General features: G+C 72.8%; 52 protein-coding genes, 1 tRNA gene and 4 pseudogenes (2 of these 57 only partly in view). 22 read left to right on the top strand and 35 right to left on the bottom strand.

The genetic code is table 11. The features are described 5' to 3' along the window. The 5 genes from ACZ7JA_RS32855 to ACZ7JA_RS32835 form a co-directional block, all read right to left on the bottom strand. On the bottom strand, positions 1 to 262 hold the 5' portion of the coding sequence (locus tag ACZ7JA_RS32855) for a deoxyxylulose-5-phosphate synthase (protein ID WP_470812025.1). The gene continues 68 nt to the left of window position 1, outside the view; only the first 262 of its 330 coding nucleotides appear in the window; its start codon is at positions 260 to 262; the stop codon falls past the left edge of the window. Between the two features lie 109 nt (positions 263 to 371). Beyond that, a complete protein-coding gene (locus ACZ7JA_RS32850) occupies positions 372 to 1,202 on the bottom strand; it encodes an SAM-dependent methyltransferase (protein ID WP_470812023.1) in 831 nt (276 codons plus the stop codon). 143 nt (positions 1,203 to 1,345) lie between these two features. Then, entirely contained in the window at positions 1,346 to 2,137 is a 792-nt protein-coding gene (locus tag ACZ7JA_RS32845) for an ABC transporter permease (protein ID WP_470812021.1), read from the bottom strand. After that, positions 2,134 to 3,096, bottom strand: a complete 963-nt coding sequence (locus ACZ7JA_RS32840) for an ATP-binding cassette domain-containing protein (protein ID WP_470812019.1) — start codon at positions 3,094 to 3,096, stop codon at positions 2,134 to 2,136. The genes ACZ7JA_RS32845 and ACZ7JA_RS32840 overlap by 4 nt, the downstream gene beginning before the upstream one ends. Positions 3,097 to 3,128: 32 nt before the next feature. Then, complete coding sequence (locus ACZ7JA_RS32835; RefSeq protein ID WP_470812017.1) at positions 3,129 to 3,800, bottom strand: DUF4097 family beta strand repeat-containing protein; 672 nt, start codon at positions 3,798 to 3,800, stop codon at positions 3,129 to 3,131. A 247-nt stretch (positions 3,801 to 4,047) separates the two neighbouring features. Here ACZ7JA_RS32835 and ACZ7JA_RS32830 point away from each other — a divergent pair, with 247 nt between their 5' ends. Continuing rightward, positions 4,048 to 4,800, top strand: coding sequence for a helix-turn-helix domain-containing protein (locus ACZ7JA_RS32830; protein WP_470812015.1), 753 nt, complete (start codon positions 4,048 to 4,050; stop codon positions 4,798 to 4,800). 75 nt (positions 4,801 to 4,875) lie between these two features. Here the strand turns inward: ACZ7JA_RS32830 and ACZ7JA_RS32825 are convergent, their stop codons facing one another. From ACZ7JA_RS32825 to ACZ7JA_RS32790, 8 genes and pseudogenes are all read right to left on the bottom strand, one after another. After that, on the bottom strand, positions 4,876 to 5,481 hold the full coding sequence (locus tag ACZ7JA_RS32825; protein ID WP_470812013.1) for a class I SAM-dependent methyltransferase: 606 nt from the start codon (positions 5,479 to 5,481) through the stop codon (positions 4,876 to 4,878). A gap of 137 nt (positions 5,482 to 5,618) precedes the next feature. Beyond that, a tRNA-Leu gene (locus ACZ7JA_RS32820) sits at positions 5,619 to 5,703 on the bottom strand. A gap of 175 nt (positions 5,704 to 5,878) precedes the next feature. Further along, positions 5,879 to 7,420, bottom strand: coding sequence for an aldehyde dehydrogenase family protein (locus ACZ7JA_RS32815; RefSeq protein WP_389300983.1), 1,542 nt, complete (start codon positions 7,418 to 7,420; stop codon positions 5,879 to 5,881). 277 nt (positions 7,421 to 7,697) lie between these two features. After that, positions 7,698 to 8,299, bottom strand: a pseudogene (locus ACZ7JA_RS32810) (succinate--CoA ligase subunit alpha); the annotation flags it as partial. Positions 8,300 to 8,377: 78 nt separating this feature from the next. Then, a complete protein-coding gene (locus ACZ7JA_RS32805) occupies positions 8,378 to 9,055 on the bottom strand; it encodes a GntR family transcriptional regulator (RefSeq protein ID WP_470812144.1) in 678 nt (225 codons plus the stop codon). 143 nt (positions 9,056 to 9,198) lie between these two features. Then, on the bottom strand, positions 9,199 to 10,146 hold the full coding sequence (locus ACZ7JA_RS32800; RefSeq protein ID WP_470812011.1) for a beta-ketoacyl-ACP synthase III: 948 nt from the start codon (positions 10,144 to 10,146) through the stop codon (positions 9,199 to 9,201). Positions 10,147 to 10,284: 138 nt separating this feature from the next. Continuing rightward, entirely contained in the window at positions 10,285 to 10,413 is a 129-nt protein-coding gene (locus tag ACZ7JA_RS32795; RefSeq protein ID WP_351668942.1) for an MFS transporter small subunit, read from the bottom strand. After that, on the bottom strand, positions 10,388 to 11,719 hold the full coding sequence (locus ACZ7JA_RS32790; RefSeq protein WP_389300979.1) for an OFA family MFS transporter: 1,332 nt from the start codon (positions 11,717 to 11,719) through the stop codon (positions 10,388 to 10,390). The genes ACZ7JA_RS32795 and ACZ7JA_RS32790 overlap by 26 nt, the downstream gene beginning before the upstream one ends. Positions 11,720 to 11,840: 121 nt before the next feature. On the opposite strand from ACZ7JA_RS32790, the pseudogene ACZ7JA_RS32785 reads away from it, so the two are divergent. The 3 genes and pseudogenes from ACZ7JA_RS32785 to fdhD all read left to right on the top strand — a co-directional run. Beyond that, positions 11,841 to 11,963, top strand: a pseudogene (locus tag ACZ7JA_RS32785) (oxidoreductase); the annotation flags it as partial. 5 nt (positions 11,964 to 11,968) lie between these two features. Beyond that, positions 11,969 to 12,313, top strand: a pseudogene (locus ACZ7JA_RS32780) (4Fe-4S binding protein); the annotation flags it as partial. A gap of 7 nt (positions 12,314 to 12,320) precedes the next feature. Further along, positions 12,321 to 13,169, top strand: coding sequence for a formate dehydrogenase accessory sulfurtransferase FdhD (gene fdhD / locus ACZ7JA_RS32775; RefSeq protein ID WP_403680873.1), 849 nt, complete (start codon positions 12,321 to 12,323; stop codon positions 13,167 to 13,169). Positions 13,170 to 13,280: 111 nt separating this feature from the next. On the opposite strand, the gene ACZ7JA_RS32770 is transcribed toward fdhD, so the two are convergent. Both ACZ7JA_RS32770 and ACZ7JA_RS32765 read right to left on the bottom strand, forming a co-directional pair. Next, entirely contained in the window at positions 13,281 to 13,808 is a 528-nt protein-coding gene (locus tag ACZ7JA_RS32770) for an isochorismatase family protein (RefSeq protein ID WP_389300975.1), read from the bottom strand. Between the two features lie 19 nt (positions 13,809 to 13,827). Then, positions 13,828 to 14,265, bottom strand: coding sequence for a MarR family winged helix-turn-helix transcriptional regulator (locus ACZ7JA_RS32765; protein WP_351668946.1), 438 nt, complete (start codon positions 14,263 to 14,265; stop codon positions 13,828 to 13,830). Between the two features lie 125 nt (positions 14,266 to 14,390). Here ACZ7JA_RS32765 and ACZ7JA_RS32760 point away from each other — a divergent pair, with 125 nt between their 5' ends. Then, entirely contained in the window at positions 14,391 to 15,308 is a 918-nt protein-coding gene (locus tag ACZ7JA_RS32760; RefSeq protein WP_389300972.1) for a quinone oxidoreductase family protein, read from the top strand. A 166-nt stretch (positions 15,309 to 15,474) separates the two neighbouring features. Here the strand turns inward: ACZ7JA_RS32760 and ACZ7JA_RS32755 are convergent, their stop codons facing one another. Next, positions 15,475 to 16,506, bottom strand: coding sequence for a bile acid:sodium symporter family protein (locus ACZ7JA_RS32755; RefSeq protein WP_470812006.1), 1,032 nt, complete (start codon positions 16,504 to 16,506; stop codon positions 15,475 to 15,477). Between the two features lie 140 nt (positions 16,507 to 16,646). Here ACZ7JA_RS32755 and ACZ7JA_RS32750 point away from each other — a divergent pair, with 140 nt between their 5' ends. The 3 genes from ACZ7JA_RS32750 (at position 16,647) to ACZ7JA_RS32740 (ending at position 20,630) form a co-directional block, all read left to right on the top strand. Beyond that, positions 16,647 to 17,525 (top strand): LysR substrate-binding domain-containing protein, encoded by an 879-nt coding sequence (locus ACZ7JA_RS32750; protein ID WP_470812004.1) that lies wholly within the window; start codon positions 16,647 to 16,649, stop codon positions 17,523 to 17,525. A gap of 314 nt (positions 17,526 to 17,839) precedes the next feature. Continuing rightward, a complete protein-coding gene (locus tag ACZ7JA_RS32745) occupies positions 17,840 to 19,666 on the top strand; it encodes an AMP-dependent synthetase/ligase (protein ID WP_351668951.1) in 1,827 nt (608 codons plus the stop codon). A 127-nt stretch (positions 19,667 to 19,793) separates the two neighbouring features. Then, positions 19,794 to 20,630, top strand: a complete 837-nt coding sequence (locus ACZ7JA_RS32740; RefSeq protein ID WP_389300965.1) for an aldo/keto reductase — start codon at positions 19,794 to 19,796, stop codon at positions 20,628 to 20,630. A gap of 72 nt (positions 20,631 to 20,702) precedes the next feature. On the opposite strand, the gene ACZ7JA_RS32735 is transcribed toward ACZ7JA_RS32740, so the two are convergent. Further along, positions 20,703 to 21,314, bottom strand: a complete 612-nt coding sequence (locus ACZ7JA_RS32735) for a hypothetical protein (RefSeq protein ID WP_351668955.1) — start codon at positions 21,312 to 21,314, stop codon at positions 20,703 to 20,705. 187 nt (positions 21,315 to 21,501) lie between these two features. Here ACZ7JA_RS32735 and ACZ7JA_RS32730 point away from each other — a divergent pair, with 187 nt between their 5' ends. Continuing rightward, positions 21,502 to 22,218 carry a glycoside hydrolase family 75 protein gene (locus tag ACZ7JA_RS32730; RefSeq protein WP_470812000.1) on the top strand — a complete coding sequence of 239 codons (717 nt, stop codon included), beginning with the start codon at positions 21,502 to 21,504 and terminating at the stop codon, positions 22,216 to 22,218. A gap of 115 nt (positions 22,219 to 22,333) precedes the next feature. Here ACZ7JA_RS32730 and ACZ7JA_RS32725 read toward each other — a convergent pair whose 3' ends face one another. The 3 genes from ACZ7JA_RS32725 to ACZ7JA_RS32715 all read right to left on the bottom strand — a co-directional run bounded on the left by ACZ7JA_RS32725 (position 22,334) and on the right by ACZ7JA_RS32715 (position 26,681). Further along, complete coding sequence (locus tag ACZ7JA_RS32725; protein ID WP_389300957.1) at positions 22,334 to 23,230, bottom strand: class I SAM-dependent methyltransferase; 897 nt, start codon at positions 23,228 to 23,230, stop codon at positions 22,334 to 22,336. A 146-nt stretch (positions 23,231 to 23,376) separates the two neighbouring features. Beyond that, positions 23,377 to 25,161, bottom strand: a complete 1,785-nt coding sequence (locus ACZ7JA_RS32720; RefSeq protein ID WP_470811998.1) for a glycoside hydrolase family 6 protein — start codon at positions 25,159 to 25,161, stop codon at positions 23,377 to 23,379. A gap of 29 nt (positions 25,162 to 25,190) precedes the next feature. Further along, complete coding sequence (locus ACZ7JA_RS32715) at positions 25,191 to 26,681, bottom strand: cellulose binding domain-containing protein (protein ID WP_470811996.1); 1,491 nt, start codon at positions 26,679 to 26,681, stop codon at positions 25,191 to 25,193. A gap of 264 nt (positions 26,682 to 26,945) precedes the next feature. Between ACZ7JA_RS32715 and ACZ7JA_RS32710 the strand changes: the two genes are divergently transcribed. The 3 genes and pseudogenes from ACZ7JA_RS32710 to ACZ7JA_RS32700 all read left to right on the top strand — a co-directional run bounded on the left by ACZ7JA_RS32710 (position 26,946) and on the right by ACZ7JA_RS32700 (position 31,113). Beyond that, complete coding sequence (locus tag ACZ7JA_RS32710; RefSeq protein WP_470811994.1) at positions 26,946 to 29,861, top strand: glycoside hydrolase family 48 protein; 2,916 nt, start codon at positions 26,946 to 26,948, stop codon at positions 29,859 to 29,861. 276 nt (positions 29,862 to 30,137) lie between these two features. Continuing rightward, positions 30,138 to 30,239: pseudogene (locus tag ACZ7JA_RS32705) on the top strand (hypothetical protein); the annotation flags it as partial. A gap of 139 nt (positions 30,240 to 30,378) precedes the next feature. After that, positions 30,379 to 31,113 (top strand): ferritin-like domain-containing protein, encoded by a 735-nt coding sequence (locus tag ACZ7JA_RS32700; RefSeq protein ID WP_470811992.1) that lies wholly within the window; start codon positions 30,379 to 30,381, stop codon positions 31,111 to 31,113. 17 nt (positions 31,114 to 31,130) lie between these two features. Here ACZ7JA_RS32700 and ACZ7JA_RS32695 read toward each other — a convergent pair whose 3' ends face one another. Together ACZ7JA_RS32695 and ACZ7JA_RS32690 are read right to left on the bottom strand one after the other, a co-directional pair. Next, positions 31,131 to 31,880, bottom strand: a complete 750-nt coding sequence (locus ACZ7JA_RS32695; RefSeq protein WP_470811990.1) for a class I SAM-dependent methyltransferase — start codon at positions 31,878 to 31,880, stop codon at positions 31,131 to 31,133. 3 nt (positions 31,881 to 31,883) lie between these two features. Then, positions 31,884 to 32,189 carry a 4a-hydroxytetrahydrobiopterin dehydratase gene (locus ACZ7JA_RS32690; protein ID WP_389453467.1) on the bottom strand — a complete coding sequence of 102 codons (306 nt, stop codon included), beginning with the start codon at positions 32,187 to 32,189 and terminating at the stop codon, positions 31,884 to 31,886. 200 nt (positions 32,190 to 32,389) lie between these two features. On the opposite strand from ACZ7JA_RS32690, the gene ACZ7JA_RS32685 reads away from it, so the two are divergent. Together ACZ7JA_RS32685 and ACZ7JA_RS32680 are read left to right on the top strand one after the other, a co-directional pair. Beyond that, on the top strand, positions 32,390 to 33,223 hold the full coding sequence (locus ACZ7JA_RS32685; RefSeq protein WP_470811987.1) for a helix-turn-helix domain-containing protein: 834 nt from the start codon (positions 32,390 to 32,392) through the stop codon (positions 33,221 to 33,223). 97 nt (positions 33,224 to 33,320) lie between these two features. Further along, on the top strand, positions 33,321 to 34,184 hold the full coding sequence (locus ACZ7JA_RS32680; protein WP_470811985.1) for a helix-turn-helix domain-containing protein: 864 nt from the start codon (positions 33,321 to 33,323) through the stop codon (positions 34,182 to 34,184). Positions 34,185 to 34,206: 22 nt separating this feature from the next. Here the strand turns inward: ACZ7JA_RS32680 and dnaK are convergent, their stop codons facing one another. The 4 genes from dnaK to ACZ7JA_RS32660 all read right to left on the bottom strand — a co-directional run bounded on the left by dnaK (position 34,207) and on the right by ACZ7JA_RS32660 (position 39,489). After that, positions 34,207 to 36,096 carry a molecular chaperone DnaK gene (gene dnaK / locus ACZ7JA_RS32675; RefSeq protein WP_470811983.1) on the bottom strand — a complete coding sequence of 630 codons (1,890 nt, stop codon included), beginning with the start codon at positions 36,094 to 36,096 and terminating at the stop codon, positions 34,207 to 34,209. A 188-nt stretch (positions 36,097 to 36,284) separates the two neighbouring features. Then, positions 36,285 to 36,710 (bottom strand): OsmC family protein, encoded by a 426-nt coding sequence (locus tag ACZ7JA_RS32670; RefSeq protein ID WP_199212717.1) that lies wholly within the window; start codon positions 36,708 to 36,710, stop codon positions 36,285 to 36,287. 89 nt (positions 36,711 to 36,799) lie between these two features. Further along, positions 36,800 to 38,938 (bottom strand): phage holin family protein, encoded by a 2,139-nt coding sequence (locus tag ACZ7JA_RS32665; RefSeq protein ID WP_470811981.1) that lies wholly within the window; start codon positions 38,936 to 38,938, stop codon positions 36,800 to 36,802. 119 nt (positions 38,939 to 39,057) lie between these two features. After that, complete coding sequence (locus ACZ7JA_RS32660) at positions 39,058 to 39,489, bottom strand: hypothetical protein (protein ID WP_389300930.1); 432 nt, start codon at positions 39,487 to 39,489, stop codon at positions 39,058 to 39,060. Positions 39,490 to 39,574: 85 nt separating this feature from the next. On the opposite strand from ACZ7JA_RS32660, the gene ACZ7JA_RS32655 reads away from it, so the two are divergent. Both ACZ7JA_RS32655 and ACZ7JA_RS32650 read left to right on the top strand, forming a co-directional pair. Beyond that, complete coding sequence (locus ACZ7JA_RS32655; RefSeq protein WP_351669087.1) at positions 39,575 to 40,348, top strand: MBL fold metallo-hydrolase; 774 nt, start codon at positions 39,575 to 39,577, stop codon at positions 40,346 to 40,348. Next, positions 40,345 to 40,989: a DedA family protein gene (locus ACZ7JA_RS32650; RefSeq protein ID WP_470811979.1), complete on the top strand. Its 645-nt coding sequence runs from the start codon at positions 40,345 to 40,347 to the stop codon at positions 40,987 to 40,989. Before ACZ7JA_RS32655 ends, ACZ7JA_RS32650 begins: the two co-directional genes overlap by 4 nt. Before the next feature lie 233 nt (positions 40,990 to 41,222). Here ACZ7JA_RS32650 and ACZ7JA_RS32645 read toward each other — a convergent pair whose 3' ends face one another. The 3 genes from ACZ7JA_RS32645 to ACZ7JA_RS32635 form a co-directional block, all read right to left on the bottom strand. After that, on the bottom strand, positions 41,223 to 42,428 hold the full coding sequence (locus ACZ7JA_RS32645) for an MBL fold metallo-hydrolase (RefSeq protein WP_470811977.1): 1,206 nt from the start codon (positions 42,426 to 42,428) through the stop codon (positions 41,223 to 41,225). Next, the gene (locus ACZ7JA_RS32640) at positions 42,425 to 43,681 is read right to left on the bottom strand and encodes an aminotransferase class I/II-fold pyridoxal phosphate-dependent enzyme (protein WP_389453449.1); all 1,257 of its coding nucleotides are present in this window, start codon (positions 43,679 to 43,681) and stop codon (positions 42,425 to 42,427) included. The genes ACZ7JA_RS32645 and ACZ7JA_RS32640 overlap by 4 nt, the downstream gene beginning before the upstream one ends. Positions 43,682 to 43,897: 216 nt before the next feature. Further along, positions 43,898 to 44,578: a hypothetical protein gene (locus ACZ7JA_RS32635; protein WP_470811974.1), complete on the bottom strand. Its 681-nt coding sequence runs from the start codon at positions 44,576 to 44,578 to the stop codon at positions 43,898 to 43,900. A gap of 254 nt (positions 44,579 to 44,832) precedes the next feature. Between ACZ7JA_RS32635 and ACZ7JA_RS32630 the strand changes: the two genes are divergently transcribed. From ACZ7JA_RS32630 to ACZ7JA_RS32615, 4 genes are all read left to right on the top strand, one after another. Continuing rightward, positions 44,833 to 46,626, top strand: coding sequence for a thiamine pyrophosphate-requiring protein (locus ACZ7JA_RS32630; RefSeq protein WP_351668992.1), 1,794 nt, complete (start codon positions 44,833 to 44,835; stop codon positions 46,624 to 46,626). Positions 46,627 to 46,719: 93 nt separating this feature from the next. Further along, positions 46,720 to 47,097, top strand: a complete 378-nt coding sequence (locus ACZ7JA_RS32625; protein WP_351668994.1) for a DUF2795 domain-containing protein — start codon at positions 46,720 to 46,722, stop codon at positions 47,095 to 47,097. After that, positions 47,094 to 47,750: a diguanylate cyclase gene (locus tag ACZ7JA_RS32620; RefSeq protein ID WP_389301971.1), complete on the top strand. Its 657-nt coding sequence runs from the start codon at positions 47,094 to 47,096 to the stop codon at positions 47,748 to 47,750. The genes ACZ7JA_RS32625 and ACZ7JA_RS32620 overlap by 4 nt, the downstream gene beginning before the upstream one ends. A 6-nt stretch (positions 47,751 to 47,756) precedes the next feature. After that, positions 47,757 to 48,299, top strand: a complete 543-nt coding sequence (locus tag ACZ7JA_RS32615; protein WP_351668998.1) for a type 1 glutamine amidotransferase domain-containing protein — start codon at positions 47,757 to 47,759, stop codon at positions 48,297 to 48,299. A gap of 69 nt (positions 48,300 to 48,368) precedes the next feature. Here the strand turns inward: ACZ7JA_RS32615 and ACZ7JA_RS32610 are convergent, their stop codons facing one another. The 3 genes from ACZ7JA_RS32610 to ACZ7JA_RS32600 all read right to left on the bottom strand — a co-directional run bounded on the left by ACZ7JA_RS32610 (position 48,369) and on the right by ACZ7JA_RS32600 (position 51,091). Further along, on the bottom strand, positions 48,369 to 48,626 hold the full coding sequence (locus tag ACZ7JA_RS32610; RefSeq protein ID WP_351669089.1) for a DUF6158 family protein: 258 nt from the start codon (positions 48,624 to 48,626) through the stop codon (positions 48,369 to 48,371). Between the two features lie 149 nt (positions 48,627 to 48,775). Next, positions 48,776 to 50,395 (bottom strand): ABC-F family ATP-binding cassette domain-containing protein, encoded by a 1,620-nt coding sequence (locus ACZ7JA_RS32605; RefSeq protein WP_470811971.1) that lies wholly within the window; start codon positions 50,393 to 50,395, stop codon positions 48,776 to 48,778. Between the two features lie 42 nt (positions 50,396 to 50,437). Then, positions 50,438 to 51,091, bottom strand: a complete 654-nt coding sequence (locus ACZ7JA_RS32600; protein WP_389301974.1) for a histidine phosphatase family protein — start codon at positions 51,089 to 51,091, stop codon at positions 50,438 to 50,440. Between the two features lie 104 nt (positions 51,092 to 51,195). Here ACZ7JA_RS32600 and ACZ7JA_RS32595 point away from each other — a divergent pair, with 104 nt between their 5' ends. Together ACZ7JA_RS32595 and ACZ7JA_RS32590 are read left to right on the top strand one after the other, a co-directional pair. Further along, complete coding sequence (locus ACZ7JA_RS32595; protein ID WP_351669004.1) at positions 51,196 to 52,680, top strand: bifunctional phosphatase PAP2/diacylglycerol kinase family protein; 1,485 nt, start codon at positions 51,196 to 51,198, stop codon at positions 52,678 to 52,680. Positions 52,681 to 52,834: 154 nt separating this feature from the next. Beyond that, positions 52,835 to 53,656 carry a class I SAM-dependent methyltransferase gene (locus ACZ7JA_RS32590; RefSeq protein WP_470811968.1) on the top strand — a complete coding sequence of 274 codons (822 nt, stop codon included), beginning with the start codon at positions 52,835 to 52,837 and terminating at the stop codon, positions 53,654 to 53,656. Between the two features lie 34 nt (positions 53,657 to 53,690). On the opposite strand, the gene ACZ7JA_RS32585 is transcribed toward ACZ7JA_RS32590, so the two are convergent. The 3 genes in view from ACZ7JA_RS32585 to ACZ7JA_RS32575 are tightly spaced (each overlapping or abutting the next) and all read right to left on the bottom strand, a layout consistent with a single transcriptional unit that may run on beyond the window. Next, on the bottom strand, positions 53,691 to 53,978 hold the full coding sequence (locus ACZ7JA_RS32585; protein WP_351669008.1) for a gas vesicle protein K: 288 nt from the start codon (positions 53,976 to 53,978) through the stop codon (positions 53,691 to 53,693). Then, a complete protein-coding gene (locus tag ACZ7JA_RS32580; RefSeq protein ID WP_143638825.1) occupies positions 53,975 to 54,163 on the bottom strand; it encodes a gas vesicle protein in 189 nt (62 codons plus the stop codon). Before ACZ7JA_RS32580 ends, ACZ7JA_RS32585 begins: the two co-directional genes overlap by 4 nt. Continuing rightward, positions 54,160 to 54,323, bottom strand: partial view of a GvpL/GvpF family gas vesicle protein gene (locus ACZ7JA_RS32575; RefSeq protein WP_351669010.1) — the final stretch only. Its footprint extends 595 nt past the window's final position; only the last 164 of its 759 coding nucleotides appear in the window; the start codon falls outside the window, past its right edge; the stop codon is at positions 54,160 to 54,162. The genes ACZ7JA_RS32580 and ACZ7JA_RS32575 overlap by 4 nt, the downstream gene beginning before the upstream one ends.

Raw genomic sequence — 54,323 nt, 5'->3', positions numbered from 1 at the left:
GCTCGCGGACCTCGCTCAGGCTGCGGGGACGATAACCCGGTCCGCAACAGCAGCTCTTGTGGAACCGGATACCCGCGTGCAGCAGCACCGACAGCGTCCGCCAGGCGGCGGTGTCCCGGCGCCGAGGTGCCGCGAACGCGGAGCCGACGTGGATCAGCGGCCGGGCACAGCGGGGGCAGATCCGCCGCCTGTCCGGGCCGTAGGACTGCTTGTAGGAGGCCCGACAGGGCAGGCAGACGTAGGAGGTCTTCGCGTGGGCCATGTCGCCAGAGTATGGGGCCTGCGATGAGGCGTCTCGATCATTTACAAGGCCTGAGCGCAGGCAGCTCGGCCCCCGGCCGCCCAGGCCCCCGCAGTCAAACCTGCCGCACCTAAGCGGACTTCCGCGCCAGCCCGGCCGCGATGAGCCGCTCCCAGACGGTGATCTCCTGTCCGCCGCCATCGTGCCGCGGCCCGTCAGCGTCGTCGGGTCGCCACAGCGGCGCCGGCACGATGCCGGGGTCGAGGATCTCCAAGCCGTCCAGCAGCGATGCGATCTCCTCGTCGGTGCGCCACCGGCCGCGTCCGAAGGTCTGGTGGAGGATTCCCTCGGCCTCCGCGGTCTCGGGGTTGTCGCCGGAGCGGAAGTGGCTGAGGAAGAAGTAGCTGCCCTGGGGCACCTGGTCGCGCCAGTAGCGGACGATGCCGGCCGGGTCCTCCTCGTCGTTCACGTGGTGCAGGACGGCGCTGAGGATGACGGCGACGGGACGTTCGAAGTCGATCAGCTCCAACGTCGCAGGGTGGGCACGGACTTCCTCGGGCCTGCGCACATCGCCCGCGACGACCCGGGTCCGGTCGTTCTCCGCCAGCAGTGTGCGTCCGTGGACCAGCACTTGGGGGTCGATGTCGACGTACACGACCCGGGACTCCGGAGCGTGCCGTTGCGCGATCTGGTGGACGTTGTCGGTGGTCGGCAGACCACTGCCGAGGTCGATGAACTGCCGCACGTCGGTCGTCGTCACGATCTCCGCGACCGCCCGGACGAGGGCCGCCCGGTTGGCGAAGGCGATCGCCACCGAGCCGGGGAGATCACGCTTGAACACGTCACCGATCTCCCGGTCCACGGCGTAGTTGTCCGTGCCGCCGAGCAGGTAGTCGTAGACGCGGGCGATGCTCGGCCTTGTGCGGTCGATGGAGGGGCCTTCATCCGTCATGGCGGCCATCCTCCCCGCTCCGCCGGGTCGTGTGTGTGAAAGAGCGGAAGTATCGGGGGCGCGAACGAACGGGGCGGCGCACTCCGGCAGTTGCCGGTGTACGCCGCCTTGCGGTGGGACGGGTCGCGGGGTGCCCCGCGTGGTCATGGCGGTCACCTGGGGTCGTGGTTGAACCTCTTGGTGGACCACAGGTAGCCGAGGACCGCGAGGGCGAGGCACCAGGCGATGGCCAGCCAGCCGTTGGCGCCGATCTCGGTGCCGAGGAGGAGGCCGCGCAGGGTCTCGATGGCGGGGGTGAACGGCTGGTAGCGGGCGACCGGCTGGAACCAGCCGGGCATGGCGTCGATGGGGACGAAGGTGCTGGAGAGCAGCGGCAGCAGGATCAGGGGCATGGCGTTGTTGCCGGCGGCCTCGGCGTTCGGGCTGACCAGGCCCATGCCGACGGCGATCCAGGTGAGCGCGGTGGAGAAGAGCACGAGCAGCCCGAACGCCGCGAGCCATTCCCACACGGTGGCGTCGGTGGAGCGGAAGCCGATGGCGACGGCGACGGCGCCGACGAGGACGACGCTGATGACGGACTGCAGGACGCTGCCGATGACATGGCCGACGATGACCGAGCCGCGGTGGATCGCCATGGTGCGGAAGCGGGCGATGATGCCCTCGGTCATGTCGTTGCAGACGGAGACCGCGGTGCCGACCACGGTGCTGCCGATGGTCATCAGCAGCAGGCCGGGGACGACGAAGGCGACGTAGGCGGAGCGGTCCGGTCTGCCGCCGCCGATCCCGGCGCTCATCGTGTCGCCGAAGATGTAGACGAACAGGAGCAGCAGCATGATCGGCGTGAGCAGGAGGTTGAGGGTGAGGGAGGGGTAGCGCCGGGCATGCAGGAGGTTGCGGCGCAGCATGGTGGAGGAGTCGCGCAGGGCGAGGGCGAGGGTGCTCATCGGGCGTTCTCCTTGGACTGATTAGGGATGCCGGCGCCCCCGGTGAGGGCGAAGAAGACGTCGTCGAGGTCGGGGGTGTGCACGGTCAGTTCGTCGGCCTCGATGCCGGCGGAGTCCAACCGCTCGAGGATGGTGCGCAGTTCGCGCTGGCTGCCGTCGCTGGGGATGTGCAGGGCGAGGGCCTGGTCGTCCCGGGTGACCTCGCGCAGAGTGGTGGCGGCGCTCTGGTAGGCGGCGGGGTCGGTGAAGCGGAGCCTGACGTGACCGCCGGGGACGATGCGCTTGAGTTCGTCGGCGGTGCCCTCGGCGGCGATCCTCCCGCCGTGCAGGACGGCGATGCGGTCGGCGAGTTCGTCGGCCTCCTCCAGGTACTGGGTGGTGAGGAAGACGGTGACGCCGCCGGTGACGAGTTCGCGGATGATCTGCCACATGTTGTGCCGGGAGCGCGGGTCGAGGCCGGTGGTCGGCTCGTCGAGGAAGATGATGCGGGGGCTGCCGACCAGCGTCATGGCGATGTCCAGGCGGCGCTTCATGCCGCCCGAGTAGGTGGAGGCGGGCTTCTTCGCGGCGTCCAAGAGGTCGAAGCGCTCCAGCAGCTCGGCGGTCACCCGGCGCCCCTCGCGCCGGGTGAGGTGGTTCAGGTCCGCCATGAGGAGCATGTTCTCCTCGCCGGTGATCAGGCCGTCGACGGCGGAGAACTGCCCGGTGACCCCGATCGCGGCGCGCACGGCCTGCCCTTGGGCGCGGAGGTCGTGACCGCCGACGTGGACGGGGCCGCTGTCGGGGTCGGGCGAGACGAGGGTGGAGAGGATGTTGACGGCCGTGGTCTTGCCGGCGCCGTTCGGGCCGAGCAGCGAGAAGATCGTCCCCTGCGGTACGGCCAGGTCGACGCCGTCCAGGACGGTCTTGTCGCCGTAGGACTTGCGCAGCCCGTTCGCCGCGATGGCCAGGTCGGTCATGAGAGGTTCCCCCTTGTGTGCTGTCTGCGGGTTCAGAGGCTGCGGGCGGTGATGTCGCCGTAGGCGGTGGTGGCGTGGATCGTCAGGCCGGCGGCGGCGCCGTCGGCGTTCCGCAGCGCGTTGTGGATCCGGCCGTAGCCGGTGCCGGCGTCCAGGGAGGCGGAGACTCCGCGGGAGGCGCCGACGGTGATCCCGCCGTGCTGGGTGCGCAGGGTGACCTCGCCGTGCTGGGCCTCGGCGACGCTGATGTCGCCCTTCTGGGTGCTGATCTCGGCGGATCCGCCCAGGCGGCCGACCGTGACGTCGCCGGCCTGGAGGACGAGGCGGGCGGCGGCGGTCTCGTCGAGCTTGACCGAGCCCTGCGCGCCTTCGAAGTCCACGTCGCCGAGGCGTCCGACGCCCCGGAGTTCGGCGAGGGCCGCCTTGACCTCGACCCGGGAGCCGGCGGGCAACTGGACGGTCACCTCGACCGATCCGGACGAGCCGAGGATCCGGTGCTTCGCCGCCGGGGCCTCGATCCGCAGGACTCCCTCGGCGAAGGCGACCTCGATCTGCTCCGCCATCTTCACGTCGCGTCCCTTGGAGGCGTCGGCGGGCAGCACCTCGACCGTGGTGTCGGTGCGGTCGGCGGCGATGAAGCGGATCTGTCCCGCGGGGATGTCCAGGAGGGCGGAGACCGGCGCGGGGGTGTCGAACTTCTGCATGGTGTGCTCCCTTGTCTGCGTCGAGCCGGGCCCGTACGGCCCGCTGTTTCCGACACAGGAAAAGCTACGTTGCGTTCACGAGTACGGCAACATGCTTGTTGCATTGCATAAGAGTTAGTGCAGGTGGAGAGCTATATTTCGTTGCAACGGTCGATGACCTAACGCAACACACCTGCGACCCTTCGTTGCAATGAAGTAGGAGTGAACGCTATAGTGGGCGCCACCGCGCCACATGAAGGAGACCGCGATGCCGGGAGGCCGACTCACCCAGCAGGAACGTCAGCAGATCTCGCTGGGACTGGCCGACGGCCTCGCCTATGCGGAGATCGCCAGACGTCTCGACCGTCCGACCTCGACCGTCACCCGTGAGGTGATGCGCAACGGCGGCCCCACCGCCTACCGCGCGGACCTCGCCCACCGCGCGACCGAACACCGCGCCCACCGCCGCAGGCAGACCACACCCCGCGCCACGACGGCCGCCCCGCAGGCCCACGGCCGCGACGCCGAGGCGGTGCGGGAGTACGAGGAGGCGTTCACCACCCTCCTGATGCGGCAGGGCCTGCCGAAGATGATGTCCCGGGTGCTGACCTGCCTCTACACCGATGACACGGGCAGCCTCACCGCCTCGGAGCTCGCCCGGCACCTCCAGGTCAGCCCGGCGTCGATCTCCAAGGCCATCGCGCAGCTCGAGAGCCAGGGCCTGATCCGCCGTGAGCGCGACGAAGGCCGCCGCGAGCGCTACATAGTCGACAACGACGTCTGGTACCAGGGAATGATCGCCGCCGCCCGGTCCAACACCGAGCTCGCCGAGACCGCACGGCGGGGCGTCGCCCTCCTCGGCCCCAACACCCCGGCCGCCACTCGGCTGGAGAACATCGCCCGCTTCGTCGACTTCGTCGGCGAAAGCCTCGCCCGCGCTGCGGAACAGGCCCGCGACATCCTCTACGCCCAGCCCGGGACACCCGAGGCGGGCACCGCCGGGCCGGAGGCGGATCAGTGAGCGGCCGATGCGAATTGCTGAGCGGATGACGGGCGCCGCGTAAGCACGCTGAGCGAGGGCCGCGACGGCGGAGGTTTACCGGCGGTGGACGCTGACGGCGTAGCCGCCGCCGTCGTAGGGGTCCGCGTCCCAGGTGGCGAAGCGGTCGACGAGGGTGAGGCCGGCCGTGGCGCAGTAGTCGTCGTACTCCGGCAGCGTGATGCCGGGCGGCACGGGCAGGTGGGCCTCGTCCAGGCCGAAGCCGGCGACCAACAGACCCCCGGGGCGCAGGGCCGCGGTCAGGCGCTCGACCGCCGCGGCCTCGGTGCCGGCCGTGAGGAACGGGAACACGTTGCCCGCGGCGACCACGAGATCGAAGTCCGCCTCGATGCCGAGGAGGCCGGGCTCGAACCGGGTCAGGTCGGCCTGGAACCAGGGCAGTTCCGGCGCCTGCTCCCGCGCCACCGCCAGCATCGAGGCGTCGAGATCGACGCCGACGCAGTCGTACCCGAGTTCCGCGAGCCGGATCATGACACGTCCGGTGCCGCACCCGGCGTCCAGCACGCGCGCTCCGGCGGGCACGAGGGCGGCGCAGAACCGGGCCTCACCGTGCACGTCCGTCCCGCTGCGGGCCAGCGCCGCGAACCGGGCGGCGTAGTCCTGTCCGGACGTGCCCCCGGTCAGCTCGTTCCAGCGACTCATGCGGCCAACGATACGGGGCCGTGCGCCGCCCGAAGACGCGCCCGCCCGCTCCGCGAGCATCGCCGGCGGACCCGGGAACGCGACGAGGGCCCCGACCCGGCAGGTCGTGGCCCTCTTGTCCGTGTTCCCACGGTGAGTGTCCGAGGGGGGACTTGAACCCCCACGCCCGATAAAGGGCACTAGCACCTCAAGCTAGCGCGTCTGCCATTCCGCCACCCGGACAAGGTGTCTGCCGCCTGACCGGGGGTGTTCCCCGCGGCGACATGGACAACAATACCAAGACTCGGGAGTGCGTTTCACCTGCGTATCCGGGTGGTGGGCGGCGGGCGGGGAGCCTTGCGGGTCCCGCCCGCCGGGGCGTACGGAAGGTGACCGTACGGGTACGCGGGGCGGTGGGTCAGGGCATGAGCTGGTACTCCGGGAAGTTGCCGGGCGGACGCTCGCCCGCGGGCCCCCGGGTGACGGCGCGGACCAGGAGTTCGCCGCCGACGAAGGCGCCGCGCCAGGAGGCGCCGAAGCCGCCGAAGAGTTCGTCGCGGTCGCCGCGGGAGCGGGGTGTGCCGTGGCCGGTCTTGAAGGCGCGGATCTGCGGGGCCAGTCGGTCGAAGGTGGCCCGGTCGTCCGTGGCGAGGGTGGCGACGAGGGCGCCGTTGGACGCGTTCATCGCGGCCAGCAGTTCCGCCTCGGTGTCGACCAGGACGATCGTGTCGACCGGGCCGAAGGGTTCCGCGTGGTGGAGCGGGGAGGAGCGGGGCGGGTTGAGCAGGGTGACCGGGTGGACGTAGGCCGAGGTGTCCTGGCCGGGGAGGAAGCGGGCGTCGGCCTCCTTGCCGCGGTACAGGGGGACGGCGCCCCGGTCGACCGCCTCCGCGACCTGGTCGCGCAGCTCCTTCGCCTTGGCCGCGTTGATCAGCGGGCCGAAGTCGAGGTCCGGGCAGGGGTCGGTCGCCCGCTCGACCGCGAGGGGGTGGCCGACCCGCACCGTGCGGACGGCCGGCAGGTAGGCCGCGAGGAAGGCGTCGAAGGAGTCGCGCTGGACCACGAAGCGCGGGTAGGCCGTACAGCGCTGTTTGCCGTAGTCGAAGAGTTTCGGGACGACGGCCGTGAGCGCGTCCCAGTCCGAGAAGTTCCAGATGCCCCAGGTGTTCAGGCCCTCCTGTTCGAGGATGTGCCGTTTGCCGAGGTCGGCGACGGCGGTGGCGACGGCGGCGCCGGTGTCGCGGCCGCCGACGAAGGAGACGCAGCCGATCTCCGGCGCGCGGACCAGGGCCTGGGACAGCTCGCCCCCGCTGCCGCTGACCAGGGTGACGGGGACCCCCTCGCGGGCGGCGAGGGCGCAGGCCAGGGTGAGGCAGGCGACGCCGCCGTCGGTCGGGGTCTTGGCGATGACGGCGTTGCCCGCGAGCGCCTGGACGAGCAGGGCGTGCACGAGGACGCTCATCGGGTAGTTCCAGCTCGCGATGTTGGAGACCGGGCCGTCCAGCGGGGCGCGGCCGGCGAGCATCGGCTCGATGCCGTCGACGTACCAGCGGACCCCGTCGATGGCGCGGTCCACGTCCGCCCGGGCGAGCCGCCAGGGCTTGCCGATCTCCCAGACAAGGAGGAGGGCGAGGAGTTCGCGGTGCTCGGTGAGGGCGTCGAGGGTGGCCGCGACGCGCGCCCGGCGTTCGGCCAGCGGGGTGTGCCGCCAGGCGCGGTGCTGGTCCAGGGAGGCGGCCACGGCCTGGCGGGCGGTGGCCCGGTCCAGCCGGGGCGGGCCGGCGATGGGGCTGCCGTCGACCGGGCTGGTGGCGGGCAGCGCCCTGCCGTCGGCGCGCCAGGCGGCGTTCCAGAGGTTGAGGACGCGGTCGTCCCGGAAGGCCTCGGGGGCGGCGGCGAGGCAGCGCTGCCAGGCCTCGGTCCAGGACGTGCCGTTCTTGAGGGTGAGGATGGGTGCCATCGGTTTGCTCCGCTTCCGGTGCACGGTCGGGGGCGGGAGGTGCATGGCTGGTTCGTCGGCGGAAGGTGCATGGCTGGTTCGTCGGCGGGAGGTGCGTGGTTTGCTTCGTCGGCGGGAGGTGCGTGGCCGGTCCGGCCGCACGGCTGGCGCCGTCGTGCGGGCGGACGTCGTACGGCGCCCGGGGGCGGCCGGTGGGCGGCGTGCGGCCGGGCGCAGCATGGAAGTTACCGCCGCGGCAACATGTGCGACAGTGACCGCGTCCGCACTATGAGTGACCTCACGTGCCGTCGCGCGGCAGCGCGAGCGCGAGCCGGGCCGTCCCGGCCGGGGTGCCGCCCACGCGGACGCCGGCCGCCTCCAGCGCCGCCTTCTTGGCCTGGGCCGTGCCGGCCGAGCCGGAGACGATGGCGCCCGCGCGGCCCATGGTGCGGCCCTCGGGGGCGGTGAATCCGGCGATGTAGCCGACGACGGGCTTGGTGACGTGGTCGCGGATGTAGGCGGCCGCGCGTTCCTTCGCGTCGCCGCCGATCTCCCTGATGAGCAGCACGAGTTCGGTGTCGGCATCGTCCTGGAAGGCGGCCGGGCAGTCGATGTGGCCGGTGCCGGTGACGGGGTCGCCGCCGATGCCGACGCAGGTGGAGAAGCCGGTGTCGCGCAGTTCGTGCGTGAGTTGGTAGGTGAGGGTCCCCGACTTGGAGACCAGGCCGATGGGGCCGGGTTCGGTGATGTCGGCGGGGATGATGCCCGCACTGGACTGGCCGCGGGTGATCAGGCCGGGGCAGTTGGGGCCGATGACGCGGGTGCCGTGCCGTGCGGCGTACGCGGTGAAGGCGACGGTGTCGTGTCGTGGACCGGGATGCCCTCGGTGATGACGACGGCGGGCGGGAGGCGCCCTCGGGGGCGGCCCCCGACGCCGGCAGCCGTACAGCGCGACTTCCGGCGTCGAGTCCGCTCCGGTCAGTCGGTGTCGCGCTCGGGGTAGGAGCGGTGGGTGTGTTCGGTGTGCTCCCGCATCAGTTCGGCGGCGCGGGGCGCGTCCTGGGCGGTGATGGCGGTGATCAGCTCGCGGTGCTCGATCCAGGACTGGCTGCCGCGCCGGCGGGCCACCGGGGTGTAGTACCAGCGCACCCTGCGGTCGACCTGGGCGGCGAGTTCGGCGAGGACCGCGTTGCCGGCCAGGTCCATGATCTTGGCGTGGAAGGCGGCGTTCAGGGCGACCGCGCGGTCCACGTCGTCGTCGGCGACCGCCCGCTCGCCCTGGGCGCACAGCTCCTCCAGGGCGTCGGTGCCCGGCCGGCCGGCGTTCAGGGCGGCGAGGCGGGCCGCCTCCGCCTCCAGGAGCGTACGGACCGTCAGGAGCTGGTCGGCCTCCTCCTCGGTCGGCTCGTGCACGAACGCGCCCTGGGCGGGGCGCAGGTCGACCCAGCCCTCGGTGTTCAGCCGTTGCAGCGCCTCGCGCACCGGCTGGCGGGAGACGCCCAGGTGCCCGGCGAGTTCGCTCTCCACCAGGTGCTGGCCGGGTCGCAGGGCGCGGGTGGTGATGAGTTCCAGCAGGGCCTCGTAGACGCGGTCGCGCAGCGGCCCGGGCCGTTCGAGCTTGGGTACGGCTCCCTGCGGCAGTCCGGTCGACAACATCACGGTCCCCCTCCTCGGCGGGCCGGCGCCCGGCCGTGTGCCAACGGAGCCAGTTGCAATTGTCTATCGTCTACGGTCTACCGCACGCAAAACGCCAGGGGCAGGGAAAGCCGGACGCGTCACACACGGGTGCGCGCCGCACGTCACGGGCAGCGGACGACCTGTCCCGCGTACGACAGGTTGCCGCCGAAGCCGAACAGCAGGGCCGCGTCCCCGCTGCGGACCGCGCCCTGTTCGAGCAGCTTGGACAGCGCGAGCGGGATGCTGGCCGCCGAGGTGTTGCCGGACTCGGTGACGTCGCGCGCGACGACGGCGTTCACGGCGCCCAGCTTCCGCGCGAGGGGCTCGATGATGCGCAGGTTGGCCTGGTGCAGGACGACCGCGGCGAGGTCGGCGGGGTCCAGTCCGGCCCGCTCGCAGGCGCGCCGGGCGATGGGCGGGAGCTGGGTGGTGGCCCAGCGGTAGACGCTCTGGCCCTCCTGCGTGAACCGGGGCGGGGTGCCCTCGATGCGCACGGCGTTGCCCATCTCCGGCACCGACCCCCACAGGACCGGCCCGATGCCGGGCTGCTGACCGGGCGCGCAGGCCTCGACCACGGCGGCCCCGGCCCCGTCGCCGACCAGGACGCAGGTGCTGCGGTCGCTCCAGTCGGTGACCTCGGACATCTTGTCGGCGCCGATGACCAGCGCCCGGGTCGCGGCGCCCGCCCGTACCGTGTGGTCGGCGGTGGCGAGCGCGTGGGTGAACCCGGCGCAGACGACGTTGACGTCCATCGCGGCCGGGCGCGGGATGCCGAGCCGGGCGGCCACGCGGGCGGCGGTGTTCGGGGAGCGGTCGATGGCGGTGGAGGTGGCCACCAGCACCAGGTCGATGTCACCGGGCGTGAGCCCGGCGGCGGCGAGCGCCTTGGCGGCGGCGTGCGCGGCGAGTTCGTCGACCGGCTCGTCGGGGCCCGCGATGTGCCGGGTCCGGATGCCCACCCGGCCGCGGATCCACTCGTCGCTGGTGTCGACCATGCCCGCCAGGTCGTCGTTGGTGAGCACTCTGGCGGGCTGGTAGTGGCCGATGGCCGCGATGCGCGAGCCGTGCATTTGGGGGATCCCCTCGTTGCCGTGGGTAGCGGGATCCATCAGTCTGGCCAGTGACTCGCGAGTACGGCGGCAGGCGAGGGCACAGGAATCGGGCATCCGAGTTGTCGGCTTCCGTCACACGCTCGGACGCCCGACCATTCACCCCGTGAACAACTGCGTGGCCTTGCGGACCAGCTCGTACAGTCCGTAGGCGAGCGGCGCCCCCACCCACAGCCAGGCGAGCAGGATCAGGCCGGACCGGCTAGGCGGGCTGCTGTCGCTGGGCATCTGCTGCCTCCCTCGGGGCGGGCACGTGGTGGCGTACGTGCACGGGACGGACGAGTTCGTTGGCGACGAAACCGACGACGAGCAGGCCGATCATGATGCCGAAGGACAGCCCGTACAGCGCCGGTCCGTGCTTCCCGGCCTCCTCCTGCCGGTCCGCGACCCAGTTGACGATCAGCGGTCCGAGCACGCCGGCCGTGGACCAGGCGGTGAGCAGCCGGCCGTGGATGGCGCCGACCTGGTAGGCGCCGAAGAGGTCCTTCAGATAGGCGGGGACGGTCGCGAAGCCGCCGCCGTAGAAGGAGAGGATCACCAGCGCGCAGAGCACGAACAGCGGCTTCGAGGAGTCCCCGAACAGGGCGATCAGCAGGTACATCAGGGCGCCGGCGCCGAGGTAGACGCGGTAGACGTTCTTGCGCCCGATCCGGTCGGAGGCGGAGGACCAGCCGATCCGGCCGGCCATGTTGGCGGCCGACAGCAGCGCGACGAATCCGGCGGCCGCCGAGGCCGACACCGGCGTGGAGCCGCCGGCGAAGAAGTCGGTGATCATCGGCGCGGCCTTCTCCAGGATGCCGATGCCCGCGGTCACGTTCATGCAGAGCACCACCCACAGGCACCAGAACTGCGGGGTGCGCACGGCACCGCGGGCGGAGACCCGCACGCCCTCGGTGGCGGCGGCCGGCCCGTCCCCGGCCGGCTCCTCGGTGCGGGGCACGCGGACGAGCAGCACGCCGAGCGTCATGAAGACGGCGTAGGTCAGTCCGTGCACCAGGAAGGCGAGCGCGATCCCGGAGTGGCCGGTGCCGAAGGACTCCAGCATCTGCGCCGACCAGGGCGAGGCGATCAGCGCGCCGCCGCCGAAGCCCATGATGGCGATGCCGGTGGCCATGCCCGGCCGGTCCGGGAACCACTTGATCAGGGTGGAGACGGGTGAGATGTAGCCGATGCCGAGGCCGATGCCGCCGACGAAGCCGTAGCCCAGGACGATCAGCCAGTACTGCTGGGTCTCGGCGCCGAGCGCGGAGAGCAGGAAGCCGGAGGAGAAGCAGACGAGGGCCACGGTCATCGCCCAGCGCGGCCCGTTGCGCTCGACGAGCGTGCCGCCGAAGGCGGCCGACAGCCCGAGCATCACGATCGCGAGCTGGAAGGGCAGCGCGCTGCGGGTGCCGTCGAGGTGCAGGGCGGACTCGAGCGGCGGCTTGAACACGCTCCAGGCGTAGGCCTGGCCGATGGACAGGTGGACGGACAGGGCGGCGGGCGGGACCAGCCAGCGGCTCCAGCCCGGGGGTGCGACAGGGGGGCTGCTCATGACGCCGAACGGTAGGACCGGTTCCGGAAGTTGAGAAGACGCGCCGTCGACCGTATGCGGTGAACGGTATGCGGAGGGCGTTCAACGGTCGTCGCGCGAACCCTTGCCGGGCTCTCGTCCATTGGCCCATGGACCGCATCTCGCGGCCATGAGGCGGCACGGAGTACGGGTGCTCGGCCCGCGCGGCGACTTCACCGCGCACCCCGGCGCCACCGACGACCCCGCCGAAGTGGGCCCGGTCGACGTGGCGCGGTCGCCGGGCGGGGCTTCGACGCGCGGATCGCCGTCGAGCACGACGCGCCGCTGACCGACTGGGCCTGCGGGAACTGCGGGAACTGCGTCGAGGTGTGCCCGACGGGTGCGCTGTCGTGCAGGCCGGAGTTCGACAGGCGGTCGGCGGGTACCTGGGATGAGTCGAGGCAGACGGAGACGACGACGGTGTGCGCCTACTGCGGAGTGGGCTGCGACCTCACGCTCCATGTGCAGGACAATGAGATCGTCGAGGTCACCTCACCGCACGACAACCCGGTGACCCACGGCAATCTCCGCATCAAGGGCCGTTTCGGCTACCAGCACGTACAGAACCGGGGCTGATCAGGACATGGGACGAGTCACGGAACGACGCAAGGTCCTCCGCATCCGGGACGGGGCGGTCTCCACCCGGCCGGACACGCTCGTCGCCGAGGAACCGCTGGAGATCCGGCTGAACGGCAGACCCCTCGCGATCACCATGCGCACACCGGGCGACGACTTCGCGCTGGCGGCGGGGTTCCTGGTGAGCGAGGGCGTCCTGGGCACCGCCGCCGACCTGCTGAACATCGTGTACTGCGCGGGAGCGACCGCCGACGGTTCGAACACCTACAACGTGGTCGACGTGAAGACCGCGCCCGGCGTCGCGCTGCCCGACTTCAGCCTGGAGCGGAACGTGTACACGTCCTCCTCGTGCGGCCTCTGCGGGAAGGCCAGCCTGGACGCCGTCCGCACCACCACGCGCTGGCCGATCGCCGACACTCCCCCGGTCCGGGTCACCCCCGAGCTGCTGGCCGGCCTGCCCGACCGGCTGCGGGCGGCCCAGCGGGTGTTCGACCGCACCGGGGGCCTGCACGCGGCGGCCCTGTTCAGCGAGGACGGGGAACTGCTGGACGCGCGGGAGGACGTGGGCCGGCACAACGCGGTCGACAAGCTGGTCGGGCGTGCGCTGCAGAACGGCGACCTGCCGTTGTCCCGCACGATCCTGCTGGTCTCGGGCCGCGCCTCGTTCGAGCTGGCGCAGAAGGCCGTGATGGCGGGCATCCCGGTGCTCGCGGCCGTGTCGGCGCCGTCGTCGCTGGCCGTCGACCTGGCCGCCGAGACGGGCCTGACCCTGGTGGGCTTCCTGCGGGGCGGTTCGATGAACGTGTACGCGGGCGAGGACCGCGTCGCCCTGCCGGCCACGGCCGCGCGGAGCTGACGGGTCCCCCGCGGCACGGCGGCGGGGCCCCTGCCGGCGGGCGCCCTGCGCCGCGGGGGCTCCGCTGTTCGGCCGGCCGGAACCGCGCGCGGAACGCGGCTCCGCGAACCGTCAGCCGCGGGTGAGACGCAGGTCCCGCGCGCCGATCACCGTGCCCAGGCGCGGGAAGTCGAGCCGGATCGAGGCCTCGTGCTCGGGGGCGGTGAGCGCGGCCATGGCGTCCTCGACGAAGACCAGGTCGTAGCCGAGGTCGGCGGCGGCGCGGGCGGTGGACTCGACGCCGAGGTTGGTGGCGATGCCGCCGAACACCAGCGTGCGCACGCCCCGCTCGCGCAGCCGCTCGTCGAGGTCGGTGCCGTGGAAGCCGCCGATGGTGCGCTTGACCACCTCCAGGTCGCCGTCCCGGCGCAAGCCCGCCACCAGACCGCTGCCGGGCGGTTGCTCGGCGACCGTGGGGCGTTCGACCCGGATCAGCACGACGAGCGCCCCGGCCGCGCGGAAGGCGGCGGCCAGCTCCTCGGCGGTGGTGAGCACCTCGGTGCCCTTGCGGGGTTCCAGGGGCAGCGCGACGACGCGGTCCATCAGGTCGACCAGGACGAGGGCGGTGCGCCGGGGATCGAGCACGGGAGCTGCGGTCATGACGGAACGTTAACCGCCGTCAGCCGACGGTGCCGGAAATCCGGGTCAACAGGCCCATGAACTGATCGCGTTCAGTCGTCGACAGCGGGGCGAGCAGTTCGTCGTTGGCCTCGCGGGCCGCCTTCTCGCAGCGGACGAGCAGACGGGCGCCGTCCTCGGTGAGGGACACGGCGTTCTTGCGCCGGTCCTTCGGGTCCGGGGCCCGCAGGACGAAACCGGCGGACTGCAGGTCGTTGAGGACGCCGACCAGGTCCTTGGCGTCGAGGCCGACCCCGCGGCCGAGGTCGGCCTGGGCGACGGGCGCCAGGTCGCGGACGGCGGAGAGGACGACGTGGTGCCACATCTTCATGCCCTCGGCCGCCAGGGCGTCGGCGACCAGGGCGCGGCCCCGGGCGGCGGCCCGGCCGAGGACCCAGCTGGGCAGGGCGCGGATGGCGGGGAGGGGTGCTTCGGCCATGACGGCAGCCTAGCCAGAAATCCTTGGACTTCCCAACGACTCTTCAGTACCGTTGGGGCTCCCAACGAGTTCATGGGTGTTCCCAACGACCTGCCCGGGGTGCGTCCCGGGGTCTGGAGGCCGCGATGCGCCGCGTCCGCTACGAGTCCGCCGGCGGTCCGCTGTTCGTGGAGGAGGCCGCCGTACCCGAGCCCGGCGCCGGGGAGCTGCTGGTGCGCTGCGAGGCGGTCGGGGTCACGCTGCCCGTCGTCCGCAAGGTGACCGAGGCCGCCGAACCGATCCCGCTGGGCGGTGAGATCGCCGGCACGGTGGTGGCCGCCGGCGAGGACGTGAGCCGCTTCCGGGCCGGCGACCGGGTGACCGGGCTGTGCTTCGGCCACGGCTACGCCGACTTCGCCCTGCTGCGTGAGGACATGGCCTCCCCGGTGCCCGACGACGCGACCTGCGTCGACGCGGTCGCGCTGGTGCGCGGCGGACTGGTGGCCCGCGGCGCGCTGCACGCCGCCGGCCCCGTGCGCGGCGAGTCGGTGCTCGTCACGGCCGCCGCGAGCGGGGCCGGCCAGCTCGCGGTGCGGCTGGCGCGGGTGCTGGGTGCCCGGCGGGTGGTGGGCGCCGTCTCCGACCCGGCGAAGGCGGACTTCGTCCGCTCGCTCGGCGCCGACGACTGCGTCCGGTACGGCGACGAGCGGTGGGGGGAGCCGTACGACTGCGTGCTGGACGCGGTCGGCGGTGATCTGCTCACCCCCGCTCTCGCCGCGCTCGCCCCGCACGGCCGGCTGGTCGCCTACAGCTCCGGCGGCGGCACGATCCAGGCGTACGACCTGCTGGTCGGCGCCAAGTCGGTGATCGGGTTCCAGATGGCGCTGATCGCCCGCGGCCGGCCTGAGCTGTACGAGCGGTGGCGGCGGGAGCTGTGGCGCCTGTTCTCCGACGGCGCCCTGAGACCCGCCGTGCACGGCGAGTTCGCGCTGGAGGACGCGGCGAAGGCGCACGAGGCCGTCCGGGCACGGGCCAACCTCGGCAAGGTCGTCCTGCGGCCGTAGCGGCGCCGCGAAGGAGCGGCGGTCCCCGAGGGACACCGTGCCGTGGCTGCCGCTGGACCGGGTCGGCGGCCGACCGCCGGCGCCGGATCCGGGTCAGGGAGGCCGCGGAAGCCGCGGCGGCCCGGTGAGGACCCCGGGGAGCGGCCGGCGCCGGACGGGCGGGGGCTCAGCGGGAGCCGGTGCCGACCGCCGTGCGGGACCCGGCGGCGGGCCCGGGCGGCTCGGCGGCCTCCGGGTCGTGGGCGCGCCGCTTGGCGATGACCGCGCACACCATGAGCTGCATCTGGTGGAAGAGCATCAGCGGCAGCACGGCCAGGGAGGCGTGGGCGCCGAACAGGACGCTGGCCATGGGCAGGCCGGAGGCGAGGGACTTCTTCGACCCGGCGAACTGGATCGCGATCCGGTCTGCCCGGCCGAAGCCGAGCGCGCGTGCGCCGTACCAGGTCAGCAGCAGCATCACGGTCAGGAGCACGCCCTCGACGACGAGCAGCGCTCCCAGCCGCACGGCGCTGACCTGGTGCCAGATGCCCTGGGTCATGCCCTCGCTGAAAGCGGTGTAGACGACCAGCAGGATCGAGCCGCGGTCGACCAGGCCGAGGACCTTCTTGTGCCGGGCGACGAAGCCGCCGATCCACCGGCGCAGCACCTGCCCCGCGACGAACGGCACCAGCAGTTGCAGCACGATCTTCACCAGCGAGTCGGCGGAGAACCCGCCGCCGCTGTTGCCCAGCAGGGCGGCCGCCAGCAGCGGGGTCGCGACGATGCCCACCAGGGAGGAGAACGAGCCGGCGCAGATGGCGGCGGGCACGTTGCCGCGGGCGATCGAGGTGAACGCGATGGACGACTGGATCGTGGACGGGACCAGCGTCAGGAACAGCAACCCCTGGTACAGCGGCTGGGTCAGCAGCACCGGGACCAGTCCGCGGGCGGCCAGGCCCAGCACCGGGAAGATCACGAAGGTGCAGGCCAGCACGGTGCCGTGCAGACGCCAGTGACGCAGCCCGTCCAGCGCCTCGCGGGTGGAGAGCCGGGCGCCGTAGAGGAAGAACAGGAAGGCGATCGCCGCCGTGGACGCCCCGGAGGCGACGTCCGCTCCGGTGCCGTGGGCCGGGAGGAGCGCCGCGAGCCCCACCGTGCCGATCAGCAGCACGATGTACGGGTCGATCGGCATCCAGCTCGGCCAGTGCGGGCGTTTCACGGTGCTCCACTCGCTGTTCGTCGGTCACGTCCGGGCCCGGAGGGCCCCCTCCATCGTCCTCCGCAGTGCGCCGATCGGGAATCCGGCATACCACTCTGACTGCCATCGTGTTCCGTGATGACCACGACTAGACTGCGGGCGTGTACGACCCCACCCACCTGCGCACCTTCCTGGCGGTGGCGCAGACGCTGAGCTTCACCCAGGCCGCCCGGCGCCTCGGACTGCGCCAGTCGACGGTCAGCCAGCACGTGCGGCGGCTGGAGGACGCCACCGGCCGTCAGCTCTTCTCCCGGGACACCCACTCGGTGGAGCTGACCGAGGACGGCGAGGCCATGCTGGGCTTCGCGCGCCGGCTGCTGGAGGTGCACGAGCAGGCGACGGCGTTCTTCACCGGCACCCGGGTGCGCGGCCGGCTGCGCTTCGGCGCCTCGGAGGACTTCGTCCTCACCCGGCTGCCGGAGATCCTCGAGCGCTTCCGCCACGACCATCCCGAGGTCGACCTGGAGCTGACCGTGGAGCTGTCCGGCACGCTGCACGAGCGGCTGGCGGCGGGCAAGCTCGACCTGGTGCTGGCCAAGCGGCGGCCCGAGGACCCGCGCGGCGAGCTGGTGTGGCGCGACGACCTGGTCTGGATCGGCTCCGAGCACCTGCGGCTGGACCCGGACCGGCCGGTCCCGCTCATCGTGTACCCCCCGCCGGGCATCACCCGGGCCCGCGCCCTGGAGGCGCTGGAGGCGCAGGGCCGCGAGTGGCGGATCGCGTGCACCAGCGGCAGTCTCAACGGCCTCGTCGCCGCGGCCCGCGCCGGTCTCGGGGTCATGGCCCACTCCAGGCGCCTGATCCCGCCGGGCCTGTTCCGGCTGCCGGAGCGCCCGGCCCTGCCGGAACTGGGCAAGGTCGACTTCGTCGTGGTGCACGGCAGGCGCCGGGGCGCCGCCGACGCGGCCGCCGCCGCGCTGGCCGCGGCCATCCTGGCGGGCGGCGACCGGCTGCACGGGCGGCAGCGCGCCGGGCGCTGATTTTGGCCAGGGGCCCTGGCCGGTCACGACGAGAAGGCCTTGGGACCGTCCTTTCCGGCGCTCTGGCCAGGTCGGCAAGCGGTAACCGCGTCGTACAGATTCGGTGGAGATTACGGCTCCGTAAGTTACTGACTCGTCAGTATTGTGTCCGGCCCTTACCCATGTGAGGGTATTTTCCGATCGTCGTCGGGTAAGAAGGCGAGGTTTGCTCGTTTTCCGCGCCCCTCCCGCCCGGCTGACGGGTGGGGTAGCTTTCACGGCGCCGTGCGGAGCGTCGCGGACGTGACCGAAAAGCAAGGACGGGGAGCGAGGGATTGCGCGAGTTCACCACCCCTCCGTTGACGTCGGCGCCGCTGGTGGGCGGACTCGCCGACGCCGTCTTCGAACATGCCCGGACGGACCCCCTGCACGTGGCGCTCGGCCGCAAGGACGAGTCCGGTCAGTGGCGGGACGTGACCTCGGCGGAGTTCCGGGACGAGGTGCTGGCCCTGGCCAAGGGCCTGCTGGCGAGGGGCATCCGGTTCGGCGACCGGGTCGCCATCATGTCCCGCACGCGCTACGAGTGGACCCTCTTCGACTTCGCGCTGTGGACGATCGGCGCGCAGGTGGTCCCCGTCTATCCGACGTCCTCGGCGGAGCAGTGCTTCTGGATGCTGTACGACGCCGAGGTGACGGCGGCGATCGTGGAGCACGAGGACCACGCGATGACCATCGCCACCGTGATCGACCGGCTGCCGCGGCTGCGTGAGCTGTGGCAGCTCGACTCGGGCTGTGTGCAGGAGCTGTACGACTCCGGCGCGTACCTGGACGACGAGGTGGTGGACCGGCACCGCCAGGCGATCACCCCGGAGTCGGTCGCCACGATCATCTACACCTCGGGCACCACCGGCCGCCCCAAGGGCTGTGTGCTGACCCACGGCAACCTGATGTACGAGGCGGACACGGTGATCCGGCGCTGGGAGCCGGTGTTCCACACCAAGAAGGGCGACGAGGCCTCCACCCTGCTGTTCCTGCCGCTCGCGCACGTCTTCGGCCGGATGGTCGAGGTCGCCACCATCCGCGGCGGGGTACGCCTCGGGCACCAGCCGCAGCTCCACGCGGCCGCCCTGCTGCCCGATCTGCAGGCCTTCCGGCCCACGTTCATCCTCGCGGTGCCGTACATCTTCGAGAAGGTGTTCAACTCCGCCCGGCGCAAGGCGGAGAAGGAGGGCCGGGACGGGCCCTTCGAGAAGGCCGTCGACATCGCGGTGAAGTACGCGGACGCCGTCGAGGCCAAGGCGTGGGGCACCGGCCCCGGGCCGTCGGCCGGCCTGCGGATGCAGCACCAGCTCTTCGACAAGCTCGTGTACTCCAAGGTGCGCGCGGCCATGGGCGGCCGCATCCGCAACGCGATGTCCGGCGGCTCCGCGATGGACCGGCGGCTCGGGCTGTTCTTCGCGGGCGCCGGGGTGCAGATCTACGAGGGCTACGGCCTGACCGAGTCCTCGGCGGCCGCCACCGCCAACCCGCCCGAGCGCACCCGCTACGGCACCGTGGGCCAGCCCATCCCGGGCGTCACCGTGCACATCGCCGACGACGGCGAGGTCTGGCTGCACGGCGGCAACGTGTTCCAGGGCTATCTCAACAACCAGAAGGCCACCGACGGGACCCTGCACGACGGCTGGCTCGCCACCGGCGACCTCGGCGCCCTGGACGAGGACGGTTACCTGACGATCACCGGCCGCAAGAAGGAGATCCTGGTGACCTCCGGCGGCAAGAGCGTCTCCCCCGGGGTGCTGGAGGAGCGGGTGCGCGAGCATCCGCTGATCAACCAGTGCATCGTCGTCGGCAACGACCGGCCGTACATCGCCGCCCTGGTCACGCTCGACCAGGAGGCCGTCGAGCACTGGCTGCAGATGCGCGGCAAGCCCCGGCTCAGCCCCGCGCAGCTCGTGCGCGACCCGGACCTGGAGACGGAGGTGCGGCGGGCGGTCGTCGCCGCCAACACCCTGGTCTCGCAGGCGGAGTCGATCCGCACCTTCCGCATATTGGCGCAGCCGTTCACCGAGGAGCACGGCCTGCTGACCCCGTCGCTGAAGCTGAAGCGCAAGGCCATCGAGAAGGCGTACGTGAGCGAGGTCGAGGCGCTCTACCAGGCCTGAGACACCGCGGGCCGGCCGCCTCCGGCGGAAATTCCCGGCGCGGATCGCGCCGTCAGGAATGCGCGGGGGCCTCGTGATCGTTGACGATGGGGTACCACCTGTCGACAACCGAAGGATCAACGAGCTCGTGAGCAGCAAGGTCCCCCCGATCATCCTCAACAACGGCGTCGAGATGCCCCAGCTGGGCTTCGGCGTCTGGCAGGTGCCGGACGACGAGGCCGAGCAGGCCGTCGCCACGGCGCTCGAGGCCGGGTACCGCAGCATCGACACAGCGGCGATCTACGGCAACGAAGAGGGCACCGGCAAGGCCATCGCCGCCTCCGGCCTGCCCCGCGAGGACGTCTTCGTCACCACCAAGCTCTGGAACAGCGACCAGGGGTACGACTCCACGCTGCGCGCGTTCGACGCGTCGCTGGAGAAGCTGGGTCTCGACTACCTGGACCTGTACCTCATCCACTGGCCGCTGCCGTCGCGGGACGCCTACCTCGACACCTACAGGGCGTTCGAGAAGCTGTACGCCGACGGCCGCGTCAAGGCGATCGGCGTCTCCAACTTCCTTCCCCAGCACCTGGACCGGCTCATCGCGGAGACGTCGGTGGTCCCCGCGGTCAACCAGATCGAGCTGCACCCGCACCTGCAGCAGCACCAGGCCCGCGAGCTGCACGCGGAGCAGGGCATCGCCACCGAGGCCTGGTCGCCGCTCGGCCAGGGCAAGGGCCTGCTGGAGGTGCCGGCGATCGTCGCCATCGCGCAGAAGCACGGCCGCACCCCGGCCCAGGTCGTGCTGCGCTGGCACGTCCAGCTCGGCAACGTGGTGATCCCGAAGTCCGTGACGCCGTCGCGGATCAAGGAGAACATCCAGGTGTTCGACTTCAGCCTGGACGACGAGGACCTCGCGGCCATCAGCGCCCTGAACGAGGACCGGCGGCTCGGCCCGGACCCGGCCACGTTCGACGTCGCCTGACCCCGCACGGCGAACGGCCGTCCGCAGCCGCCGTACGGGCGGGGCGGGCGGCCGTTTCGCGAACCCGCGGACTCAGCCGAGGTGCACGTCCGCGTGCACGACCTCGAACTCCTCCAGGCTCACGACCCTCGCCCCCGCCTTCGCCGCGGCCTCGTGGCGGGCCGCGGCCTGGGCGGCCCGGGACGCGGCCATGGACGCGCGGTCGACGAAGAGGGTGCCGACCCGGCCCAGACCGCGCTCGCGGTCGACGAGCAGAGCGGCCCGGGCGAGACCCGGCAGCGTCTCCAGGCGCGGCAGGACGGTCGACCGGAAGGTCTCCTCGAACAGGGCGGCGTCCGCGGGATCGAACTCGACCCGGGACACGCGCAGACCGCCGCCCATGCGCGGCACCCGCAGCGAACGGTGGACGACCGCCTCCATGTTCTCCACCGCCAGGGTGCCCGCGAACGGCTCCAGCAGCGCCTGCCGGTGCTGCCGCATCACCGTGTCGCTGTTGCCGCGGGCCTGCTCGGAGGCCCACCAGCTCACCGCCAGCAGCTTGCCCAGCTCGTGGTCGGTGAAGACCCCGGCCCCGAGGTAACCGGGGCGCTCCTCGAGCAGTTCGCGCCCCTCGGTGTTCAGGGTCCGGACCGCCGTGTCGATCTTCGCCGGGTCGCCGGTCACGTAGACGGTGCGCACGAACATGACTTCTCGCCTCCGCGTGCCCTGTGGCCTGTCGCTTCGACCCGAACCAGTCTTCCGTGTGCGGCAAAGGCCCGCAAAAGCGAACACAACGCCGAGTCTCGTACAGGTGCTTGACGAGGGCATGCGCATACGCCACCTTGTAGGACGCCCGGTAAGGAAACTTTCCTAACAGAAGGGTCCCCCCACAGTGCGCCTGCGTTCACTGACCCTCGTCGCGGCTTCCGGCGCCGCTCTGCTCGCCGCCGGAGTGCTTCCCGCCCACGCCTCCGACCCCGACCCCGTCGACCCCTCCGGCGCCCCGCCGGCCTCCGTCCAGGAGGGCACGGTGAGCGCGGCGGACCTGCTCGCCAAGGTGACGTCCTGTTCCCAGATCTCCAACGGCAAGTACCGCACCGACGAGGAGGCCTCGGCGACGGTCCCCGTGTGCGGCAAGAACGGCGCGGTGTTCTGGAAGGCCGACATGGACATCGACTGCGACGGCCAGCGGACCGCGAACTGCAACGAGGACCACGACCCCTGGTACCAGGACGACACCGCGTTCCACCAGTCCGACGGCAGGCCCCTGAAGGCCGAGTCCCTGCCGTACGTGGTGGTGCCCAGCTCCAGCACCGTCTGGAACTACACCGGCGCCGGCATCAAGGGCGGCGGAGTGGTCGCCGTGGTCTACGACGGCAAGGTGGAGTACGCCGTCGTCGGGGACACCGGGCCCACCGCCATCATCGGTGAGGCCTCGTACGCCACCGCCAAGGCGCTCGGCATCGACCCCGACCCGGCCACCGGCGGGGTCGACTCCGGCGTGACCTACATCCTGTTCAAGAACTCCAAGGTCTCCCCCATCGAGAGCCACAGCGCGGCCGTCTCTCTCGGGGACCAGCTCGCCAGGCAGTTCCTGCGGGACAACTGAACGTCGGGGCGGATCAGTTGGGCTGCCCCAGCGGACGTACGACGACGGTGCTGACGCCGACGCCGAACTCCGTCACCTGGCGCCGGGTGTTCTCGGCGAGCCCGGTGACCGCCCGCTACACGGGCCGGACCGCGCGGTGCACCGTGTGGGCCGCCAGGAGGAACACGTCGGGCCGGTGGTGCAGACTGCGCTCGTCGGACGGGTCGAGGAGCCGGTCGAGGGTGGCGCGGTCCCCGGCGTCGAGGGCGTCGGCGTGGATCTCCCGGGTCCGGGTCAGCACGGCGACGACGTGGGCGCGGACCCGGTCCGAAACCGGGGCGGGCAGGTCGAGCAGGAAGCTGCGGGTGCCGGTGTGCTTCAGGCCGGCGGCGGCGAGCAGCGCGGGCCAGTCTTCGGTCACGGCGACGGCGCCCGGAAGCTCGGCCCGCATCCGGGCGAACCGGTCCTCCTGCGCTGCGTCGAGACGCGCCTGCAGTCCGGGGCGGCCGAAGCCGATGTCACGGGGCAGGAAGCGGGGGGCCAGCCCGCCCTCCAGGATGGCCAGGGTGCCGCCGGGCGCGAGCCGTTCGGCGAACGCGGCGAGCGCGGCCCGCTGGTCGCCGAGGTGGTGCACACTGCGGCTCGCCCACAGCAGGTCCGCCGGGTACTCCAGTTCCCGCAACGCGCCGGGCAGCTCACCGGCGAGGGTGCCGAAACGGTCGGCGTAGCCGAGGCGGGCGGCGCGGGCCCGGGCGTGCTCCAGCAACGGCTCGGAGCTGTCGGCGGCGATCACCCGGGCGCCGGGGAAGGTCTCCGCGAAGAGGCCGGAGAGCACCCCGGGCCCGCTGCCGGCGTCGACGACCAGACCGGGTTCGGTCACCTCCTTGCTCAGCCAGGCCAGGGCGTGGGAGTAAGCCGGTGTGGACACCTCGGCCTCCGTCTCCAGCATCGCGGCCATCGCACCCCAGTCGACGTCGCCGCCGTGGTGGTGGCCCTGGTGCGGGTGGTGGTGGTCGTGGTGTTCGTGTGCCATGGGTGCGGCCTCCTGGGCGCTGTCGTCCGGATGCGGACAGCCTGCGCCGGAACGCCGGGCCGGGGCCAGTTTCGTTGCCGGTGCCGCAAAAAGGGACCGCCGGGGGGCGGCCGGTGAGGGCCGCGCCCCGGCGGACGTTCAGCCGGTCAGGGAAGGGGCGGGTAGGCGTTCTGCATGAGCTGCTGGAACTGGGCGGAGAACCAGTGCCCGGCCAGCGGCGCGTTCGGCAGGGCGCCGGAGGGGTTGTTGCCGTTGCGGGCGTTGCCGCCGTACGTGGGGTCGCACATGCGGTCGAAGCCCTTGCCCTCGTCGTTGCTGACGGCGGAGCTGGCGCCGTCGGACTCCCCCGGCGGCTTGACCCAGACGTAGGCGTCGATGCCGGCGGCAGGCGCCGCGGTGGGCCGCTCGCCGAGTCCTGCCCCGCTCTGGTTGCACCAGTTGCCCGCGTGGACGCGCCGGTCGATCCGGCTCCCGTTGACGTAGTCGTCCACGGAGGTCAGCGGGCCGGACTTGGTGGGCCGGGCGGTGCCGCCCCAGCCGTTGCGGGAGGTGTCGATCAGCATGCCGAGGCCGGAGTTGAACCCGGACCCGACCAGTTTGTCCCGCAGCGCCTGCGCGAACGACTGCTCGTCGACGTACTGGTTCCAGTCGACCCACTTCGACTGGCGCACGGTCTGGCCGTTCACCGAGTCGGTGACCTTGAAGTACGGCTCCTTGGTGGCGCTGTAGTTGGCGGTGTTGACGATGAACCCGGCCACGTCGCTCACACTGGCGCCGTTGCTGGTGGCGACCTTGTAGAACTCCTGGACCGTGGGACCGAGGTTGGAGTCCCAGCCGAGCCAGGCGTGGTGGCCGGCGTCGATGTAGTTGTAGACGTTCGCGATGGCGCCCAGCTTGTCGAGGGCGTAGCTGACGCCCTTCTCGTAGTTGCCGTTGGCCTTCATGGTCGCGCAGGCGTCGGTGCTGCCCGCGGTGCCCCCCGCGTTGGTGACCAGGTTGGGCAGCGAGTCGGGCTCGATGACCGTGGTGATCCGCAGGCCCGCGTACTTCGAGTCGGACAGGATGGAGGCGATCGGGTCGATGTACTGGCTCTTGTACTTGTCGAGGTCGTTCGGCCCGAGTTCGCCGTTGGAGGCCAGGGCGGAGCAGTCACGGCCCGGCAGGTCGTAGATGACCAGCTGCACGACGAGGTCGCCGGAGCCCTTCTGCTTCAGGGCCGCGTCCAGGTGGGCGCGCAGGCCCATGCCGCCGTTCACCCCGTTGATGGCGGCGATCCGGTCCAGCCAGACGGCGGTGGGCTGGTTGGAGATGCGGCTGCCGCCGGGTTCGGCGGCGGCGAGGGCCGACCACTCGGGGTTCACGTACACCTTGGCCCCGGTGTACGGGTTGTCGACGCGGCCGCCGGTGCCGCCGCCCGTGTCACCGCCGGTGCCGCCGCCCGTGTCACCACCCGTGCCGCCGCCGGTGCCGCCGCCCGTGTCGCCACCGGTGCCGCCGCCGGAGCTGCCGCCGTCGTCGACGTTGCAGGTGACCCCGTCGAGGGTGAAGGTCGCGGGCACGGCGTTGCTGCCGCTGTAAATGCCCTGGAAGCCGAAGCTGACGGAACCGCCGTTGACCAGCGCGCCGTTGTAGCTCTCGTTGGCGGCGGTGACGGCGGCGCCGCTCTGGGTGACCTTCGCGTTCCAGGCGCTGGTGACCTTCTGGTTGCCGGCGTACGACCACTTCACCGACCAGCCCGACTTGGCGGCGCCGTTGTTGGTGACGGTGACGTTGGCGGTGAAGCCGGTGTCCCACTGGTTCTGGATCTGGTAGGCGACGGTGCACGGGACCGAGGTGGCAGCCGCGCCGGCCGGTCCGGCGACGAGCGCCGTCCCGGAGGCGCCGGCGACCAGTGCCAGGGCGGCGAGCAGCGAAATTCTGGTAGGACTCATGAGTGCGGGTTCCTTCTTCCGTGATGCGGTTACGGGTTGAGGGCGCGCAGGTGGTCGCGCAGGCCGGCGCCGTACGCGGTGGGTGTGCCGTCGTAGCCGGAGATCAGGGACGGCCCGGAGGAGCAGTCCCAGGTGTTCCAGGTCCAGCCGAGATAGGACAGGTTCCGGTCGTCGAACCACTTCATGACCTGGTCGGTGAAACCGTGCGAGCAGGTGTTCTCCCCGACCTCACCGGCGATCAGCGGCACCTGGGCCGCGACCGGGGCGAGGGTGGAGTTCCAGCAGCTCTCGCTCGAGCAGGTGTTGAAGTTGTACACGTGGTACGCGGCGGCGAGATTGCCCGCCGGGTCGGTGGGCCGGTACGTCAGCCACTGGCTGAGGTCGTTGGAGTAGGCGAGCCCGCCGGCCATGATGACGTTCTTCGCTCCGGCGCCCCGGATGCTGTCCACCAGGTCCTGCATTCCGGCCACCTCGTAGGAGATGCCGGGGCAGGTGCCGCCGTCCCGCCAGCACTTCCAGGCGTCCGCGGCGCCGGAGGTCGCCCGGTCCGGGTACGGCTCGTTGAACAGGTCGAACACGGCCGCCCTGTCGTCCTTGAAGGTGCTGGCGACGGACGCCCAGAAGGACGGCGCGTACCGCATGTCGGGCATCGGTTTCTGGCAGGTGGCGTGCACGTCGGAGCAGCCCGCCGAGTTGCCGGTGTACTGGCCGTAGGACCAGTGCATCTCGACGATGGGCGTCATGCCGTGCGCCTCGACGCGGGCCACCAGGTCCTTGACCGCGTCGATGTAGTTGACGCCGCCGTACTCGGGCTTGACGTTGGAGAGACCCAGCCAGCACTCCTCGTTGAGCGGGATGCGGACCGCGTTGGCCTTCCAGTCGGCGATCGCCTCGATCGCCGCGTCGTCCACCGGGCCGTCCCAGATGCCGTAGCCCTGCACGCACATGAACTCGCCGCCGGAGCGGTTCACGCCGAGCAGCCTGCGGGTGCGGCCGGCCGCGTCCACCAGCTTGCCGCCCGAGACGTGCAGGGCGGGCGCGGCGCCGTCGGACGGCGGTGGATCGGTCGGGGGCGGGTCGGTCGGCGGGGGTGTCGTCGGTTCGGAGTCCACGTTGCAGGTGGTGCCGTTGAGCCTGAACGCCGTCGGCACCGCGTTGCCGCCGGACCAGGAGGCGAGGAACCCGGCGCTGACGCTCGCGCCGGAGCCGAGGCCGCCGTTCCAGCTCTCGTTGGCCGCGGTGACGGTGGTGCCGGACTGGGACCACTTGGCGTTCCAGCCCTGGGTGACCTTCTGGCCGGCCGCGAAGTCGAAGGTGAGCTTCCAACCGATCGTCGCGGCCTGGTGGTTCGTGATCCTGACGGAGCCCTGGAAGCCGTCGTCCCACTGGCCGGTGACGGCGTACTCCACCGTGCACGCCGGTGTGGCTCCCTCAGCCGTGACCACCGGGACGAGCACGCCGCCGAGCAGCGCGGTCGCACCGGCGACGGCTAAAAGTACTGAACGCGGGGGGTGTCGCATGAGCGACTCCTTGCAGCTTGGCGCGCCGTGACGGACGCGTCGACTGAATGGAACCGCTCCCACTGGTGCGATGGAAGGTAGCGGCAACTGGACTGATTGCACAGGGGAGTTGAGGAACTTTTCCGAGAGAGGACCTGTCGAATCATTTCGACTCTTCAAGCACCTTGACCGCTCCCGGGCTCGTCCTCACTATGGGAGCGCTCCCACTGGTTCAAGCCTTGACATCCCCCCTCGAGCCGCAAGCCGCAAGGAGGAACCAGCACCATGGATCCCGGACGCAAGAGCAGAGCCGCGCGGCGATGGTGGACCGCCGCCATCGCGGCGCTCGCCCTGCCGCTCACCACGCTCGCCACCGGCGCCACGGCCGCGCACGCGGCGGGCGTCCAGTGCAGCGTCGACTACAGGACCAACGACTGGGGCTCCGGCTTCACCGCCGACCTCACCCTCACCAACCGCGGCACGTCCGCGATCGACGGATGGACCCTGACCTACGGCTACTCGGGCAACCAGAAGCTGAGCAACGGCTGGAACGGCAGCTGGTCCCAGTCCGGCCAGACGGTCACCGTGAAGAACGCCTCGTACAACGGCACCATCGCCGCCGGGGCCGCGGTGTCCACGGGCGCCCAGTTCACGTACAGCGGGACCAACACGGTGCCCGCCTCCTTCGCGGTCAACGGCACCACGTGCGCCGGCGCGCACCAGCCGCCGGTCGCCGTGCTGACCAGCCCCGCCGCGGGCGCGACGTACTCGCAGGGCGACGCGGTGCCGCTCGCCGCGACCGCCGCGGCGGCCGACGCCGCGACCGTGACCAAGGTGGAGTTCTACGACGACACCACGCTGCTGGGCACGGACACCAGCGCGCCGTACGCGCTCTCGGCCTCTGGTTTGACCGTGGGCAGTCATTCGCTGGTGGCCAAGGCGTACGACAGCCTCGGCGCCTCCGCCGAGTCCACTCCGGTCGGCATCACGGTCGCCTCGGGCCCGGCGGTCGTCGCCTCGCCCACCCAGCTCGGCGTCCAGCAGGGCAAGTCCGGCACCTTCGACGTGAAGCTCTCCACGCAGCCGAGCGCCAATGTGACGGTGGGCGTCGCCCGTACGGCCGGCAACACGGGCCTGTCGGTCACCGGCGGCTCCTCGCTGACCTTCACGCCGTCCAACTGGAACACCGTGCAGAAGGTGACCGTCACCGCCGACTCCTCCGGCACCGGCAGCGCCACCTTCACCGCGTCGGCGACCGGTCACACCAAGGCGACGGTCACGGTGACGGAACTGGCCGCGTCGAAGGCGTACGACGCCCGGTTCCTGGACCTGTACGGGAAGATCACCAACCCCGCGAACGGCTACTTCTCACCCGAGGGCATCCCGTACCACTCGGTGGAGACGCTGATCGTCGAGGCTCCCGACTACGGCCACGAGACCACCTCCGAGGCCTACAGCTACCTGCTGTGGCTGCAGGCGATGTACGGGAAGGTGACCGGCGACTGGTCCAAGTTCAACGGCGCCTGGGAGATCATGGAGAAGTACATGATCCCCACGCACGCCGACCAGCCGACCAGCTCCTCCTACAACGCCTCGAAGCCGGCCACCTACGCGCCCGAACAGGACACCCCGAACGAGTACCCGGCCAAGCTGGACACGGGCGTCTCCGTGGGTTCGGACCCGATCGCCGGTGAGCTGAAGAGCGCGTACGGCACGGACGACGTCTACGGCATGCACTGGATCCAGGACGTCGACAACGTCTACGGCTACGGCGACGAGCCCGGCAAGTGCGAGGCCGGGCCGACGGCCACCGGACCGTCGTACATCAACACCTTCCAGCGCGGCCCGCAGGAGTCCGTCTGGGAGACGGTCCCGCAGCCGACCTGCGACGCCTTCAAGTACGGCGGCGCCAACGGCTATCTGGACCTGTTCACCGGCGACTCCTCCTACGCCAAGCAGTGGAAGTACACGGACGCCCCGGACGCGGACGCGCGCGCGGTGCAGGCCGCCTACTGGGCCGACGTGTGGGCGAAGGCGCAGGGCAAGAGCGGTGACGTCTCCGCGACCGTCGCCAAGGCCGCGAAGATGGGCGACTACCTGCGGTACGCGATGTACGACAAGTACTTCAAGAAGATCGGCAACTGCGTCGGTCCGTCCGCCTGCCCGGCCGGCACCGGCAAGGACGCCTCGCACTACCTGCTGTCCTGGTACTACGCCTGGGGCGGCGCCGCCGACACCAGCGCGGGCTGGGCCTGGCGGATCGGCTCCAGCCATGTGCACGGCGGCTACCAGAACCCGCTCGCCGCGTACGCGCTCAGCAACAACGCCGACCTGAAGCCGAAGTCGGCGACGGGCGCGGCCGACTGGGGCAAGTCGCTCACCCGGCAGCTCGAGTTCTACCAGTGGCTGCAGTCGTCCGAGGGCGCGATCGCGGGCGGCGCGACCAACTCCTGGCAGGGCCGGTACGCCACCCCGCCGGCAGGCACGCCGACGTTCTACGGCATGTACTACGACTGGCAGCCGGTCTACCACGACCCGCCGTCCAACCAGTGGTTCGGCTTCCAGGCCTGGTCGATGGAGCGGGTCGCCGAGTACTACCAGCAGACCGGCGACGCGAAGGCCAAGGCCGTGCTCGACAAGTGGGTCAAGTGGGCGCTGTCCAAGACCACGGTCAACCCGGACGGCACGTACCGCATCCCCTCCACCCTGCAGTGGACCGGCCAGCCCGACACCTGGAACGCGTCGAGCCCCGGCGCCAACAGCGGACTCCACGTGACGGTCGCCGACTACACCGACGACGTCGGCGTGGCGGCCGCGTACGCCAAGACGCTCACGTACTACGCCGCCAAGTCCGGTGACTCCGCCGCGAAGTCGACGGCGAAGGCGCTGCTGGACGGCATGTGGGGCAACTACCAGGACAGCCTCGGCATCGCCGTCCCCGAGACCCGGAGCGACTACAGCCGGTTCAACGACAGCGTGTACGTGCCGAGCGGCTGGAGCGGCAGGATGCCGAACGGCGACGCGGTCAACTCGTCCTCGACGTTCTCCTCGATCCGGTCCTTCTACAAGAACGACCCGGCCTGGTCGAAGATCGAGGCCTACCTCAAGGGCGGCGCCGCGCCCGTCTTCACGTACCACCGTTTCTGGGCCGAGGCGGACATCGCCCTGGCCATGGGCTCGTACGCGGAGCTGCTCGAATAGGTCCCCGCCGGCGCTCCGCGTGCACGGTCCCGTCACCGGACGACGGGACCACCGGGCCGGGCGGTCCCCACCCGCACCAGGGGGCCGCCCGGCCGTCACGTTCCCCGGTCCTGCACCCCTCCCCGCGAGAGGCCCCCCACCGTGCGCAGAACCCGCATCCTCACGGCCGTACTGGCGCTCGCCGCAGGCCTGCCGGCCGGCACCCGGCAGCAGTCGACGCAGACCTGGACCCCGCTGCTGGACTCGGCCGGCTGGGACGACTGGGGGCACACGGGCATGGTCAGCCTGGCCTCGGACGCCGTGGACCCGGACAGGGTGGGCGCCCCGGTGACCACGAGGAACGTGGGCTGGAACGGCACGGTGGCGGCGGGCTCGTCGGTGAGCTTCGGCTTCACCGGCGACTGGTCGGGGAACAGCACGAGACCGGCGTCTTTGGGACGGCGATGCAACGTTTCGCCGTCCCCGGACGTCGTCCCTGTCCAGGGCACGACGGTCGCGCCCTGGGGAGGGACACCGGGTGCACGGCAACGAGTTCGCCAAGTGGGCACGGGACTTCGAGGACGAGCGGGGGCGGAGGGCCGCCCTCGGGGATCCGGACTGGGGGCGGGGCGCGGCACTGCCTCCCGCGGTGTGGGCGGGCATCCAGCGCTTCCAGGTCGGGGAGGACGGCGACGGCGCCAACCTCGTGGCGAAGGCGGACCAGGCGGGCGACCCCGACTACGCCCGGGCGGTCCGGCTGTTCGTCGCCGAGGAGCAGAACCACGCCAGGATGCTCGCCCGTCTGCTGGCCGCGGGCGGGATGCCGCTGCTGAGCGGCCACTGGAGCGACACGGTCTTCGTCCGGCTGCGGCGCCTGATGGGCCTGCGCCTCGAACTGCTGGTGCTGATGATCGCCGAGGTGGTGGCCCTGCGGTACTACCGCGCCCTGCGCGACGGCGCCGGGGACCCGCTGACCTCGGAGGTGGCGGGCCGCGTCCTGGCCGACGAGGAGCGCCACGTGCCCTTCCACTGCGCCCGGCTGCACGCCTCCTTCGCCGAACTGCCCCGCGCGGCACGCCGCCCGGTGCTGGCCGGGTGGCGGCTGCTGCTCCTCGCGGTCACCGCCGTCGTCGCCACCGACCACGGCCGGGCCCTGCGGCACCTCGGCGTCGGACGCCTGCGCTTCGTCTCCGACGTCATGGCGTTGTCCGGCCCCGTGGTCCGCTCGATCCTCACCCCGCGGCCGGACGCGTGGACGGGCCACGGGCTCTGACGCCCTGCGTCGGAGTTTCAGGCGGTGGGCGGCTTCTGGAAGGCGTGCAGGGGGAAGACCGGGTCCGGGCGGCGGCGGTCCTGGTCCGGGAGACGGGCGAGGCGGGTGGCGAACTCCTCGGTGATGGGGTCGTCCGGGGGCAGCAGGGTGAACCAGCCGCGCCTGAGGTCGGTGACGGTGCTGCGCGGGCTGCGGCCCTGGCCGCGGCCGGGGAAGGCGGTTCGTCCGGCCGGGACGAGTCCCTCGGCGGCGGCGTACCGGGCGACGGCGTCCGCGGCGTCCTGGGCGGGGCGGCGGGGGCGCGGGGCGAGGACGGCGTCGATGTCGCTGCCCACGTCGTGCGCCGCGGCCTTGTCGACCGTGGTGACGTAGACACCGCCGGATCTGAGGACCCGTGCGCACTCGGCGACGACGGCACGCGCCTCGTCGGGGCCGGACAGCAGGTGCAGCAGCCAGACGCCGGTGACCGCGTCGAAGGTAGCGTCGGGGAAGGGCAGGCGGCGGCAGTCGGCCCGCAGGACGGCGCCGGGCAGGCGGTGGGCCGCCCGGCGGGCCATGGCGGCGGAGAGGTCGGCCGCCGTCACCCGCAGCGCGGGCCGGGCGGCGGCCAGGCGCCGGGTGACGAGCCCCGTGCCGCAGGCGATGTCCAGGAGCCGGCCCGGCCGGTCGGGTATCAGGCCGAGGACGGCCCCGGCCGCCGCCTCGGCGCGCGGTTCGCCGCCGCGCGAGGCGTCGTAGGCGTCCGCTTCCTCGTCGTAGTCGAGCACACGTCAGTGTGTTCCGTGGCCGGGGGCGATGTCCTCCACCCTGCGGGCGAGGGCGAAGTCCTTCTCCGTGACGACGCCGCCCGCGCTGTGCGTGTTCACGCTCAGGTGGACGGTGTTGTAGCCGAGGGTGAGGTCGGAGTGGTGGTCGAGCTCGTCCTGGATGCCGGCGACGTGCACGACGAGTGCCGTCGCCGCGAAGTGCGAGCCGAGCCGGTAGGACCGGGTGAGCCGGTCGCCGTCCAGCGACCAGCCGGGCAGCTCGGCCAGCCGGTCCTCGATCTCCTTCTGCGACAGCGGTTCCACGGCCATGTGACGGCTCCCTCCGGGGCGTGCGGGTACGCGTTCAGCCTGCCACGTCCGCCCGCCCGGGCACCCGGTCAGGTTGCGTCGCGCACCCCGTTCGGCCGCGCGGGCACTCCGTTCGGCTCCCTGACCGCTCCGCGGCGGGGCGGGACCGGCTTCGTGCCGGGGCGTGCCGCCGGGCGGGCCGCTCGACTACGGTCGACGGCATGACCATTGTCGCGACCGGCCCCTCCGCCTCCGCCGCCACGAACGCCGACAAGGGCCAGGCAGGCCGGCTGCTGCGCTCCTGGCGGGAGCGGCGCCGGGTGTCCCAGCTCGAGCTGGCGCTGCGCGCCGACTCCTCCGCCCGGCACATCAGTTTCATCGAGACCGGCCGGTCTCGGCCCAGCGAGGAGATGGTGCTGCGGCTGGCGGAGCACCTCGAGGTGCCGGTGCGCGAGCGCAACGCGCTGCTGCTGGCGGCCGGTTACGCGCCGCGCTACCCGGAGACCCCGCTGGACGACCCGGCGCTGGACGCGCTGCGCGACGGCATGGAACGGCTCATCCAGGGCTACGAGCCCTACCCGGCGCTGGTGGTGGACGCCGGGTACACGGTGGTCGCCGCCAACCGGGGGATCGCGCTACTGCTGGAGGGAGTCCCCGAGGAGCTGATGACGCCGGCGCCGAACGCGATGCGGCTCACCCTGCACCCCGAGGGACTCGCGCCGCGCATCCGCAACCTGCGCGAGTGGCGCGGGCACCTGCTCGCGCAGATGGAGCGGCAGATCGCCCTGGACCGCTCGGACCAGCTGCGGGCCCTGTACGAGGAGGTCGCCGGATACCCGGTGCCCGAGGACGCGTCCGGTGACGAACCGGCCGGGCCGGTGGCGTACTTCGCGCTCCCGCTGCGCATCGAGCACGACGGGCGGGTCCTGTCGTTCGTGTCGTCGATCTCCACCTTCAACACGCCCATGGACGTCACGGTCGCCGAACTCGCCATCGAGACCTTCCTGCCCGCCGACCCGGCGACCGCCAAGTACCTTCACATACTGGCCGGTTGACGCCCCTCGTGGCGCCGGGTCCGCTCGACCGCGGGTGCGACCCGGGCGTCGCGTGACACACTGCGCGGGTACTTCGGCGCGTAGGGGAGGACGGGCTGTGAGTGAGCGGCGCGCCGCGCCCACCGTGGGCCAGGTGGTGCTGGGCAAGCGGTTGCAGGAACTGCGGGAGGCGGCCGGGCTCAGCCGTGAGGAGGCCGCCCGGGTGCTCCGGGTCGCGTCGGCGACCGTACGGCGGATGGAGATGGCCGAGGTCGCGCTGAAGATCCCCTACGTGCAGGTGCTGCTGGCCACCTACGGGGCGCCCGAGGAGGAGCAGGCCGCGTTCGTGCGGCTGGCCGAGGAGGCCAACCAGCCCGGCTGGTGGCAGCGGTTCCACGACGTGCTGCCGGACTGGTTCAGCCTGTACGTGAGCCTGGAGGGGGCCGCCCGGATCGTCCGCTCCTACGAGCCGCACTTCGTGCCCGGCCTGCTGCAGACCGAGGCGTACGCGCGCGCCGTGCTGGAGGCCGGGACGGTCGGGCACACCGGGCCGGAGACGATGGAGCGGCACGTGTCGCTGCGCATGGCGCGGCAGCGGCTGCTGGAGCGGGCGGACCCGCCCCACCTCTGGGTGATCATGGACGAGACGGTGCTGCGGCGCCCGGTGAGTGTCGACGCCGCGGTGATGCGCGACCAGCTCGACCGGTTGCTGGAGTACGCCGACCGGGACCGGGTCACCCTGCAACTCGCCGAGTTCGCGGCCGGCCCGCACCCGGGTACGTACGCGCCGTTCACGCTGTTCCGGTTCGCCGAACCGGAGCTGCCGGACATGGTGTTCACCGAGTACCTGACCGGCGCCCTGTACCTGGATTCCCGCCAGGAGATCTCCACGCACCTGGAGGTCCTGGACCACATGACCGCCCGGGCCTCCTCGGCGCGGCGCACCCGGCAGCTGCTGCGGGAGTACCGCGAGTCCCTGTGACGCCGGGCCCCCGGCCGCCGGCTCAGGCCGCCCCGCCCTTCGTGTCCCGCTCGTCGTCGACGATCTCCGCGTCCACCACGCCGTCCTCGTCCGCGGACGCGCTCCGCTCCCCGGCGGCACCGGCCGCGCCGGCGGAACCGCCCGAATCCGTCGAAGCGGCCGACGCGTTCGCGTACATGGCCTGGCCCATCCGCTGGCTGACCGTGGCGAGCTTCTCGACTCCGGTGCGCAGGGCGGCCGTCTCGGCGTTCTGGCCGAGCAGCGTCTTCAGCTCGGTGACCGCCTCCTCGACCTCGGTGCGGGTCTCCGCTGGGACGCGGTCGGCGTTGTCCTGGAGGAACCGCTCGGTCTGGTAGACGAGTTGCTCGGCCTGGTTGCGGGTCTCGGCGGTCTCGCGGCGCTTGCGGTCCTCCTCCGCGTACTGCTCGGCCTCCCGCATCATGCGGTCGATGTCCTCCTTGGGCAGGGCGGACCCGCCGGTGACGGTCATCTTCTGCTCGCGGCCGGTGGCGAGGTCCTTGGCGGAGACGTGCATGATCCCGTTGGCGTCGATGTCGAAGGCGACCTCGACCTGCGGGACCCCGCGCGGTGCGGGCGGCAGGCCGGTGAGGTCGAAGACGCCCAGCTTCTTGTTGTAGGCGGCGATCTCGCGTTCGCCCTGGTAGACCTGGATGCCGACCGAGGGCTGGTCGTCCGTGGCGGTGGTGAAGATCTCCGAACGGCGGGTGGGAATCGTGGTGTTGCGCTCGATCATCTTCGTCATGATGCCGCCCTTGGTCTCGATGCCGAGGGACAGCGGGGTGACGTCCAGCAGCAGGACGTCCTTGACGTCGCCGCGCAGGACGCCCGCCTGGAGCGCGGCGCCGACCGCGACGACCTCGTCGGGGTTGACGCCCTTGTGCGGGTCCTTGCCGGTGAGTTCCTTCACCAGGCCGGTGACGGCGGGCATCCGGGTGGAGCCGCCGACCAGGATGACGTGGTCGATCGCCGACAACTGCACGCCCGCGTCCGCGACCGCCTGGTGGAAGGGCTTCTTGCAGCGGTCCAGCAGGTCCTCGGTGAGCTCCTGGAACTGGGCGCGCGTCAGCTTCTCCTCCAGGTGCAGCGGGCCCTCGGCGGAGGCGGTGATGTAGGGCAGGTTGATCGACGTCTCCGAGGACGAGGACAGCTCGATCTTGGCCCTCTCCGCGGCCTCCCGCAGCCGCTGCACGGCCATCTTGTCGGCGCCGAGGTCGATGCCGTACTGGCCCTTGAACCGTTTGACGAGGTACTCGACGATCCGCTGGTCCCAGTCGTCGCCGCCGAGATGGGTGTCGCCGTTGGTGGCCTTCACCTCGATCACGCCGTCGCCGATGTCCAGCAGGGACACGTCGAAGGTGCCGCCGCCGAGGTCGAAGACCAGCACGGTCTGCTCCTCGCCGCGGTCCAGGCCGTAGGCGAGGGCGGCGGCCGTCGGCTCGTTGATGATCCGCAGCACCTTCAGGCCGGCGATCTCGCCGGCCTCCTTGGTCGCCTGGCGCTGGGTGTCGTCGAAGTAGGCGGGGACGGTGATCACCGCGTCCGTGACGTCCTCGCCGAGGTAGGCCTCGGCGTCCCGCTTCAGCTTCTGCAGCACCCGCGCGGACAGTTCCTGCGCGCGCAGCCGGCTGCCGTCGATGGCGCCCTGCTCCGGGAAGCGCCAGTGCGCGTCCCCCATGTGCCGCTTCACCGAGCGGGCCGTGCGTTCCACGTTGGTGACGGCCTGCCGCTTGGCCACCTCGCCGACCAGCACCTCGCCGTTCTTGGCGAACGCCACCACCGACGGGGTGGTGCGGGCGCCCTCCGCGTTGGCGACGACGGTCGGCTCGCCGCCCTCCAGGACGGCCACCACCGAGTTCGTCGTCCCGAGATCGATCCCGACCGCACGTGTCATGGTCCGTCCCCTTCCGCCAGTGGTTCCGCCAGTGGTTCCGCCAGGAGGTTCCGCCGGGACGCATCCGCCAGGACGCCTGCCGCCCTCCCAGCACAGAACGCGGGTGCGCGCTTGTCAATGCACGGGTGCCCGGGAAACGCGATGCCGCGCACCCGGTGGGCACGCGGCATCGGCGGGAGGTGCGGGTGTCAGGCCAGCTCGGCCGTCAGGGTGATGGTCGTACCGGTCAGGGCCTGGCTGACCGGGCAGTTCTTCTTGGCGTCCTCGGCCGCCGAGCGGAAGCCGTCCTCGTCCAGGCCCGGCACCTCGCCGCGGACGGTGAGGTGGATGCCGGTGATGCCCTCGCCGGGCTGGAAGGTGACGTCGGCCTTCGTCTCCAGACGGGTGGGCGGAGTGCCGGCGCCGGCCAGACCGTGCGAGAGGGCCATGGAGAAGCAGCTGGAGTGGGCGGCGGCGATCAGCTCCTCGGGGCTGGTCCTGCCGTTCGCCTGCTCGGCGCGCGACGGCCACGACACCGGCTGCTGGCCGATGCCGGAGGAGTCGAAGGTGACGACGCCGTTGCCCTCGAGCAGGTTGCCTTCCCAGACGGTGTGTGCGGTGCGCGTGGTTGCCACGGCTCTTCCTTTCCATGGGGGTCCGAGTTGTTCGGGTACCGCGTCCCATCCGATCACACTCGGGGGCCCCGCACCCCGTCGACGGGCCCCTAGGCGGCCCGCTCCTCCCCGGGGCGCTCCTCTCCCGTGCGCTCCTCGCCGGGGCGCTCGTCCCCGGTGCGCTCGTCCCCGGCGCGCGTGGGGAGCGGCACCTGCGGGCCGTCCACCTCCAGCAGCCAGCGCCGCAGTACGCGGTGCACGTCCTCGGCGCCGGCCGGCTCCTCACCGTCGGCGGCGGGCGCGGACAGGGTGAGCGGGGAGAGCAGGAAGGGCCGGGACTGGGCGCCGCCGAGGCCGCCGTGCGAGCCGATCTGCTCCTCGAACGCGAGGACTTCGCCGTCGGCGGGGTCGTGGAAGGAGTTGACCATGATGTCGGCGGTGTGCGGGAAGGAGTGGGTGCGGCGCACGGCGTCCGCGGCGCCGGGACCGAAGCCGGCCAGCGGGCCGGGCTCCGCGTCCAGGCGGGCCAGCGGGATCTCGGTGCCGTACGGGCCGAGCACCAGGCCGTCGTGCTCCTCGCTGGCGACCAGCAGGAAGCCGATGCCGGGGTGGTTGGCGAGGGTGGTCAGCAGGCCCGGGTGGCGGGCGTCGATCTCCTCGCGGGTCATGCGGTGGGGGACGTCCGGGAAGGACACCAGGCCCAGGTTCCCGGAGGCCAGTACGACGGGGTCGGTGCCCCGTGCGGGACGGTGCCCGTCGCCGTCGGCCTCCTCGGGCCGGCCCAGGGCGGCCCGGACCGCGGCGCGGGCCTCGGCGCCGCTGCGGGTCCGCTCGGCGCGGCGCGGCACGGGCAGTCCGCAGCCGGCCCGGACCAGGTCGCCGAGGGTGAGGCCGTAGCGGGAGCGGAACGTCTCGCCCGGGCTCTGGCCGTGGTCGGACAGGACGACGACGCGGTAGGGGCGCGGCGCGTGCTCGGCGGCCTTCTCGATCAAGGCGAGGGACCGGTCGAGGCGCTGCAGCACCTTCTCGGCGTCCCGGCCGCGCGGCCCGGAGTGGTGGGCGACCTCGTCGTAGGCGACGAGGTCGGCGTAGACGGCGGTGCGGCCGGCGAGCATGTCACCGAGCACGGCGGCGACCACGACGTCGCGCTCGACGACGGTGGCGAAGGCGCGCACGAAGGGGTAGAGGCCGCCGCGGCCGACCCGGGGCCGCTGCCTGCGCAGACGGGCCCGGCTGGACTGGACGATCTCGCGGACCACCTCGGCGACGAAGGACAGGGCCGTGCGCACCGCGTTGGCGGGGTCGGAGAAGTAGGCGAAGTAGCCGGCGCGGGAGCGGTTCTCCCGGCCCCGGCGGCGGATGGCGATGGACAGCACGAGGGCCTGTTCGCCCGCGCCGCCGCTGAACAGGTTGCCGCGGCTGGCGCCGTCCAGGGCGAGCAGTCCCCCGTCGCCGGTCCGCCGCACGGCGCGGCGCTGGAGCTCGGCGGCGCTGGTCGGGCGGTTGCACACCATCACCTCGCCGCGGTCCTTCTCGTACCAGCGGAAGGCGGGCACGTCGAAGGTGCTGCCGTGCAGGATGCCGAGCTGGCTGGCGCCGGTCTGGCTGGACCAGTCGGTGCGCCAGGGGGTGAGCCGGTGGGTGGGCCGCACGCCGTCGGCGGTCGCCAGCCAGCCGGCGACGGTCGGCATCAGACCCCTGCGGACGGCGTCGGTGAGCACGTCGTGGCCGACGCCGTCGAGCTGGACGCAGACCAGGCCGGGGGTGTCCGCGCAGGGCGGCCCGGCTCTTCGGCGCCGGTCGGCGAGGCGCAGCAGGCGGCGGCGGTAGGCGTCGTCGTCGCGTACGGCGAGGGCGGCGCCGGTGGCCGAGGCCACCGCGGACATCACGGCGGCCACCACGACGGCGGTCTCCGGGGCGGCCTCGGGGCGGCCCGAGGGGCTGAGCCACAGGGCGAGCAGCAGCAGCGAGCCGTTGAGGAAGAAGACCAGCAGGCCGAGGACGAGGGCGGGCACGAGCAGCAGCAGCCGGACCAGGAGCGGCCAGACCACGGCCGAGAGCAGTCCGAAGGCCCCGGCGCCGAAGGCGGCGGTGATGGCTATGTGGGTGGCGCTGTCGCCGTCCGCGGACTGGAGCCTGAAGTCGGGCAGCAGACCGGCGAGCACGAGCATGGTGAGCGTCGAGACCGCCCACACCGTGGCGCTCCGTCCGATCTGACTGGCGACCCGCCGCCACCGCACGTCCCGCACGCCCCGCACACCTCACGTCCCGCCCCGCTCGACCTGGCCGGGCCCCGGCTCCCACCTTGTCACACCGGGCCGGGCGCCTCCGGAGGGGGCGCGGCGCCGTGGGAGCGGCACCGGCGTCGTCAGCGCCCGTCGTAGCCGGCGGTCGGCATCGACAGCCTGCGGTGCACCCGTGCCTTCATCTGCGCGTCGTACGACGGTTCGGCCCGCCCCACCGTCTCCACGCGCACCCCGCGCCGCGCGCACTCGGCGGTGAACTCCTCCACGGAGGAGAGGGCGCGCTCCAGCACGCGCCGGCTGGGGGCGACGAAGACGTCCACCCCGGGCCGCACACCGTCCCACAGTGCGCAATGGTCGAAACGCAGTCCGCCGACGAGAAGTTCCCGCGCGACGACGTAACCGCGCTCCGCCGCCCAGCGGGCGCACATGGCGTGCTGGCTGCGGGAGTCCACCAGGAAGGGGTCGGCCTCCAGTTCCTCCAGAGGCGTCAGGCTCGCGATGGCGGTGACCCGCACCGGCGCGACCCCGCCGGAGGCAACCCGTAGCTGTCCCATGGCGTCCCCCTCACCTCCGGGTTTCGCCAGCGACCCTACTCCTGCCCGTAGGCTTCGGGGGAGTCGCGTGAAGGAGGCGAAGGAGGTGCCGGTGGAGATCACCTGGTGGGGGCACGCCACCTGCACACTCGAGGACGCGAACATACGCGTGATCACCGATCCGCTGTTCGCGACCCGGCTCGCGCACCTGCGCCGCCGCCGGGGCGCGGTGCCGCCCGCCGAGGCCCGCCGCGCGGACCTCGCGCTGGTGTCCCATCTGCACGCCGACCACCTGCATCCGCCGTCGCTGGCCGCGCTCGCCCCGGGCACGCGCCTGCTCGTGCCCCGGGGCGCACCACGGGCGGTACCCGGACTGCGCCGGCTACGGCATCTGCGGATCACCGAGGTGGCGCCCGGGGACGAGGTGGGGGTCGGGGATCTGCGGGTCCGGGTGGTGCCCGCGCGGCACGACGGGCGGCGGCTGCCGGTCGGCCCGCACCGCTCGCCGGCGCTCGGATACGTCGTCACGGGTGAGACGCGCACCTACTTCGCCGGGGACACCGGGCTGTTCGACGACATGGCCGAGCAGGTGGGACCGGTGGACACCGCGCTGCTTCCGGTGGGCGGCTGGGGTCCCTTCCTCGGGCCGGGGCACCTGGACGCGGGGCGGGCGGCGCAGGCGCTGGCCCGGCTGGCGCCCCGCGCCGCGGTGCCGGTGCACTACGGCACGTACTGGCCGATCGGCATGGACGCCGTGCGCCCGCACGAATTCCACGCGCCGGGCGACGAGTTCGTGCGCCTGGCGGCAGCGGCCGCGCCGGACGTGGCGGTGCACAAGCTGGGCCACGGGGAGCGGGTGCGGTTGGAGGTCGCCCGGTGAGATGGCTGGCGGACGCGGTGACGCTGGCCGCCGCCTCGGCGCGGTCCGTGCCGCCGGAGTCCACACAGCAGGCGCTCGGCTATCCCTCGCTGTTCCTGCTCGTGCTGATCGGGGCGCTGGTCCCGGTGGTGCCGACCGGCGCCCTGGTGAGCACGGCGGCGGTGGTGGCGTTCCATCAGACGGCGCCGTTCTCCATGCTGCTGGTGTTCGTCACGGCCTCCCTGGCGGCCTTCCTGGGGGACGCGGCGCTGTACTGGCTGGGGCGGCGCGGGCTGGGGTCGAAGAACGGCTCGCGCTGGCTGGAGGCGATCCGCTCGCGGGCGCCGGAGGAACGCCTCGAACAGGCGCAGGACAAGCTGGCCGAGCACGGGGTCGCCGTACTCGTGCTGTCCCGGCTCGTGCCCGCGGGGCGGATACCGGTGATGCTGGCCTGCCTGCTGGCCGAGTGGCCGCTGCGGCGGTTCTCCCGGGGCAACCTGCCGGCCTGTCTGGCGTGGGCGCTGACGTACCAGGTGATCGGGATCCTGGGGGGCTCCCTCTTCCCGGAGCCCTGGGAGGGGGTGGCAGCGGCGGTGGCGCTGACCCTGCTGATCGGCGCCGCGCCGAGTGCCGTGAAGCGTCTTCGCGGGAGCGAGCGCTAGGCCGTGTCCGCAAAGTCGCGTCTGCGTCGCGACGCCCGGCACGCACTCTCGTCGCACCGGCCGAAAGCCCGAGTACACCCAGTACGAGGGCATCCGGCCGGCACTCCCCCAGCCTTCGGCCGGGGGGACCCCCAGAGCACGCACCGGACGCCGCGACGCCCGCCCTGCGGGCGAACGACGCGACTTCGCGGACACGACCTAGCCGGCGGGCGCCGGCCACGGGCGGGCCGGGCTCACTCGAGCACGCGCGAACCCCCCACCGGGAGGTCCCACAGGTCCTCGCGCTCCAGACCCGCCTTCTCCCAGGCCGCGCGCACCCGGGTCAGCGGCTCCAGGACCGGCTCGGCCGACAGCACGAACGTGCCCCAGTGCATCGGGGCCATTCTGCGCGCCCCCAGGTCCAGGGTGGCCCGTACCGCCTCCTCCGGGTCGCAGTGGACGTCGCTGAGCCACCAGCGGGGGTCGTAGGCGCCGATGGGCATCAGGGCGAGGTCGATCCCCGGGTAGCGGCGGCCTATGCGGGAGAACCAGTGGCCGTAACCGGTGTCGCCGGCGAAGTAGAGGCGCTGTCCGTCCGGGTCGGTGAGGACCCAGCCGCCCCAGAGGCTGTGGCAGGTGTCGGTGAGGGTGCGCTTGGACCAGTGGTGCGCGGGCACGAAGTCGAAGCGGACGCCGGACAGTTCGGCGCCCTCCCACCAGTCCAGCTCGGTGACGCGGGTGAACCGGCGCCGCTGGAACCAGCGGCCGAGACCGGCGGGCACGAACACCGGGACGTCGCGCGGGAGCCGGCTCAGGGTGGGGGCGTCCAGGTGGTCGTAGTGGTTGTGGCTGATGACGACCGCGTCGACGCGCCGCAGGTCCTCCCAGGGGACGCCGACCGGCGTGATGCGGGCCGGGGTGCCGAGGATGCGCCGGGACCACACCGGGTCGGTCAGGACGGTCAGCCCGCCGGCCCGGACGATCCAACTCGCGTGCCCCGCCCAGGTGACGGCGAGGGTGCCGGCGCCCACGCTCGGCAGCGGGCCGGGGGCGTACGGGACACGGCGGACGTCGGCGAGGCCCTCGGGACCGGGGCGCACGGAGCCCTCGCGGGCGAAGCGGGCGAGCGCCTTGAGGCCGGGCAGGGGCGCGGTGAGCCGGTCGTGGAAGGTACGCGGCCACACCCGGCGCTCGCCCAGCGGCCGGGGCTCGGCGAGCGGCGGGAACGGGGGCGCGAGCGGGGTGCGGGGCGCGCGGGCGCCGGTCGCGCGCCCCGCCGGGTCCGCCGCGGCCGGGGCGGTTCTGGTGGGCGTGGCGGCAGCCGTGCCGGCGGAGGTTGCGGAGGGCGTGGCGGCAGCCGTGCCGGCGGAGGCCGCCGAGGGCGTGGCGGTCGCCGTGTCGGCGGAGGCCGTCAGGGACGTCGTGGCGGTGGACCCGGGCTCATGCGTCTGCTGCGTCATCGAGGAGGCTCCCGTCGCTGAGCGTCGTCGCGGAGGCCGTCGAAGGCCGACCTCAAGGAGATCAACGCCTGGTGCACGTGTGGCAGTTCCAACGGTGAGGGTGACGTGAGGGATTCCGTGCGTTCCTCGTCCGCGCCGCCCAGCAGGGGCCCCGTGGCGAGCCGCACCCGCAGCTCGCCGAGGGCGTCGCCGAAGCGGTGGCCGCCGGGCGCGGGCATGCCGAGCCGGGCGGTGAGGAAGTCCTCGAGTTCCTGTGCGTCCGTCACACCCCGGCGGGCGAGCGCGTCGCCGAGCGGCGCGAGGTCGGCGTACAGGTGGCGGCCGGCCTGCGGTGGCCGGGCGAGCGCGCCGGCCGAGACGACCGCGGCGTGCGCGGCGGCGGCCACGCGCGCGTGCAGGCGTACGGCGGCCTCGCGGCGCTCCGTGACGGGCGCGGGCTCGTCCAGGGCGTATCCGGCCGCGGCGGCGACGGGCGCGGCGACCCGGGCGTCGAGGGCGGTGAGGATGTCGAGCACGCGCGCGTGGAGCCGCTCCCCCGCCGCTCCGGAGGGCACGCGCGCGACGGCGGCGGGCCAGCCGGGCGGCAGCAGGGCGCCGGCCAGGTCGGTGACGACGGTGACCCGGTCGGGCAGCATCTCGGCCGGGCTGAGCAGGACGGTGCCGTGCGGGTCGTGCAGCGTGTCGCGCCAGGTCTCGTCGCTGACCAGGTGCAGGCCCTCGGCGACGGCCGCCTCGACGGTCTCGTGCAGCAGTTCGGGCGGGGCGACGGTGGCGGTGGGGTCGTCGGCGACGGACAGCACCAGCAGCCGGGGATCGCCGCCCTCGGCGCGGACCCGGCGCACGGTCTCCAGCAGGGCGTAGAGGTCGGGGACGCCGCCGCTCTCGGCCGGGGTGGGCACGTGGAACACGGGTCTGCCGAGCAGCCGGGCGTAGGGTGCCCACCAGGCGGCGCAGGGGCGGGGCACCAGCACGTCGCCGCCGTCCCCGGCGAGCGCGGCGGTCACGGCGAGCAGCAGGGCGGGGGCGCCGGGGCCCGCGGCCACCCGGTCGGGAACGCAGGCCAGGCCGCGCCGGGTCCAGTAGCCGCAGGCCGCCTCCAGCAGGGCGGGGGAACCGCCGACCGGCTGGGCCTCCGCGCGGCCCGCCGCGGCGGCGAGGACGGCGGCGAGATCCGGCAGCACGGGCAGGCCGTCGCCGGGCAGCGGGGGCCCGTAGCGGACGGGACCGTGCCCCTCCGGGTCCGTGCGCCGCATGTCCGCCTCCGCGCTGTCGTGGTGCCGTCCGCCGGTCCGTACGGTCCGTGCTCTCCTCCGCCGGCCGTCACCACCGGCTCTCCGGCGGCTCCGGTGGGGCGGGCCGTGCGTCCGGGGCCCGCGGACGGTGCCCTCGGCTGGGTGTGTACCCGCCGGACGGCCCGCCATGACGGGTGATCGCGGTCGTTCCCGTCACAGTGCCGGGCCGGCCCGGCGTCAGCCGCCCGCCGTCCGTCGGCGGCCCAGAAGCCGGTAGCCCGCGCCGGCGCAGGCGGCGGCGATCAGCACACCGCCCGCGACCAGGGCCGGTACCGAGTCGCCGAAGGCGCCTCCCTGTCCCGCCTGCACCCCGTGCTCCACCTGCGCCGGCGGGCAGTCGTCGTTCCCGCCGGACGCCCGGCAGCCGTCCGAGCCGCCGTCCTCACACGCCTCCGCCTTGTCGCACCCCTGGCCCTGCCCCTGCCCCTGACTCTGACCCTGGCTCTGACCCTGCCCCTCGCCCTGGACCTGTCCGTCGCCTTGCTCCTGTCCCTGCCACAGTCCGTCTGCCGTGCTCAGCCCCTGCTGCTGGTCCGCCAGCCCCTGGTCCTCCCCCAGCGCCTCCCCGTCCGGGTCCGCCTCCCCCGGTACGAGGGTCTGGCCGAACTCCTGCTGCGGCGCCGGGGTCTGCCGCCCGTCCACCGAGGGGCACACCCCTCCGGGGACGGCGCCCGCGCCGGTGCCGCCGACGCAGGGCGCGGGCACCGTCACCGGACCGGGCACGGTGAGCGGGGCCTCGGACCGCACGGGTCCGGGGCTCTCGACGGCCCCGGAATCCGCGGACGCGGCCGGCCCGGTCATGACGAGCGCGGCGCCGGCCAGGACGGCGACGGACAGGGCACGGGCGGTGCGGCGCATGGGACGGGCTCCTCGGCGAAACGGGGTCGGCGGTCGGCGGGGCACGGCTGGTGCCCTCGACTGCCATCAGAGCCCGCCCGGCGCCGTACCGCGCGCGGCCGGACCCCATTCGCAGGACCCCGGAGGGCCGGGCGGGTGACGCTTCCCGCCGGCCCCCAAGCCCGCGCCCGCGACAGGTTTTCGGCACCCGCCGCAGGTCACTCGGCAGGTAGTGAACGGATGTCCGTCACCAACCGCACCGGGAGGACCCCTCCATGAGCAGCAAGGTCTCCGACCACATCCTCGAGCGGCTGCGCGCCTGGGGCGTGGAACAGGTCTTCGGCTATCCCGGAGACGGCATCAACGGGCTGCTCGCCGCCTGGGGCCGGGCGGAGGACCGGCCCCGCTTCATCCAGTCCCGCCACGAGGAGATGTCCGCCTTCGAGGCGGTCGGGTACGCCAAGTTCAGCGGCCGGATCGGGGTGTGCGCGGCCACCTCGGGGCCCGGCGCGATCCACCTGCTGAACGGCCTGTACGACGCCAAGCTGGACCACGTCCCGGTGCTGGCGATCGTCGGCCAGACCAACCGGACCGCGATCGGCGGCTCCTACCAGCAGGAAGTCGATCTGCACACGCTGTACAAGGACGTCGCCTCGGAGTTCGTCGAGACGGTGATGGTGCCCGAGCAGCTGCCGAACGTGCTGGACCGGGCGATCCGCACCGCCTACGCCCGGCGCTGCCCCACGGCGATCATCATCCCGGGCGACGTGCAGGAACTGGACTACTCGCCGCCGACGCACGAGTTCAAGATGGTGCCGTCCAGCCTGGGGATGAGCGACTACACCTCGACCCCGACGGACGACGCGCTGCGCCGGGCGGCGGACGTCCTGAACGCCGGTGACAAGCCGGCGATCCTGATCGGGCAGGGCGCCGCCGGCGCGGTCGCGGAGGTGCGGGAGATCGCCGAACTGCTCGGCGCGGGCGTGGCCAAGGCGCTGCTCGGCAAGGACGTCCTCAGCGACGAGCTGCCGTACGTCACCGGGCCGATCGGGCTGCTGGGCAGCAGGCCGTCGTACGAGCTGATGCGGGACTGCGACACGCTGCTGACCATCGGTTCCTCGTTCCCGTACACGCAGTTCATGCCGGAGTTCGGCAAGGCGCGCGGGGTGCAGATCGACATCGACCCGCACATGGTCGGCATGCGTTACCCGTACGAGGTGAACCTCGTGGGCGACGCCCGGGCCACGCTGCGGCGGCTGATCCCGCTGCTGGAAACCGACCGGGGCGGACGCGAGTGGCACGACACCGTGTGCGACAACGTCAAGCGCTGGCACGACACGATGGAGCGGCGGGCCGGTCTGACGGCCGACCCGATCAACCCCGAGTACGTGGCGCGGGCGCTCGACCCGCTGCTGCCGGACGACGTGATCCTCACGTCGGACTCCGGTTCGGTCGCCAACTGGTACGCGCGGCACATCACGATGCGGCCGGGCATGCGCGGTTCGCTGTCCGGGACGCTCGCGACGATGGGCCCGGGCGTGCCCTACGCGATCGGCGCCAAGTTCGCCCATCCGGACCGGCCGGTGGTCGCGCTGGTCGGTGACGGCGCGATGCAGATGAACGGGCTGGCGGAGATGATCACCGCCGCAAAGTACCGGGACCGCTGGTCCGATCCGCGGCTGGTGGTGGGCGTCTGGAACAACCGCGACCTGAACCAGGTGACCTGGGAGATGCGCGCGATGGAGGGCTCCCCGTCGTTCCTTCCGTCGCAGGAGATCCCCGACGTGCAGTACGCGGCGTTCGCCCGCACCCTCGGCCTGACCGGGATCCGGGTGGAGAAGCCCGAGGAGGTCGAGTCGGCCTGGCGCGCGGCGCTGGAGGCCGACGGTCCGGCCGTGGTCGAGTTCGTCACCGACCCCGCCGTACCGCCCATCCCGCCGCACGCCTCGTGGGAGCAGATGGAGGCGACGGCCAAGTCGATCCTGAAGGGCGACGCCGACCGGGGATCGATGATCAAGCGGGGGCTGAAGGCAAAGGTGCAGGAGTTCCTGCCGGGTGACAAGAAGTGACCGGGACAGACGGTCACGAAGTGCCGGGAAGCCCGTGTCGGCCGGCGGCCGGCGGGTACGCGGTGCGGACCTTCGACCCTCTGGAGGGAGAACATGCAGCGAGGCAGTGACCGACTGAGCGTCCACCGGGACGACGAGATGAAACACGAGCTGCAGGGCCTGCTCAGGTCCGGGCGCCCGACGCGCACCGAGGAGTGGCACGACCCGGAGCCCACCGCGGACGACGACCCGGAGGTGTGGGCCGGGCCCGTGGCGCCGGGGCAGTCGGGCGCGTCGCTGGAGAAGGTGCGGCTTGAGCTGGCGCGGCACCTGGGACGGCACGCCTTCCCGGCCAGCGCGGGTGAGCTGGCGCGGGCGCTGCGCCGCGGCAACGCCCCCGGGGCGATGATCGACGCGGTGGCGGGACTGAGCCGCTCGAACCGCTACGAGAACGTGCAGCAACTGGCCGAGGCGCTGGTGGGCGGCGCATGAGCCAGGGCCAGGCGGCCGAGATCGCCGCGAGTGGCGCCACCGGCGACGTCGGCGACGCCACGACGCGGTTCCTGCTGTACGGGCTGCTGCCCGGCTGGTTCGTGCCGGGACTGGCCGACTGGGCGATGCACCGGCGCACTCGGATCGAGGACACCGCGGGGACGAAGGAGTCCCTGATCCATTCGCTGATGATGGCGGAGATCGGCATGCCCATCGTGCTGACCCTGCGCTACGAGATCAACCCGCTGCTGCTGTCCCTGCAACTGGGCGCGGCGGCGGTGCACGAGGCGACCGCGCTGTGGGACGTCCGTACGGCGGTGGACAGCGACCGCGAGGTCAGGCCCGTCGAGCAGCACATCCACAGCTTCCTGGAGTCGCTCCCGTTCGGCGCGCTGACCTCGCTGATGTGCCTGCACGCCGACCAGGTGCGCTCGCTGCTGCGGCGCGGCCGCGGCGACCCGGACGCCTGGCGTCTGGTGCGGCGCCGGCGCCCGCTGTCGGCGGGCTATCTGGCCGGCGTCGGCCTCGCGGTCGGCGCGTGCGTGCTGCTGCCGTACGGCGAGGAACTGCTGCGCTGCCGGCGGGCGGCCGGGGCGAGGAAGCGGCGCGCCCGGGCCGAGAAGGCCGTTTTCGGTGTTACGGAAGGAAAGTGAGGCAAGATGCGTATCGCGTTTCTGGTGGCTCCCGAGGGTGTCGAGCAGGTCGAGCTGACCGAGCCGTGGAAGGCCGCCTCCGACGGCGGGCACGAGCCGGTGCTGGTGTCGACCGCGTCCGGCAAGATCCAGGCGTTCAACCATCTGGACAAGGCCGACACGTTCCCCGTGGACGAGGTGGTCGGCGAGACGTCGGCCAACGGGTTCGGCGCGCTCGTGCTGCCCGGCGGGGTCGCCAACCCGGACTTCCTGCGGATGGACGACAAGGCCGTCGGGTTCGTCAAGGAGTTCTTCGAGCAGGGCAAGCCGGTCGCCGCGATCTGCCACGCGCCGTGGACGCTGGTCGAGGCGGACGTCGTGCGGGGCCGGGAGCTGACCTCGTGGCCCAGCCTGCGGACCGACATCCGCAACGCGGGCGGCACCTGGGTCGACGAGCAGGTCAAGATCTGCGACCACGGCTCCAACAAGCTGGTGACCAGCCGCAAGCCGGACGACCTGAAGGCGTTCTGCGACGCGTTCCTGCACGTGTTCGCCGGTGAGGCGGGCTGAGCCCGTCACCCGCCCGGAACGTGGGAGGGCCGGCCCGTACGGGCCGGCCCTCCCACGCGGTCGTGAGGATCAGGTGCCGGAGGCGCCCGGGGTCACCGTCTCGCCGCAGCAGCGCTCACGGGCGCCCTCGCGGGTGCGGCCCGCGCTCACCAGGCGGCGCGGGTTGCGGCGCAGGTACTCGCCCTCGAGCTGCGCCATCCGCTCGTTGTGGGCCCGCAGCGCGTCGTTGGAGCCGTACAGCAGGGTGTCGTGGCGCGTGCGGTGGATCGTCTCCAGCTCTTTCATGAGCTGCTGGTCGTCCAGTCGGCTGGGCTCGACTCCGGTCATGGTGGTGCCCCGCTCGTCGTGGTCGTCTCTGCGGTCCGGGTACCCGTCCGGACGCGCCGCACCCGGGGTTTCCCGGAGGAAGCCGGGGATCCGGCGTTCCTGCCTCCACTGTACGAACATCCCGGCCAGCGGGCCTGTCGCATACGTCCTCAGCGGGCGCGCTCCACCCGGCGCTCGTCCCAGACCGGCTCGGAGGTCTCGCGGACGCGGCCGTCGCTGCCGAACACCAGGAACCGGTCGAAGGAGCGGGCGAACCAGCGGTCGTGGGTGACCGCGAGGACGGTGCCCTCGAACGCCTCCAGGCCTTCCTGGAGCGCCTCGGCGGACTCCAGGTCGAGGTTGTCGGTGGGCTCGTCCAGCAGCAGGGCGGTAACACCCTCCAGTTCCAGCAGCAGGATCTGGAAGCGGGCCTGCTGGCCGCCGGAGAGCCGGTCGAAGTACTGCTCCGCCTGGCCGGTCAGCTCGTAGCGGCGCAGCCGTGACATGGCGGCGCCCCGGTCCTGGGCGTGCTCCTTCCAGAGGATGTCCAGCAGGGTGCGGCCGGCGAGTTCGGGGTGGGCGTGGGTCTGCGCGAAGTGGCCGGGCACCACCCGGGCGCCGAGCTTCCACTGACCCGTGTGGGCCACCTCCTGGCCGGCCAGGAGCCGCAGGAAGTGCGACTTGCCGGAGCCGTTGGAGCCGAGCACGGCGACCCGCTCGCCGTAGAAGACCTCCAGGTCGAAGGGCTTCATCAGGCCGGTCAGTTCGAGACCGGCGCAGGTGACGGCGCGCACGCCGGTACGGCCGCCCTTCAGGCGCATCCTGATGTCCTGCTCGCGCGGCGGCTCGGGCGGCGGTCCGGCCTCCTCGAACTTGCGCAGCCTGGTCTGCGCGGCCTGGTAGCGGGAGGCCATCTCGTGGCTGACGGAGGCGGCCTGGCGGAGGTTGATCACGAGCTTCTTGAGCTGGGCGTGCTTCTCGTCCCAGCGGCGGCGCAGTTCCTCGAAGCGGGCGAAGCGCTCGCGGCGCGCGTCGTGGTAGGTGGCGAAGCCGCCGCCGTGCACCCAGGCGTCGGCGCCGGCCGGGCCCGGTTCCACGGAGACGATCCGCTCGGCGGCGCGGGCGAGGAGTTCCCGGTCGTGGGAGACGAACAGCACCGTCTTGCGGGTCTCCCGCAGCTGCTCCTCAAGCCAGCGCTTGCCGGGCACGTCGAGGTAGTTGTCCGGCTCGTCCAGCAGCAGCACCTCGTCGGTGCCGCGCAGCAGCGCCTCCAGGACGAGGCGTTTCTGCTCGCCGCCGGAGAGGGTGCGCACCTGCCGCCACTGGGCCCGCTCGTACGGCATGCCGAGGGCCGCGGTGGTGCACATGTCCCACAGCGTCTCGGCCTCGTAGCCGCGTGCCTCGGCCCAGTCGGAGAGGGCCTGCGCGTAGCCGAGCTGGGCGCCCTCGTCGTCGACGGTCATGATGGCGTGCTCGGCCCGGTCGACGGCCCGCGCCGCCTCGCGGATACGGGGCGGGGCGACGGAGACGAGCAGGTCGCGCACGGTCGTCTCGTCCCGTACGGAGCCGACGAACTGGCGCATCACGCCGAGGCCGCCGCTGACGGTCACCGTGCCGCCGTGCGGTTTCAGCTCTCCGGAGATCAGCCGGAGCAGCGTCGTCTTGCCGGCGCCGTTGGGGCCGACCAGGGCGACGGCCGCCCCCTCGCCGACCCGGAAGGAGACATCGCCGAGCAGCGTCCTGCCGTCGGGGAGGTGGTACTCGAGGTGCGCGGCTTCCAGATGTCCCATGAGGAGGCATTCTGTGGGCCGCCCGGGGGCCGGGGCAAACCGTTATCCGGCGTCCACCGGTTCGCCCGCCGGGCCGCCCTCCCCGGCCGGTTCCACCGCCGCGCCCTCCCAGGCCAGCGCCTTCCACCCGTCGGACGGCGAACCCTCCAGGACGACGACGCCGGTGTTGCGCAGGGGGCGGGCCGCCGCGTACGCGACGTCCACGTTGCCGGCCCGGGCCGCGGTCCACAGGCGGATCGCGGCGCCGTGGCTGATCATGGCGACGGTCGCCGCGCCGCCGGCGGCAGCCTCGGCGACCACGGCGTCGTACCGGGCGAGGGTCTCCTCGCCGTTCTCCCCGCCGGGGATGCGCGGCGCGGTGTCCCCGGCGGCCCAGGCGAACACCGTGCGCAGGTAGCGGGCGCCCAGCGGGGAGTCGCCCGGCAGCATCTCCAGGTCGCCGGCGGTCACCTCGCGGATGCCGTCCCGGACGATCGGCTCCAGGCCCCGGGCGGCGGCCAGCGGGGCCGCGGTCAGCCGGGTGCGCAGCAGGGTGGAGACGTAGACGGCCTCGATGTCCTCGTCCGCGAGCGCCCGGGGCAGTTCGGCGGCCTGCCGCTCGCCGAGCGGGGTGAGCCCCGGGCCGGGTACGGCGGTGTCCAGCAGCCGGTCCACGTTGGACGGGGTCTGGCCGTGGCGAACCAGGAGCAGGCGCATCCGGGTCGTCTCCTCACGCGCCCGTCGGACGGACCGGTGACAGCGGGCCGGTGACCGGCGTGTCCGGGCACAAGAAGCGGGCACTTCAGGGTAACCGGACCCGTATGAGCCCAGACGTCGACCTCACTGTCCCGAGGCCCCGCCTCCGCACCCTGTCCAAGCTGCTCGAGTACGACTGCCGGCTGTTCGAGCTGGCGGCCAGCCGGCACTGGCCCGGCGCCGAGCGGGTGCTGCCCCGGCTGAGCCGGAGCGCCAACCACGGGGTGCTGTGGTTCGCGACGGCCGCGGCGATCGCGGCGAGCCGGTCGCCGCGGGCCCGGCGGGCCGCCACCCGGGGCGTGGCCTCGCTGAGCGTGGCCTCGCTGGCCATCAACACCCTCGGCAAGCGGTCGGTGCGCCGGGCCCGGCCGGTGCTGGACTCGGTGCCGCTGTCGCGGCAGCTCAAGCGGCAGCCGATCACCACCTCCTTCCCGTCCGGTCACGCCGCATCGGCGGCCGCCTTCGCGACCGGCGTCGCGCTGGAGTCGCCGCGGTGGGGTGCGGCGGTGGCGCCGCTGGCGTTCTCCGTGGCCATGTCCCGGGTCTACACGGGCGTGCACTATCCGAGCGACGTGCTGGCGGGGGCGGCGCTGGGCGCGGGCGCCGCGCTGGCCGTACGGGGCCTGGTCCCGACCCGGACCCAGGTGGCGCCCCCGCCGCGGCCCCGGACCGAGGCGCCGGCGCTGATCGACGGCGAAGGCCTGGTGCTGGTCGCCAACCGCGCCTCGGGCACCTCCGACCGGGTGCGGGTGCTGCACGAGGCGCTGCCCGGGGCGGAGATCGTGGAGTGCGCGCCGGAGGACGTGAAGGCGGAGCTGGAGAAGGCCGCCGCGCGGGCGCGGGTGCTCGGGGTGTGCGGGGGCGACGGGACGGTGAACACGGCGGCCGGGGTGGCCCTGCGGCGCGGTCTGCCGCTGGCGGTGCTGCCCGGCGGCACGCTCAACCACTTCGCGTACGACCTCGGGGTGGAGGACGAGCGGACCCTGGCCGACGCCGTCCGGGCGGGCGAGGCCGTGCGGGTGGACGTCGGCCGGTTCGTGGCGGGCGATCACGAGGGGTTGTTCCTGAACACCTTCAGCCTGGGCGTCTACCCGGAGCTGGTGCGGGAGCGGGAGCGCTGGTCGTCCCGGATCGGCGGCTGGCCGGCCGGAATGCTCGGCGCGATGAAGGTGCTGCGCGCCGACCGGCACCCGCTGACGGTGGAACTGCGCGGCAAGCGCCACCCCCTGTGGCTGCTGTTCGTCGGCAACGGCGTCTACCACCGGATGGGTCTCGCCCCCGGACGCCGGACCGACCTGGCGGACGGGCTGCTGGACGTGCGGGTGGTGCACGGCACCCGCAGGCCCGCGCTGCGTCTGCTGGCGGCGGCCGCCGCCGGCCCCCTCACCCGGTCCCCGGCGCACGCGGCGGTCCAGGTGAACCGGCTGCGGCTGACCGGCCTCGCCCCCGGGACGCCCCTGGCGTACGACGGCGAGGTGATCGAGGTGGGCGGGGACGTGCTGGTGGAGAAGCTGCCCGAGGCGCTGACGGTGTACCGGCCGCTGTCCTGACCGCCGGCCCGGGCCGGTGACGCCGCACGGGCTAGTCCGTATGGTGAAACACGGGTCTCATTATTCGGCACGGGCGCGTACCGTTCGGCGTACCGCGCGACGGGGTCTCGGGCCCGCCGCCGGTGACGTCGTCGAGGGGCGAAGGGGCACAGCCATGCCGGAAGCGCAGGACACCGCCGTCTACACGCACGGGCACCACGAGTCGGTGCTGCGGTCGCACACCTGGCGGACCGCCGCCAACTCCGCCGCCTACCTGCTCGGCGTGCTCAGACCCCATATGCGGGTCCTGGACATCGGCTGCGGCCCCGGCACCATCACCGCCGACCTGGCCGCGCTGGTTCCCGAGGGCCATGTCACCGGCGCCGACCGGGCCCCCGCGATCCTGGAGCGGGCCCGGGCGACCGCCGAGGCGCGCGGTCTGGCCAACGTGGACTTCACGGTCGCCGACGTCCACGCCCTGGACTTCCCCGACGACACGTTCTGCGTGGTCCACGCCCACCAGGTGCTCCAGCACGTGGGCGATCCGGTGGCGGCGCTGCGCGAGATGCACCGGGTGACGAAGCCCGGCGGGTACATCGCGGTGCGCGACGCCGACTACGCGGCGATGACCTGGTACCCCGCGCTGCCCGGCCTGGACGACTGGCTCGACCTGTACGAGGCGGTGGCCCGGGCCAACGGCGGGGAGCCGGACGCCGGCCGGCGGCTGCGGGCCTGGGCGCTGGCAGCCGGTCTGACGGACGTCACGGCGACCTCGAGCACCTGGACGTTCGCCACGCCGGAGGAACGGGACTGGTGGAGCGGGCTGTGGGCCGACCGCACGGTGGACTCGGACTACGCCGACCGGGCCGTGCGGGGCGGGCACGCCACGCCGGAGCGGCTGCGCGCCGCGGCGGCGGCCTGGCGGGACTGGGGCCGGCGGGAGGACGCCTGGTTCGGCGTCCTGCACGGCGAGATCCTCTGCCGCAAGGCGGCCTGAACCGCGGCCCCGGGCGATCCCGGGGCCGCGCGGATCAGTGCCGGGGCAGCAGCGGGCCCAGCGGCCCGAGGTCCAGGTTCAGGTCCTCGGGCCGCAGCCCGTAGCGGTCCCGGAGCTCGGCCATCCGCTCCTCCAGGAGCATCAGGGTGAGCCCGATGCGCTCCTCCTGGTCCTCGGTCAGCTCGCCGGTGTCGAAGCGGCGCACCGCCTGCCGCTCCATGAGCTGGCGCAGCAGTTCCACCACGGTCAGCACCAGTTTGACCAGGTCGCGTTCGACCGTGTCGGGCTCCAGGTCGAGCCGCTTGCGGGCGGGGGCGGTCACAGCAACTCCTCGAAGGGTGAGGGCACCGTCTCGTTCACGGAGCTGATCAGCGCGTTGAGATCGATGCGGACGAGGTCGACGTCGGCGATCCGCAGCGTCAGGTCCCCGGTGATGACGACCCCGCCGGCGAGCAGCCGGTCCAGCAAATCCACCAGTGCGATCTCACGTCGCTCCACGACGGTCACGCTTCCTCCCCACTGAACGAGTACGCGGCCCAGGGACCGGTGAGCTCCACCCGGATGCCGGGCGTCTCGTCCTTGGTCCGGTCCACCAGCTCCACGAACTCCTCGCAGCTCTCGCGCGGCACCAGGTAGGCCGCGTTGAGCACGTTCTGACCCGACGCGC

Source organism: Streptomyces sp. NPDC038135, from assembly GCF_055601245.1.
Note: the sequence above shows the minus strand (reverse complement) of the source record. Positions and strands in the feature narration are given on the sequence as shown.

Coding starts and splice junctions, on each gene's coding strand:
- ACZ7JA_RS32795 (WP_351668942.1), bottom strand. CDS start 10,413: ATGCCCAGCGACAGCAGCCCGCCTAGCCGGTCCGGCCTGATCCTGCTC.
- dnaK (WP_470811983.1), bottom strand. CDS start 36,096: ATGACACGTGCGGTCGGGATCGATCTCGGGACGACGAACTCGGTGGTG.
- ACZ7JA_RS32595 (WP_351669004.1), top strand. CDS start 51,196: ATGAGCCCAGACGTCGACCTCACTGTCCCGAGGCCCCGCCTCCGCACC.
- ACZ7JA_RS32720 (WP_470811998.1), bottom strand. CDS start 25,161: ATGAGTCCTACCAGAATTTCGCTGCTCGCCGCCCTGGCACTGGTCGCC.
- ACZ7JA_RS32765 (WP_351668946.1), bottom strand. CDS start 14,265: ATGGCCGAAGCACCCCTCCCCGCCATCCGCGCCCTGCCCAGCTGGGTC.
- ACZ7JA_RS32800 (WP_470812011.1), bottom strand. CDS start 10,146: ATGCACGGCTCGCGCATCGCGGCCATCGGCCACTACCAGCCCGCCAGA.
- ACZ7JA_RS32690 (WP_389453467.1), bottom strand. CDS start 32,189: ATGGCCGTGGAACCGCTGTCGCAGAAGGAGATCGAGGACCGGCTGGCC.
- ACZ7JA_RS32630 (WP_351668992.1), top strand. CDS start 44,833: ATGAGCAGCAAGGTCTCCGACCACATCCTCGAGCGGCTGCGCGCCTGG.
- ACZ7JA_RS32790 (WP_389300979.1), bottom strand. CDS start 11,719: ATGAGCAGCCCCCCTGTCGCACCCCCGGGCTGGAGCCGCTGGCTGGTC.
- ACZ7JA_RS32715 (WP_470811996.1), bottom strand. CDS start 26,681: ATGCGACACCCCCCGCGTTCAGTACTTTTAGCCGTCGCCGGTGCGACC.
- ACZ7JA_RS32660 (WP_389300930.1), bottom strand. CDS start 39,489: ATGGGACAGCTACGGGTTGCCTCCGGCGGGGTCGCGCCGGTGCGGGTC.
- ACZ7JA_RS32770 (WP_389300975.1), bottom strand. CDS start 13,808: ATGACCGCAGCTCCCGTGCTCGATCCCCGGCGCACCGCCCTCGTCCTG.
- ACZ7JA_RS32840 (WP_470812019.1), bottom strand. CDS start 3,096: ATGACCGACCTGGCCATCGCGGCGAACGGGCTGCGCAAGTCCTACGGC.
- fdhD (WP_403680873.1), top strand. CDS start 12,321: ATGGGACGAGTCACGGAACGACGCAAGGTCCTCCGCATCCGGGACGGG.
- ACZ7JA_RS32635 (WP_470811974.1), bottom strand. CDS start 44,578: ATGCGCCGCACCGCCCGTGCCCTGTCCGTCGCCGTCCTGGCCGGCGCC.
- ACZ7JA_RS32710 (WP_470811994.1), top strand. CDS start 26,946: ATGGATCCCGGACGCAAGAGCAGAGCCGCGCGGCGATGGTGGACCGCC.
- ACZ7JA_RS32620 (WP_389301971.1), top strand. CDS start 47,094: ATGAGCCAGGGCCAGGCGGCCGAGATCGCCGCGAGTGGCGCCACCGGC.
- ACZ7JA_RS32625 (WP_351668994.1), top strand. CDS start 46,720: ATGCAGCGAGGCAGTGACCGACTGAGCGTCCACCGGGACGACGAGATG.
- ACZ7JA_RS32605 (WP_470811971.1), bottom strand. CDS start 50,395: ATGGGACATCTGGAAGCCGCGCACCTCGAGTACCACCTCCCCGACGGC.
- ACZ7JA_RS32610 (WP_351669089.1), bottom strand. CDS start 48,626: ATGACCGGAGTCGAGCCCAGCCGACTGGACGACCAGCAGCTCATGAAA.
- ACZ7JA_RS32825 (WP_470812013.1), bottom strand. CDS start 5,481: ATGAGTCGCTGGAACGAGCTGACCGGGGGCACGTCCGGACAGGACTAC.
- ACZ7JA_RS32850 (WP_470812023.1), bottom strand. CDS start 1,202: ATGGCCGCCATGACGGATGAAGGCCCCTCCATCGACCGCACAAGGCCG.
- ACZ7JA_RS32640 (WP_389453449.1), bottom strand. CDS start 43,681: ATGCGGCGCACGGACCCGGAGGGGCACGGTCCCGTCCGCTACGGGCCC.
- ACZ7JA_RS32725 (WP_389300957.1), bottom strand. CDS start 23,230: ATGGCACACGAACACCACGACCACCACCACCCGCACCAGGGCCACCAC.
- ACZ7JA_RS32815 (WP_389300983.1), bottom strand. CDS start 7,420: ATGGCACCCATCCTCACCCTCAAGAACGGCACGTCCTGGACCGAGGCC.
- ACZ7JA_RS32830 (WP_470812015.1), top strand. CDS start 4,048: ATGCCGGGAGGCCGACTCACCCAGCAGGAACGTCAGCAGATCTCGCTG.
- ACZ7JA_RS32600 (WP_389301974.1), bottom strand. CDS start 51,091: ATGCGCCTGCTCCTGGTTCGCCACGGCCAGACCCCGTCCAACGTGGAC.
- ACZ7JA_RS32735 (WP_351668955.1), bottom strand. CDS start 21,314: ATGTTCGTGCGCACCGTCTACGTGACCGGCGACCCGGCGAAGATCGAC.
- ACZ7JA_RS32590 (WP_470811968.1), top strand. CDS start 52,835: ATGCCGGAAGCGCAGGACACCGCCGTCTACACGCACGGGCACCACGAG.
- ACZ7JA_RS32835 (WP_470812017.1), bottom strand. CDS start 3,800: ATGCAGAAGTTCGACACCCCCGCGCCGGTCTCCGCCCTCCTGGACATC.
- ACZ7JA_RS32645 (WP_470811977.1), bottom strand. CDS start 42,428: ATGACGCAGCAGACGCATGAGCCCGGGTCCACCGCCACGACGTCCCTG.
- ACZ7JA_RS32805 (WP_470812144.1), bottom strand. CDS start 9,055: ATGTTGTCGACCGGACTGCCGCAGGGAGCCGTACCCAAGCTCGAACGG.
- ACZ7JA_RS32845 (WP_470812021.1), bottom strand. CDS start 2,137: ATGAGCACCCTCGCCCTCGCCCTGCGCGACTCCTCCACCATGCTGCGC.
- ACZ7JA_RS32685 (WP_470811987.1), top strand. CDS start 32,390: ATGACCATTGTCGCGACCGGCCCCTCCGCCTCCGCCGCCACGAACGCC.
- ACZ7JA_RS32760 (WP_389300972.1), top strand. CDS start 14,391: ATGCGCCGCGTCCGCTACGAGTCCGCCGGCGGTCCGCTGTTCGTGGAG.
- ACZ7JA_RS32615 (WP_351668998.1), top strand. CDS start 47,757: ATGCGTATCGCGTTTCTGGTGGCTCCCGAGGGTGTCGAGCAGGTCGAG.